A 57,671-nucleotide genomic window follows, 5' to 3' on the forward strand; every position below is an offset into this window, starting at 1 on the left:
TCGGTAGTCACTAAGCTCTTAACAAGTTTGTCTTGTTCTCCTAAATTTCTTGTTTTGCTCCAAGCTCCCAAGATGTGGTCTGCCAAAAGGCAAGCCATTTGATTGCCATTAAATCGGTACGGTTGACCTTCTTCTAAGCAAACAACGCCGATGCGATCGGCATCTGGGTCCGTAGCAATAAAAAGGTCGTTGTTATTAGCAAGCATTTGCTCGATACCTAGATTCAAAGCCTCTGGATCTTCAGGATTTGGCAACTCGACAGTTGGGAAATCCCCGTCACTGATGGCCTGTTGTTCAACAAGGTTTACGGACAAGAATCCCCAATCCTTAAGAACATGAGGCACGAGAGAAACGCCTGTCCCATGCAATGGCGAATATGAAATCGAGAGAGCTCTTCCTGAAATCCGGTTCGCTTCAGGGTAAAGTTGCAGTTTCTTTAAAGTTTCTCTGTAAAGAACTTCGTATTCTTTTCCAACCAAGTGAATATTAGGATGATCAATAGAGGGTACGGATAGGATTTCATTTACTTCTCTACATGCGGCAACAATTTCTTGATCTAACGGAGCGAGTACCTGGCCTCCTGATGACATATAAACTTTATAGCCATTGTAATTGGGGGGATTATGAGAAGCTGTAATCATCACTCCACCCATAGCCCCCTCATGTCTTACAGTGAACGATACTAAAGCCAAAGGTTGGGGATACTGAAAAAGGAAAACTTGGCAGCCATTGCCCGCAAAGACCTTTGCGGTTTCTTGTGCAAATTCTATAGAGTTATGGCGCGTATCAAACCCAACAACTACACGTATAGGATCTCCAACATGGGGAAGATGAGCGCGGAAGACCCGAACTAACCCTTGAGTCGTTCGACGTATCGTAAACAAGTTGATCCTATTTGTTCCGATACCCATAGGACTACGCAATCCTCCAGTCCCAAATGTTAAAGTAGCTCCGAATAAGTCTTTAAGGTGCTCAGGATCTTTGTCTAACAATCCTAAGATAGTTTCTGTATCTTGTTCAGTATAACCATTCGACAACCATGTAGAAATATTTTCTGCTGTTACTGCGTCATATAGAGACTTGATACGTTGTTCTAATTCTTTCATTCAAGAAAATCCTATGTAAGGATATTTTCAGAAACTCTTAACACCCTTCTTGCATAAAGTCCAGGGATTCTTAAGACCCAGTTTGGTACAATCTATTATTCTAAAGAGTTTCTCTTAATAGGAACTCATCCCTCAAAATAAATCCTCCATAATCAACTTGATCACTCAAGATTGTTATACTTCACCCTATGGTTTTTGTAATTAAGTATTGAAAGAAAGTTTAGAATTAAAACAATAAAAAATTAGAAGTTATTTATAAATGAGACTCTGATTTTCATTTTTGATAAAAACGCTTAATGAAAATCTTAAAATAATAAGCATACTACAAAACTGTCTCTTATTTCTGATTCCCAAGAAAAGAGGCAGGTACTTAAATAACTGGAAGCCCTATAGAAGAAAAAGCTAAAAGCAAACCTGTTGTTCCCTTCTTTAATTCGTAAAGATCTGAAGGATAGGGCCCTGTAAAAAATATACCGCTTCCTGCATCATTTCCTGAAAGTAGAAGGAAAAGCATGCAATCTTCTTCTCCTTCAAGAATCTCTTCTCCTGGAAAGACCCATAGATCTCGAACAAGAGAAAGTTTGGGACGATGTACTAATTCTGCTGCGAAGGAATCCAAATGCCGTTTACGCACGACAGCATGAATCTCTGGAATAGAGCGAAATATATTCTCCCTCCACCTCATAGCATCTATATTTTTTGATGCTTTGCCAATAAAGTGGTGTAATTTTGCTTCCAATAAAAAACAATCTTTTAATGTCAGAAGATTTTCAAATAAAATAGAACCGTGGTTATGAAAATGACGCAAGTGTTGGAGGTGTAGAGCAAACCTCATACGTATCCAAATAAGATAATAAATCCAAAAGCACTATAGACTTTAAGCTTTTTTCCGCCTATAAAAAATCCCTAACCCCAAATTTCAAGTTTAAGGACAGCTATTCTCTACCTATGAATCCTCCTATAGACACTGCAGCTATCGAAGCTAAACTAAATTTTACATTTACACAACCCAAGCTGTTACAAACAGCTCTAACTCACCCCTCATATAAAAATGAAGCGGCAACTCAAATTGAAGATAGTGAGCGTTTAGAATTTTTAGGAGATGCTGTCCTTGGTCTAATTGTTACCGAGCATCTTGTTCTGCTCTTTCCTTCAATGAATGAAGGGACGCTATCAACAGCAAGAGCTTCTTTAGTCAATGCAAAAGCATGCTGTCGCTACACAACCGTTCTAGGAATTGGAGACTACCTTCTTATAGGAAAGGGCGAAAAAATCCAGAGCGAGCGAGGACGTCTTTCTGCTTATGCCAATCTATTTGAATCTGTTTTAGGCGCCATATATTTGGATGGAGGCCTTTCACCAGCTAGGAAACTGACTGTTCCTCTCCTCCCTGTTAAAGAAGAAATTCTTCCTTTAATGTCTGGCAATCCCAAGAACCTTCTTCAACAATTCACACAAAAACATTTTCGCGTTCTTCCAGTATATCAATCAACAGCAGTTACGAACGTACAAGGAACTCTAAGTTACAAGATTCAGGTTATAGTTAATAAAGAGGTTTGGGGAGAGGGATATGCATCATCAAAAAAAGAAGCAGAAAAGATCGCAGCACAACGGGCATTAGATACTCATGGCAACAAAAACCAAAACACAATGGACATGTAATCAATGTGGAGCTACAGCTCCTAAATGGTTAGGGCAATGTCCAGGCTGTCACAATTGGAACTCTTTGATCGAAGAATACGTTTCCCCAACCCGATCTGGAGTCCCATCCCGATCTTCTACAACTGCGATTGCTTTAAGCTCGATAGAATTAGAGGATGAATCTAGGTTATTTATTGATTATGCGGGATGGGATAGAATCCTTGGAGGAGGAGTTGTTCGTGGGAGCCTCACTCTTCTTGGTGGAGATCCAGGGATTGGAAAGTCGACGCTCCTCCTGCAAACTGCAGAGAAACTGGCATCGCAAAAGTATAAAGTCCTTTATGTTTGTGGTGAAGAATCTGTAACACAGACTTCTCTAAGAGCAAAGCGCCTCAAAATTGCTTCTTCTTTGATTTATTTATTTCCTGAAACAAACTTGGACAATATCAAGCAACAAATAGCCACTTTAGAACCTGATATTTTGATTATCGATTCTATTCAGATTATATTTAACCCCATCCTAAACTCTGCACCAGGATCTGTAGCTCAAGTCCGAGAAGTTACTGCAGAGCTGATGCATCTTGCTAAAAACTCTCAGATTACAACATTTATTATCGGTCATGTCACAAAATCTGGAGAAATTGCAGGTCCTAGAGTATTAGAGCATCTTGTAGATACTGTACTTTATTTTGAAGGTAACTCTCATGCAAATTACCGCATGATCCGCGCTGTGAAAAATCGCTTTGGCCCCACAAATGAACTGCTGATTCTCTCCATGCATGCAGATGGTCTCAAAGAAATTATAAATCCTTCGGGACTTTTCCTTCAGGAAAAGACTAGATCAACTACAGGATCTATGATCATTCCTATTGTGGAGGGATCAGGGACTCTTCTCATTGAATTGCAAGCTTTAGTCTCTTCTTCTCCATTTGCTAATCCCGTTAGGAAGACTGCAGGATTCGATCCCAATCGCTTTTCCCTACTCCTGGCTGTATTAGAAAAGAGAGCTGGGGTCAAACTATTCACAATGGATGTTTTTCTATCAATCACAGGGGGATTGAAAATTATAGAACCTGCCGCAGATTTGGGCGTACTACTGGCCGTTGCCTCATCCCTATACAACCGCCTTCTACCTAAAAATTACGTCGTAATTGGAGAGGTCGGTCTCGGAGGAGAAATCCGTCACGTAGCTCATTTGGAAAGACGCATTAAAGAGGGAAAATTGATGGGATTTGAAGGTGCTATTCTTCCTGAAAGCCAAATTTCATCTCTTTCCAATGAAATTGGAGAAAATTTTGATTTACAAGGAGTGAAAACAATAAAAGATGCTATCCGCCTGTTACGCTGACCCTTTTCTAACTGATTTTTGTTGGGGGAAGCGTCCTCTTCGTATTGCCTCGAGAAATTCAAACTTAGCGAAAGCTCAAGTATACGAGTGCATGTCTTTGCTACGCGCGTGGTATCCAAAACTTTGGTTCCAGTTATACACTGCAGAGACTACGGGAGATCGCGATAAGAAGATCCCCTTAAATCTTGTAGAAAACACTCATTTTTTCACTGATGGTGTCGATGCTTTGGTGCGTAAGGAAGTCTGTCATTTCGCGATACACTCAGCAAAGGATCTTCCTGAGACTCCCTCTCTTCCAGTAGTCGCGATGACACGATGTTTACATCCTGCTGACCTTTTAATTTATGCTGATCACTATATTCATAATTCCCTGCCCTCAAGACCGCGGTTAGGTAGTTCTTCTCTGCGTCGAAGTGCAGTACTAAAACAGCTTTTTCCTGAAGGACAGATCTTGGATATCCGAGGAACTATTGAAGAGAGGCTCGCTCAACTCGACAGCGGCCATTACGATGCTATTGTTCTTGCCAAAGCTGCTAGTCTAAGACTTCATCTACATCATTCCTATAGCATAGAACTCCCCCCCCCCTATCATGCTCTACAAGGCATCTTAGCAGTTACAGCAAAGGATCCTATAGAGACGTGGAAAAAGTTTTTTACCCCGATACACTGCTACTCCTCATAAAATAGCGAATGTTTTATGCTTATTATTCGACTATAGTAAAAACCGAAACGCCTGATAATCGAGGAACTGCTCATTATTGCAGCGTTTGTTTGGTCTTCCTTATATTTAGAAAGCGTTCTACTTCACTCTCTATGCAACCCAAGAAGTAGAGAACTTTCCTCTGTTCTACCCCTTACAATTAGGATGTTTTTTCTTTCTTAAACTATCCTTCTCCACTTAAAGAACAATTACAAGTTAGGAAGGGATGGGTTGATATTTAAAATAGACATGCTGTACTATTTTTTCAAAAAATTTAACGAGCCTGCAATGATCTGGTCTCTAGCATGGAACATTTTTTCGGGACATTCGGTTCAAATTCTGGGGCATGAACATACCTCTGATGAGGGCACAGTAAGTCAGGTAGCTACTCGATCTACATACCTAGTAAGCAGGACTGTTGAAGACAACTCTTGGTCCTATCTAGCTCTTATGATTCCTATTCTTGGATTTTTCTTCGCAAAAAAATATGAGGAGGACCAAAAGAAATGGAGCCAAACAAATACGCTCAATGAATTGGGCTATCTCCCTTCCTCTAATTGCACAAATGAAATTTGTTGGAAAGCTGCTACAGCTTTAACCTCTCCCAAGAGATTAGGGATCTTAGGTGGTTGTGGACTCCTTCTACCCATCTTTCTGCTAACGCTAGCCCTCATAATTATTAGACAGATTTTTCATTTGATCACCTTGCCGTTTCGCCTCTGCTGTTCCCGATAGTAAGTACGTTTCTTGTTAGATCTGCTTAATTTAGAAAATACAAACTATTCTTTTCTACTATCACTTATAAAAAATTTATATGTCGCAGCATTATTTACTGAAAATCTGTAGCTTAAAGCTTAAGTTAGCATATTTAGATTCCCTATAAAGGTTTAGGAAAGGGATCTGTAGAGGGTTTGTAAGATATTTCAGGGTACTTCATCCGGGAATGCAAAGCTCCATAGAGAGTTTGCACCATGCTCTTGCTAATCAATGCAAGCTCATCTAAGGTAACTGGAGAGCAAGAAAACTGACCATCTTGTAATTTCCCATGGATAATCTGATCAATGAGTCCTTGAAGATTCGTAAGACTTGCGTTTTTTAAAGATCGGGAGGCGGCTTCAAAAGAATCCGCTATCATAATGATGGTGGTTTCTTTAGTCGAAGGTTTATTTCCAGAATATCGAAATAATTCCTCATCAAAAGTCCCTGTAGAGGGATTTTCTAACATATGACTGTAGTATGCAGAGCGTATTACAGACGTACCATGATGCTCTTCAATAACCCTAATAAAAGACTCAGGAAGTCCTGCCTGCCTAGCAAGATTAACACCCTCAGGAATATGACGCATAATCATCTTAGCGCATTCTAATGGGGATAGACAATGAGAAGATTGCTTTAAGATTTTCTGATTTTCAATAAAAAATCTGGGGTTAATCAGTTTCCCTATATCATGATAATGAGCTGCAACTAAGCAGTATAGACTATCTGCACCTATAGCTTGAGCAGCAGCCTCTGCTAAGCTTCCAACCAATATAGAATGCTGGTAGGTACCTGGAGCTTCTTTGAAAAGACGACTCAGTAGGGAGTTATCAGGCGATAAATAGGTCAGCAGAGAAAAGTTTGTAGAAGCTCCAAAAGAGGCCTCAAACACGGGAATCAAAGCAACAACACTGATTGAGGTAATTAAACTACAAACAAAGCTTTCGATCCCATCAGCATACAGAGCTTCTTTGGATATTGTATTTGTAAATATGCGAAACATCAGCAAACTTCCCATGGCCATCCCTCCGAGCTTCATACACGCCCAAAACACCGAAGAAAGGCGACTTACTCGATGCAAGCTAACTAAGATTCTCCAAGAACAAAGCAAGTTTATAGATAAAAACCAGCTGTTGTTCCAAAGATCCGATCCCAAGGTATAGAGTAGAGCAAGAAAAGTACAAGAAAATCCAGCTATGGGAAGACCTAGGAAATATCCTAAGAGCACGGCAGTAAAGGGTAAAATTGGTGGGTATGATAAAGAGGAAACCCAATATGCGCAGAATATCTCCGTTGCACGACACCACAGCAAAGAAAGAGTTATAATAGCGATATAGAGCATAAAGCGCTCCGGAGATTTCAACATCTCAGGACATAGGGCTTTCAAAGCACGATAACCCCAAAGAAGTACGAGGAAAACTACAAAAATAGCACCCCATAATGATCGATAAGAAAATAATCTGTGTGCTGGAAGTAGTTCCGCTCGGAGCTGTTTTAAAAGTTTAGCATCCGAGGCTTGTATTCTTTGATACTTTTCCAATACAGGTTTGCCTTTGTTAATTTTCTCAATGCAACGTGTACCAAGAAGCTCTCCTTTCACACAGGCCGACATTTCCTTATGAATAGCCATTTCAAAACTGGCACCCTTCAGAACATCCATGACTTGATCAAAACAGTGCTGAGGACAGTTTTCTTGGGTCAGAAAAAATTCCAAGTGGCCGAAACATTGAGCAATAACATTTCCCATATTTGAGTTGATATTTACTTCTAGAATCTTCTTACCTCTCTCAAGCAAAGGAGGAGATATACTCAAGTCTTCAAGACATTTCTGAGTTGAACTATCTATAAAGTACGTAGAAAACAAAAATTCAGATGCCTTTTCAAACCAATAGCCTATTCCGCTATCCGCTTTCAAAGCTTGGCTAAAAAGAAGACTATGAGGAGACAATATAAGACGATAGACCTTACCAAAAGTTTCTGGGATTTGCGCAGTACGTTTATAAAATTTATCGACACTCCAACTTAAAGAAAAGTCTATAGGAGCTACCAGGGAAATACGAGATACCTCGCCTTCCTTATACTCAGGAACATAGAGAACCTTTAACCATGCAAAAGTAAATATTGCGACTATGAAAGAACACGATACAAAAGTATATAGAAAATACCGAATCCAATGATGGCTTAGCTTATGTAATGCACGGTTATAGGATTCACGTCTAGGTTCTTTCATCTGTCTAACCACACACTTACAAAGTTTCTTCTCAGAGTTATTTATGAGAGGAAACTTGTAGTTTCACCTTAAATTCTGGACATGACCGATAGAAAAACCAAAGTTCATAATCCTTCCTTAAAGATTTATTAAGAACAAACCCCTGGGTTATAATTGCCCTGCTAATCTTGTGAGAACGATACATTGTTAAGATGCCTTCTAAGACAAATCTCGAAAACCCCATTGCATTAACTTTAGGATGTATATTCTTATTTTTTCTAAAGGTATTTTTGTGATTTTTCTATAAAATGTCCACAAATGAAAGCTTATAGCTACAGAAACATCGGTATAAAAAGCTCCCAATTTTTCATGTCTCTCCTATACTCGCGATCACGAAATATTTCTGAATCTTGAACCAAAATTTGTTACTTGGCTAAAAACTCTGAAACCATATCCTTTTACTGAACAAAATTAAAAACTCGAGGTTTCTTCTTCGCCTCTTTCAAAAGATCTCCATTTTTACTTATGATCTTTTAGCTCCTTGAGAAAGAACCGTTGAATTTAGGGAGAGAGCTGATCTAGCTCTCTAGGCAACTGATTTAAAATCTTCTCTGCTTCCTGCTTGCGTTGTATATCTTCTATTCAAAGCTTAATAGAAAGAAAAGCTGAGGAAATCTCTGGAGACAGTCAGGAGAAGGAACATGGGGTAACCACGGTATTTTCATTACGAATCCCTGACCTCATCGCAATCAAAAACATAAATTAAAATACCAAAATTACTGGGACAAACATTTTTAATCAAAGATGTTTATCTCCTTCTAAAGAAAGATACAAAAATCCTCTTAGATGTAAAATTATTCTATCTTTTTGAGATAAATTTTCTTCTAAAATCCAGAAAAGGTCTTCAAGAAAAAATCTCTTAAATGAGAAAATGAGCTTTCTACACATATTTCCTTGGATATGCAATGACTCCATCCCTCTACCAAACGTCTTCCAGAAAATACCGTCCACAAGTCTTTGGAGAGATTCTAGGACAAAGCTCTGTTGTTACTGTATTAAAAAATGCCTTGCTCCTCAATCGAGCGGCTCATGCTTATTTATTTGCTGGAATTCGCGGCACAGGGAAAACCACATTGGCTCGCATTTTAGCCAAAGCTCTGAACTGTTCGCATCTTAGCCATGATGGCGAGCCCTGTAATCAGTGTTCTTCTTGCAAAGAGATTGCTTCAGGATCCTCTTTGGATGTCTTAGAAATCGATGGAGCCTCGCATCGTGGTATCGAAGATATTCGTCAAATTAATGAGACAGTATTATTTACTCCTGTAAAAGCAAAGTTTAAAATTTATATCATAGATGAAGTCCATATGCTCACTAAAGAAGCCTTCAATGCTCTATTGAAGACTTTAGAAGAGCCTCCAAGACATGTAAAATTTTTCTTAGCAACTACAGAAATCCATAAAATTCCCAGCACCATTTTAAGTCGTTGTCAAAAAATGCAACTACAAAGGATCCCTGACAAAGCAATCCTAGATAAGCTCTCTCTTATGGCTCAAGATGATCACATTGAAGCATCGCAAGAAGCATTGGCACCAATCGCACGTGCGGCACAAGGAAGCCTGCGTGATGCAGAATCTCTTTATGATTATGTAATATCTTTATTTCCTAGAAACCTATCTCCTGAAACTGTGTCCCAAGCTTTAGGCTTGACTTCCCAAGATGCGCTTAAAACTTTAGAAAACGCTATCCGTCAAAAAGACTATCCGACAGCCTTGCAAACTGTAATAGATTTCTTAAATTCGGGGGTAGCTCCTGTAACATTTCTCCACGATCTTACGTTATTTTATCGAGATCTTCTTCTTAAAAATCATAACAATTCTAGTGGAGCAAAATTTAACTCTCATTATAAGACGGAGCAGCTTCTAGAAATCATAGATTTCCTTGGGGAGTCTGCAAAGCACTTACAAAATACTATCTTCGAACAGACATTTTTAGAAACGGTCGTTATCCATATTATTCGTATTTATCAAAGGCCCGTTTTATCGGAACTCCTCTCTTCTATCAAAAGTACACAGTTTGAGGGGCTTCGCAATATTAAGGAAACAGCCCCTATCATGCCCTCGCGATTAACAACTTCTCCACCCGAGACTACTTACAAAGAACAGAGTTTTTTGGAGAAACAAAACCAACCTTCTGCTCCAGAAGGTAAAATTATATCTGTAGAAGCTAAAGGTTCTTCTTCAACAAAATCTGCAGCTATAGATACATTATTACAGTTTGCTGTTGTAGAATTTTCAGGAATTTTAAGACAATAAGTGGGAATCTCCTAGACCATTTTATGAGAGACAACATCAATATTTCACCTAAGGATAGATAAGCATGGGCAGCGGATACGCTAAGAAAAAGAAAGAAGCTAAAATTATGGAACAGCAGTTCCTAGAAATGGAGACTTCACTATTAGAAAAGCGTTATGAGGGGAAAGCTGGTAATGGTCTTGTCACTGTTGTCATCAACGGAAAGTGTGACCTAATTTCAGTAAAGGTACAACCTACGTGCTTAGACCCTGAAGATCCAGAAATCATTGAAGACTTGTTCCATTCTGCGTTCAAACTTGCAAAAAAGCAAATGGATGAGGAGATGTCTCTTATGCGTTCCACAATGCCTTTCTAGAACTAAGTATGTGTCACTAAAGCAGAGGATGCACTTTTGCCTATAGAAAAACAAAAGGCGGCGCGACTAGAAAAAGTAGTTCTATTGAACTTGATAAAGCCTCGGAAACTTTTATAAAAAAGTCTAACTGTTTCTTTACGATACAATTCGGTTTTTTCTATTCAAAAGTTCTTCAACTTCCGAGCATGTTTTGGCTTGTAAAAGCGCTTCTGTAATCTCAAGACAGCAGTTTATATCTAAGAAGGCGATATGGTTGCGAAGTCTATTGATTACGGGCATAGCTACTGACAGCTCTTTAACTCCTAAGCCTATAAATAAAGGCGCAAGACTGAGCTGTGCTGCGGCTTCCCCGCAAATACTAACAGGAACCTTACTTTGCTTAGCAGCTTGAAGTACGTGGTGAATCATGCGAATAACTGCTGGAGGTAGGGTCACGTTTAGATGGTTAGGAAGAGCTGATTCCCTGGAAATTCCTAAAGTATATTGGATAAGATCATTCGTCCCTATAGAGAGAAAATCACATTCGGGAAGGATCTCTTCAATCATCCAAACTGCAGAAGGAAATTCTATCATAATTCCCCAAGAAACCTTTTGTCCGTTAGTTAGCTTTCTTTGGATTGTTTCCCATTTCTTTTTAACTTCTATAATCTCATAAACATCAGAAACTCCTGGAATTAACACCTTTATTGGGCCTTCCAGAGAGGCTATAGCAATCGCTTGTAGCTGATCCTCGAGAATTGCGCTATAATTTAGCAACAATCGTACAGAACGTTCTTTTTTATTTTTTATTTCAGGACAAGGTTTATCTTCACCAAAATCAAATAGACGCAATACTGCTGGAGAATCCCCTGGAAAACGTGCTAGCTTTTCATAGACATCGGCTTGCTCTTTTAAGGTAGGCAGACGTCCTAAAGTTACAGCTAAAAACTCAGAACGAAAGAGACCTATAGAAGTTTCAGGAAAATTCTCTGATAGAGTTTCTATATCCTTATGGCTTCCTGCATGCGAAGAGACTACGGGATGTATTGATTTTCTTACTAATCCATCAGAGGGATTGACAACAACGGAAAGTTCTTTTTTATAGCAGCTTTGTAAAGTCGCTGGTTTCGGATTAAAGATCAGCTCTCCACGATAACCATCTATTAATACTAACTTACCGTTATATTGCTTTGCGACATCCCAAAGCTCCTCAGAAATATTGGCAAGATAGGGAATGCTCTTAGCTCGCGAGACTATAGCTGTATGTGATGTAGCTGCTCCTACTAATGAGACAAATCCTCGGATGTAGGCGGGATTAGCACTGGCCACTTCTGAGGGCGTTAATTCCTCTGAGAATATAATCAGATTCTGATCGGATTCTCCTAAAGAACTCTTATGTTGGCAACACAGATGACCAATCACCCTGTTAGAAATATCATGAATATCTTGAACACGCTCTACAACAGAAGGCATCCCACGCACTGCTGTTAACGACTCTTCTATTTTACCCATGACCGAAGAAAAGACATATTCTGCGTTTTTACGATCCTTACGGATAGTATTGACCACTTCCTCTGTAAGGAGGGGATCTTTGATAATCTCTAAGTGTGCCTGTAAGATAGAGGAGACCTCTTGAAGGCCCTGCTTTCCTGTAACTTCCTGCTCTAAAGCTACGATATCAGATTTAGAGCGATTCAAAGCTTTGTAATAACGATGAATTTCATGTTCGACCTCTTCTTGAGGAAGAGTTAGCTCACGAACATGTAAAGGGGAAGTTCCTAGGAAAAATACTTTACCTAAGGCCATACCAGAAACTATAGAGCTTCCTGCAACCCGCCATTCTTCGTTACCTATAGAGGGCTGTGTATCCATTATAGTTCTCCAAAACCAGAACTAAAAGCGTTTTGTATCTTCTCTAAGATACGATGAGCTTCTTTGCTTCTAACAGTCACAAGAATCTCTCCTCCTTGAGGAGCTCCTAGCATAAGAATACTCATGATACTTTTTGCATTTATAGTTTTACCTGCGTAGGTGAAATGCACATCACAGTCTTCCCCATCAAATAGTCGAACAATAACACCTGCAGGTCGCACATGGATCCCTGTAGCATTCTTAACTATACAAGTTACCTGAAGCTCTTCCATCTGATCTTGTGTATCTGTGTTCTTATTTTCAAGATAAGTGCAGGCGGGCTCACTCACCATAAACCTCTTCACTATGTAGATAGTTCTCTAACCAAGAAAGAAAAGAAGTGTAGTAGCTCTTAGTCAAATGCAGCAACTCAATTGTTTCTAAGCTTCGATGCTCTAAGCTTTCCTCATTTAAAAATATATTGGGTGAAGGAAGGTCTCTGCGTATTTCAGGATCAAAAAAGAAACACTGGTAAGCAAAAGGCTCTTCATAACCATAAAAAGGAAAGATACCTAAAGAATAACAATTTTCTTCGGCCTGCATCTTATTTAATGCAACTAGCTGTTGACGTAATTTTTGCTGTACTTTTGCTAGAGACCTCACAGGGAAAACTCCCTCATCCTCCCATTTCCCAAACCCATTATGGATAGAAAAAAATTGTTCATAATGGTTGTCTCCTAAAGGAGGCAGCCTACGATGCCCTAGAAAATCTACAAGAGGAGGTTCCCCTTGAAAACCACAACGACCGTCACGGAATACATAAAACATCTTCACCTGGTAAGGTCCTTTTTCCAAACGATAGATGTAGACTTCAATGGTTTCTAATAAAGAAAAAAAACGACAAATACTTGTAGATTCATTATGCTCAATCCCTAATACGGAACACCAGAAGTCCAAGCAAAAATCTATACGATCTTCTTTTGACAATCCCATCAGCTCGTACCAGCCTCGAGGCAGGCGGGGTATCTTTGCCGATACAACTTCCCAAGACATTTCCTTTCGCAACTGCTCTACACACAACACATCGAGAGGAAAGAAGGGGCGAACATCAAATGTTAAACTATTTTCAGGTTTTTTCATCTTTTTTCTTTCGCTATCCTATAAGCTCTTGGCTCATTCGATTACGCGCCTCTTGTGCGTGCTTTCAACAAAGACATCCTATTTTTTTATTTGGGCTTTATTGGCTCGCTGGCATAGTATCCCGTAGCCACCCAGAATGTAGCGCTCTTATCCTTATCTTCCTAGGAATATTCCTTCCTCGCAATCCTAAGCAATGGCTCCCCTTAGCACTTGCTTGGATGATTCCTTTGGTTATAACTCCTACGCCATTCATCCACGACGGTCTAGTATCAGGTACTTTTGTGATTCACCACGAAGGGAGGCGGGGAGCCTACTATGGAGAAGCACTTTCTATTCAAACTCCCTGTGGGAAACGAGCCCACCATCTCTCTTGTCAAATTCTATCGGAATCCTGTTTAGAGCTTAAAAAGGTTTACCAACTTGAAGGGACGCTACATCATACATCCCAAATTGTTTTTAAGTCTAATGCTTGCTACAAAGAAATTCCTAGATCTAGCTTGTACATGATGAAAGAGAAATGCCAAGAAACTTGCTGGCATTACCTCAACAATATTTTTCCTTCTTCTGAGGTGGGGGCCTTTGCTTCCAGTCTTTTACTAGGGACTCCCCTTCCTAAAGATCTCCAGGACTTCTTCAGACAAAAAGGATTATCCCATCTCTTTGCAATCTCAGGGTGGCATTTTTCCCTGTCCGCCTCTATTCTCTCTATGTTATTCGCTCTTCTTCCTTTAAAAATCAAAAAAATTCTGAGTTTTATTCTCCTTACCTCTCTAGCCTACCTTTTTCCCTTCTCTCCCTCGGTATGGCGCGCTTGGATCTCCTCAACTCTACTTTGTTTTTCATGGTGTTTTTCAGGATCCTGTTCGGGGCTCAATCGTCTAGGCATTGGCTTTGTTGTTTGTTCTATCTTTTTTTCGCCCTTTTCTCCTGCTTTTGTTTTAAGCTTCTTAGCCACTCTGGGGATTCTGATCTTTTTCCCTATAATTTCCTCTTTTCTCTACAATCCTTGGACCCTTTTCCTCTCTCCGTTTTGGTTACGGCCTATCCGCTACCTCTCGATGACTTTGGCAGTTTCAATATCTGCCCAGCTCTTTATTATTCTTCCAATCATGCAGTTCTTTGGCAAATTACCTCTTGAAGGCCTTCTCTATAACCTAATTGTTCCTTTTACCGTACTTCCCATCATCTTTTTACTTCTTGTTACAATTATCCTCCCATGCCTTGCCCCTATGACTGAAGTTCTTGTAAAAGGCCTTTTCTCACATCCTTGGCTCCAAAATCCCAATATCCTAATCACTCTTTCCTTTCCCCCAGTTCCTCCTTGGATTCTTACACTCTCTTCCCTTATTTTACTCCTAATTGGAATCTTGCGCACAAAAGTCACTCATAATTCGTTAGTTTCCATTACTGCTCATCGCTTCATTGAAACTCTATGAGACAAAAACATTCTAATCACAAAGCAAATTTATCCTTATTTTTTACAATTTGTTTTTATGTTAAAATTGACGAAATTTTTATGTTCAAAAATATATACGAGAATATTTATGGAAACAATATCGACCCCATCTTCACGCCGTCCTCCTACGTTATCCCATAATGCATCGCCCATTCCCTTTTCAGATCCTTTTTCTGCACCCACGACTAGTCCGCCTCTACCAGAGAGGATACCTTCTCAGGATAAGAAAAAAGAAACTAAATCCTCAGTTATCACAACAATAGCTTTTGCCATTTTAGGATTGATATTCTTCGCAAGTGGAATTCTCACCGCTTGCCTAGGTGGTTCGCTAACAATCTTTATTCCTCTATTTATACTTAGCGCTATCTTTATAGTTTTGACATTGTTGTATTTTGTAAAACACCTAAAAGAGCCTGTGATCCGAGAGCCTCCCCTCGTACCTCACTCTCCTAAAATTACTCCTCCAATCACTCCTGAACCCTCTCCTAAGTTCTCTCCTAAACCATCTCCTAAGCCGCTAACCCCAGAAGTAGAAGCACTAACACCTCCAACTCCACCTAAAACAGAGGATAGAAAAAAACTGACCTGGAATCCTAATATACAGTACCCCGCAAAATACGATTACTCGGCTCTTCATAATTTGCTAAAGCAGTTATTCTATCTAGATCCAACAACGAACCCTGGAGATCGTAGGTATCCAGATAAGCTAACATGTGTCCGCATGAGAGCTAAAGAAAAACCTGCTGTCAGTTTTCATTGCTTCAAAGGACACTTTTCTAGTGATGAGATTCTAAATAAAGAGTCGGGAGCTATTGTTATCGTAACACATTCTAGTATGGATTCCTCTATGACAGTAGGAAGAGCGACTGCTGTTTCCGCATGTTTAAGAAAAACGTGTTGGGAAGCGATCAAAAACAGCATTCCTTCTTCAGAAAAAAAATTGGCTATAGGTTCATGCATTTCTGGCTCTTGGACTATAGAAAAGGGAGACTCCCGTTATGCCTCTCACCTGATCTTTATTAACCCCCCTACATTAGAAACTCTTATTCGCGAAAAAATACGCCGAGCAATTGCATTGACAGATTTTAGTATGAAAGAAGCTTTCTCTAATTTAGTGATGGCTTATTTGCAGTGTTTTGACATCTGCATAGAGAATAATCTTACAAGTATACAGTTAGAAGTATTGGGATTAAATAACCTAAGCAGAGATCAAGAGGAATATTCTACGTGGGAGTATTGTTGCCACTTGGCTCTTATGGAAGCCTTGCGAATTTTATTGGCATCCGAAAACTCTCTGGTTAATATTTCCGTAAATAGTCCAACCGAATTACCAATGAAAACGGGATGCCAGGCGCTCTTCCGCAGTAAAAAATCCTAAAAATAGAAGGATAAAAGTAATGAAATCAAACTAGAATTCTATGAGACTCTTAGCAGCTTGTAAAATAGAATCTTTCTGTGGAAGAACTTCATTTTCAAGAATCTTAGAATAAGGAACAGGAGCGTGAAGCCCACCAAGACGGCGGATAGGAGCATCTAAATAAGAATATGCCTGTTCAGACATAGTAGCGACAAGTTCACTGCCAAAGCCGCAAAACTCTGAAGCCTCGTGAATCACCAATAACCTGCCTGTTTTCTCTATTGATTTTAGAACCGTAGCAAAGTCACAGGGTACTATAGTACGGAGATCTATAACTTCTATAGAAAGTCCTTGTGTAGCTAACTCCTGAGCAACCTCTAAGCTTAATACCAAGGGCATCCCCCAAGAGACTATGGTCAGATCTTTCCCAGGATGAAGAACAGCGGCCTTGCCAAAAGGGAGAACATAATCGTTAGAAAAAACTGGGCAGGCACTAAAAATACGTCTTTGATACAAGGCTTTATGTTCCAAAAATACTACTGGATTTGGATCTCGAATCGCAGCCTTGAGCAATGCTTTAGCATCAGCAGCATTGGAAGGATAGGCAATTTTAATGCCAGGACAATGTGCTAGAAATCCTTCAATACTTTGTGAATGGTAAGGTCCTCCCTGAATATATCCCCCTGAAGGAGCCCGTATCACTAGAGGAACTTCCCATTCACCAGCAGAACGATAGTAAATGCTGGAGGCCTCTGAAAACAATTGATTGATCCCTGGCCAAATGTAATCCGCAAATTGAATCTCAACAACGGGCTTATGAATCCCGTCTAAGGCCATCCCTATGGCGGTTCCTATGATAGTTGCCTCAGCTAATGGAGAGTTAAAACAACGTTGCGGACCAAATTTCTCTGTAAAATTCCGAGTAACACCAAAGACTCCTCCTTTATCTCCAGCAACGTCCTCACCAAAGACAATCACTCCAGAATCTCGAGTCATCTCTTCTAAGAGAGCTTCGGCAATGGCATCACGCATGACTTTGGGTTCGGACTTACGCAAATTCTGAGCGATTTCAGAATTCTCATAATCAATTAGGGTCTCCGTATGAGGCGAAAAGACTTCATGACTTGTTGATCCCTTGGAAGGAAAGGGAAGGGCTTCGGCAATCTCACAAGCTTTTCGAACTTCTTCTTGAGCTTCAGCCTTGATCTCTTCAACTTCCAGGAAGGACAAACCAAAAATATCGACAGCCTCTCTCTCTAGAAGGATTAAGGGATCCTTATCCATGCATAGTTTAAGATCTAACACCGAGCGGTATTTTTCTTGACTATCGGAATTGCTATGCGAGCCCAAGCGAACCATATCTATTAAAATCAAAGAGGGGACCGAATGTTGACGGGCTTGATTTATTGCAGAAGAAAAGGTTTCGCTAAGAGAAGCATAGTTGCCGCCGTCGACCTCATAGACAGCTAACCCTTGGTAACAACTACCCAAGCGAGCAAGGTCTGCTCCACATTGATCTTCAAAAGGAACAGAAATCGCCCAATGATTATTTTGGATTACTGTAATTAAAGGCAGTTGGTGTAAGGAAACAAAGTTCAACATTTCATGAAATTCGCCTTGTGATGTAGCTCCATCGCCTCCAGAAACATAAACAACTTCGTCAACTGACAAGTTCTTGACAGCCCAAGCACGACCTGCTGCTTGTAAAAACTGCGTCCCTACAACACTGGACTGACAGCAAATACGCAACTTTTTATGAGAATAATGATAGGGCATCATTCTGGCAGAAGAATGATTTAAGGTCATACGAGCAAGAAAAGAGGCAAAGATTTCAGAGAGATCACAACCCAAGCCTATAGGGAATCCCTGATCTCTATAATAAGGGAAGGACCAATCTTTACCAGGAATAAGACTTTTACCAGCAAGAACACCAGCAAGCTCGTGACCTGCGCAAGACAGCTGAAATGTACCACCCGAGCCACTCTGCCTAGAGAGGAGAAGCATCTTCTGTTCAGCAAAGCGCAACTCCCAGACTAGTTTTAAAACATCTCTTATAGAAGAAATAACTTGATTTTGTGTTACTCCCATAGATCTCTCAGTAAAGTCGGTCTCTTCTCCTCCTTATACCGTGAAGTCAGAAAAAAAACCTTTTATTTTATCTAAAAAACTACGCTTCTTGGGAAAGTTTTCTGCTTTTTCTGTAGAGGCAAAATTACGCAAAAGTTCTTTTTGTTCTTCTGACAAATTCTGAGGGGTTTCTACAGAAACTCGAACTAAAAGATCTCCTCGACCTTTTCCATGAACATTAGGAAATCCTTGATTTCTTACTTTTAAAATAGTTCCACTTTGAATTCCTTCAGGGACAGTAAGACGACAAGCTCCCTCTGTTTTTAATAACGTGGGAATTTCTTTCTTCATGCCTAAAGCAGCATCTATAAAACCGATAGGAAGCTCTAGGATCAAGTCATCGCCACGACGCTCAAATACTGGATGGGGCTCTACATCAATAAAGACATAGAGATCTCCAGACGGAGCTCCATTTTGGCCTGCATCTCCGTATCCTTCCATCTTTAAGCGCATCCCAGAATCGACGCCTGCTGGAATATGCACATGCACATTACGTTTATCTTTAATTCTTCCTTGACCGCGGCATGTGGAGCAAGGATCCGTGATAATACGACCTTCTCCACCACACTCTGGACATGTAGATGCCATAGAGAAAAAGCCTCGACTTTGTACGACTTGTCCAGAACCTTTGCAGCGTTCGCAACATTTAATCCCCTGAGAATTGACGGCTCCTTGACCAGCACATGTTTCACAAGATTTGTATCCAGAAACAACAAGCTCTTTCTCAACACCGTGAGCAGCTTCTTCAAAAGTTAAATTGATATGAACTTTCTTGCTTGCTCCTTGACGAGCACCTCCAGGATCCGAGCGCATTCCGAAAGCTTCGCCAAGCCCTCCAAAAAGACCTTCGAAGAAGCTCCCTCCCCCTCCGAACTCTCCGCCGAATGCTCCCATGAAAGTGCGTAAGGCATCTTCCATGTTCCCCATTCCTCCAGCACCGCCAAAACCTCCAGCTCCAGCAAAAGGACCATCCTTACCGAAACGATCGTAAGAATCGCGCTTCTGAGGATCACTCAGAACTTCATAAGCTTCAGAAACTTCTTTGAAGCGTTTTTCTGCTTCCGCATCTCCAGGATTTTTATCTGGATGATATTTAATAGCTAATTTGCGATAGGCTTTTTTAATTTCTTCTGCAGAAGCAGTTTTAGAAATGCCTAAAATCGAATAATAATCCATACCCTAAACACTACCAACTAACACGAGATTGCCAATTAACGACTACGATATTTAGCCGCAGCTTTAGATTTAGCTCGTTTCTTGACAGAAGGCTTGTCGTAAAAGCGATGGGACTTAGCAGCTTTTAAAATCCCCTCTTTATCTATTTTCTTTTTTAAAATGCGTAGAGCGCGATCTACAGGCTCTCCAACTCGAACTTTAACACTGGGCATGCATTACCTTATTACGCAATAAATAACAAATCTCTGGTCTCCTATAAACACAATAATAATCTTTTTACTATGTGCTTTAGAAGAGTCCCGATTGTACCACTACTTCTATTAGGCTTCAAGAGATAGTTGAATTCATCCAGCACCAACAGCATCAAGAAATAGTTAGAAAATGAAAATCAAAAAAGACAGGAATAACTACGATAATCGGGAGAAATCTGATTATTATATTCTAATTCTACAACCATAAGTTGAGAAATCACGTGCCTGCGAATCTGTTCTATAGAGGGAGCGACCTCTTGTAGAACAATCTTATTCGAAAAACTGCTAGCGAAGAGTTGCGGATTAGGAGAAATGACGTGATAATACTTATGAGCGACGCAATATTCAGAAGCCTCTGGATAAGAAAGTAAGGTTCCAGGACCAACGCCTCTTCTTTTTTGACTAAAGCCGTCTTCAGAAATCTCTGAGCTTAAAGTCAGGACTCCCCCGCGTTTCCCCAAAGGAAGCATTAAAGCTTTTTTTTCATCTTTGGATAATAAATATCCTTCCAAAGAGCTATATCCTAATAAAGGTACATTCTTTGCCATGGCCAACCCTTGAGCAAAAGAAATCCCTATGCGTGTTGCAGAAAAGTTCCCTGGACCCAGAGCAACAGCAACTCCCTGAAAACACAAATCATTACTTTTAAAAAGAAACTCTAAAACAATTCCAAGATCTGGACCCACTGGCAAAGACCAATGCTCAAGTACTTTCTGGTTATCCACATAAGCTAAGAACGGATAATATCCAGAAGTGTCTACTATAACATACTTATAGAAGTACATACGTCGAATTTCAATATAAAAAAATAAACTATACCAACAAACCTTTTTTAATCAAATAAAAATATCCAGAAAATGAAATAATTTATTGTTTTATTTATTCAGATCCCCTAAACTTTTTTGCCGATTTAGATATAAAGGTTGAACATGAACTGTGAATTTTTTACGCCAATACACTTCTGTCCTCAATTTTACTCGATTCTCCCCTACTTAGGGAAAGGATCGGGGATTCTTGAAAGGATGTCAAATAAAATTGAGAACTACTTCCATTTAGGCGGAATGAGAAAGATTGTATTTGAAGAATACAACGCTGGCAAATCCTTCCTATACATGGAACAATTTAAAAATATTCCCCTCGTAGAGAAATTAATAAAAATCCTCTCCTATATTTTAATTATCCCAGTAATCTTTATGTTAATTTGTAGAATTATTATTCGCTTCATTCTTGCACGTAAATACGAGGGATCTGGAATTAGAATTAGAAAAGAAGAATTAAAAGACTTCTTTCTTAAAAATAAAGAGAACTTTGTCTTTCCCAAACCCCACCCTGAAGGCTTAAAAAAAATTAAAGAGCTACACGCTATAGCACGTTCTGGAGTTAGCTACGAACAATTATTAGATCGAGGCTTCTCCTTTAACCCTCTAATCTTCGTTTCAATAAAAAAAATGCATCCAGAATTGAAGGCCGATGCTTCTCCAGAGGAGATCCTAAAACAAACTGTTAAGGATACGCAGGATTTAGGATTTTCTTACAATGAATTCAGTTCGAGTTTGACTTTTACTTTTTTTGCATCCTGTCAGAAGTCTTCTGGCGAAACTATTTCAGGAGATACAAGAGCGAGCAATGCATACAAGAATAGTTTAACAAAGGCAATCGAACAACTAGAAAAACAAAAAGACACGTCCCCAGATCTTCTCTATACGACACAACGATTACAATACCTGAACTCATTTGATATTGAAGTTAAAGGAATCAGTCATAGCTTCGGCCTCGTAATTAGAAGAGATTATTTGCAATCCTTCTCTGATGGAAACGTGGATGGAAATTTATCTTTATCTGAGTTCTGAGAGAAAAATTCCCGAATCATCAATAGTAGTTAATATTTGAAAGCCAGTTTGTTACAATATATAAGAATAAAAATTCTGGCCTATGTTTGTTCGATTTTTTCGTCCTCTAGTTTTCTCGGATCAGTCCTTATCTTTTCTTCCTTACTTAGGAAAGGGTTCTGGGACTATTGAAAAGTGTTCGCATATCGTTGATAACTACTTCCATTTAGGAGGGGAAAAATCCGTTATCGTCAAAGGAGTTTCTAGTAACTCCTTTCTATACGTTACTAGGATCTTTCCAATTTCGAATTTTGAAAAAATATTAAAAATCCTCTCCTATATCTTAATTCTTCCTGTAATTCTAACCCTTGTTATTAAGATTGTTTTACGTATCATACTATTCTTTAAGTATCATGGTCTAATCATAGGAGTTAAAGAGGAAGAATTAAAAAAATTGCTTTTGCCTAATACAGAAAACCTGAGCCTTCCTGCAGCATCTCCTGAGGCACTAAAGAACATTCATGCTTTACACACTTTAGTCCGCTCTGGAAAAACTTATAATGAACTTATACAACAGGGGTTTTCTTTCACTAAAACCACTCGGAATCTTCATCAAATTCCCTCACCAAATCGAGATATCGGATTCTCTTATGATAAACTTTTCCCTGGATTTTATTTTCATTCGTTCGTGTCTACCCCAAATGCTTTAGGAAGTGAGCGTGCTCTTAACTACCACCAGGAGAAGCAGAGGGAAATGATTTTTAAATTAAAAAATACACAACCCTATTCTTTTGTCTTCCGATCTCAGTATTTCCCTTTGATTCAAACAGAAAACACAAGCTTACCATTTGGACTTGCGACGCTTGTTCTTTGGAAAATCTCCCCTATACAAAATTAGAAAGTTTCAAAAATAAGATCCTATTTTCTTAATCTCTTGAATAACTTTTAACAGCGGATACAAATTATTTTTTGAAAAAAATAAAAAAAGACGATTTGCCTTAAACGCCAGTCTTTCCTAATCTTTAATCCCTTCTAGATATTTTTTAGAAGTTGTATATATGCGCTAATTGCATTTATTTTGTAATATAGCGAAATATGCAATCTTTAAAATCGCCCCCTCTTTTTAACCCAGAGAAAAGAGCGGTATTTATTGGGGCGACAGACAAATATAGCCGAGCATAAGGACAATTGTGGACTCTACAAGCAACAGCGACTCCCCCATCTTAGATCCAAATCCAGAAGATGTTGAAAAGCTTTTAGATGAATCTGAAGAGGAATCCGAAGATCAATCTACTGAGCGTTTGCTTCCTTCTGAGTTATTTATCCTTCCGTTAAATAAAAGACCATTTTTCCCAGGCATGGCTGCGCCCATTCTGATTGAATCTGGTCCTTATTACGAAGTATTAAAAGTCCTAGCGAAGTCATCCCAAAAATATATTGGTCTGGTCTTAACCAAAAAAGAGAATGCCGACATTTTAAAAGTTAATTTTAACCAGATGTATAAAACTGGGGTAGCAGCAAGAATACTCCGTATCATGCCAATCGAGGGCGGTAGTGCCCAAGTCCTTTTAAGCATTGAAGAACGTATACGCATTATAGAACCTGTTAAAGACAAGTATCTCAAAGCTCATGTTTCTTATCATGCAGACAATAAAGAGCTTACAGAAGAGCTAAAAGCTTACTCTATTAGTATTGTCTCTGTTATCAAGGACCTTTTAAAACTGAATCCTCTGTTTAAAGAAGAGCTTCAGATTTTTCTTGGCCATTCAGATTTTACTGAACCAGGTAAGCTTGCTGATTTTTCTGTTGCTCTAACGACAGCAACACGGGAAGAGCTCCAAGCAGTCTTAGAAACAACGAATATGCATGATCGCATTGATAAAGCACTGATCTTACTAAAAAAGGAACTAGACTTAAGCCGTCTACAGAGCAGCATCAATCAAAAAATCGAAGCTACGATTACAAAAAGCCAGAAGGAATTCTTCTTAAAAGAACAGTTAAAAACGATTAAAAAAGAACTGGGTTTAGAGAAAGAAGACCGCGCTATTGATATAGAAAAGTTTTCAGAAAGGCTAAGAAAGCGTCATGTCCCTGACTATGCTATGGAAGTCATTCAAGATGAAATTGAAAAACTTCAAACTTTAGAAACTTCTTCTGCGGAATATACCGTATGCCGCAATTATCTGGATTGGCTAACCATCATTCCTTGGGGCATACAAAGTAAAGAATATCATGACTTAAAAAAAGCAGAAGTCATCCTTAATAAGGACCACTACGGTCTTGATGAGATTAAACAACGCATTCTAGAGTTAATTAGTGTAGGCAAGCTTTCCAAAGGATTAAAAGGAAGTATCATCTGTCTTGTAGGCCCCCCAGGAGTTGGGAAAACAAGTATAGGGCGCAGCATTGCTAAAGTCCTCCATAGAAAGTTTTTCCGTTTCTCTGTAGGAGGGATGCGTGATGAGGCGGAGATTAAAGGTCATCGCCGCACCTATATTGGAGCTATGCCTGGAAAAATGGTACAAGCTCTCAAGCAAAGCCAAGCTATGAATCCTGTCATTATGATTGATGAGGTAGATAAAATTGGTGCTAGTTATCATGGAGACCCAGCCTCTGCTCTGCTAGAGGTTTTAGATCCTGAGCAAAACAAAGATTTTCTCGATCACTATTTGGATGTACGTGTTGATCTATCTAATGTACTATTCATTCTGACGGCTAATGTTCTAGATACAATCCCTGATCCTCTTTTAGATCGCATGGAGATTCTCCGACTTTCTGGTTACATTTTAGAAGAGAAGTTTCAAATTGCGAAAAAGTATCTGGTTCCCAAAGCACGCAAAGAAATGGGTTTAACAGCGAGTGAAGTAAATTTCCAACCCGAAGCTTTAAAATACATGATCAATAACTATGCACGAGAAGCTGGGGTACGTACTCTCAATGGCAATATCAAAAAAGTACTAAGAAAAGTAGCTTTAAAGATTGTTCAAAATCAAGAAAAAGCTAAATCTAAGAAGATTTCTTTTAAAATCTCTTCGAAAAACCTACAGACCTACTTAGGCAAACCGCTATTTTCTAGTGACCGCTTCTATGAATCAACTCCTGTAGGAGTAGCAACAGGACTTGCCTGGACTTCTTTAGGGGGAGCCACTCTATATATAGAAAGCGTGCAAGTTTCTTCGATGAAAACAGACATGCATCTTACAGGTCAGGCTGGAGAGGTCATGAAGGAATCTTCTCAGATTGCTTGGACCTATCTTCACAGTGCTCTCAGTCGGTATGCTCCAGGTTATACGTTCTTTCAAAAATCTCAAGTGCATATCCATATTCCTGAGGGAGCCACCCCTAAAGATGGTCCTTCTGCAGGCATTACTATGGTTACCTCTCTCCTTTCCCTGCTATTAGAAATTCCAGTAGTAAATAATTTGGGAATGACTGGAGAAATCACTCTAACAGGCCGTGTTTTAGGTGTAGGAGGTATTCGAGAAAAGCTGATTGCAGCTCGAAGATCGCGATTAAACATCTTGATTTTCCCTGAAGACAATCGTAGAGATTACGAAGAGCTTCCTGGATATCTAAAAACAGGCCTAAAGATACATTTTGTTTCTCACTATGATGATGTTTTCAAAGTTGCTTTTCCCAAGGTAAAATAATAAACCGAGTGCAATCTACGTTTCAAAAGTACTTTTTTATACGCACTAAGGTACATTTGATTCGTATAAAAAAGTCTGTATATTTACAAAGAGACCTCGAATACATAAGCTGTTCTTTCGTACAGCTTTAATCTAAATTTTGCTATGCCTAATCTTATTCCAAGCCTTCGTCACTCACGCTCTTCTCATATCCATGACCCTCAACAAATTCAACCAATAGCTCGATCTAAATCTGTTAAAGAGATTTGCGAGATTGCCTATCTAATCATCCTGTGTATTCTCAGCCTCCTAGTTGTTACGGGAGCTATAACGATAATGTTTTCTGACGTAGGAATGCCTATTTGTTTAATCTCACTAGCACTCCTAATCCTTATGTCGATTTTCAATCCATGTCTTGTTCGTTGGATATTCACAAGAGAACCGAAAGAACTTCCAAAAGAAGATGAAGCTCGATCACAACCTAAAAAATCCGCTACTAAAAAAGCTATCCCAGAATCATCCCAAGATCATCAGGACACTAAAACCTTGAAAAACATCTTAAGAAAGCAATTAGAAAAAGGAGTAGGCTATGTAGCGAACAAATTCAAAGGCAATGAGGAGCCTGAATCAAAAATCTCTCAACAACAGCTGAAGCATAGGCAAATCAGGCGCGCTTCTGAAATCGAATCTAGTGATTCTTCCCCCAAAAGCCCTCCCAAAGCTAGGTTAGCACCCCTCAGTCCCAAGATCTCTAGCACTGCCAAGACAAAAATCCCGAAAAAGAAGAAAACCAAACGCTTCTCGCATGGAATCCAAGGCAATAAAGAAGCCCAGTCTAGAAAAAAAAGACCTACAGTTACGCAAAAAAAAGAATCAAAGCTTATTGAAAATCAAAATTCAGAAAGTGAGAGCTCTCCTTCTTCATCTCCACCACCTATGCAACGAAAATGCATATTACCTTGGTTCTACAAATCATCTTCCCATCCTTCTGAAGTTGTAGACAATAGTAATGAAGAAAAAAAAGAAAAATAAGATTTTAAATGATAAAAAAAATGTCATTCAAAAGTTATAGTGGAGTATATAATTTCAATTAGTTTATTCTATGAATTTTTCTTAAAGTAAATCCTTATGAGTTCCAGAGAGTTAATTATTTTAGGGTGTTCGAGCCAACAGCCTACGCGAACACGTAATCAAGGAGCCTATTTGTTTCGCTGGAATGGTGAGGGCCTACTTTTTGATCCTGGTGAGGGTACGCAGCGGCAATTCATCTTTGCAAATATTACTCCTACAACAGTAAATAGAATTTTTGTCAGTCATTTCCATGGAGACCATTGTTTGGGTCTAGGTTCCATGCTGATGCGGCTTAACTTAGACAAGGTCTTCCACCCTATCCATTGTTATTATCCTGCTTCAGGAAAAAAATATTTTGACCGCTTACGCTACGGCACTATTTATCATGAAACGATCCAGGTAATTGAGCATCCTGTCTCTGAGGAAGGGATTGTTGAAGATTTCGGTAGTTTTCGTATTGAAGCACGACGACTCCAACATCAGGTAGACACCCTAGGATGGAGAATCACTGAACCAGACACGATAAAATTTCTTCCTGAAGAACTGCTATCTCGAGGCATTCGTGGTGCGATTATCCAGGATCTCATTCGAGACGAACAAATCTCCATAAACGGTTCTACAGTATATCTTAGTGATGTTAGCTACATTCGCAAGGGTGATAGCATTGCTATTATTGCTGACACTCTGCCTTGCCAAGCTGCTATAGATCTCGCAAAAAACAGTTGCATGATGTTATGTGAAAGCACGTACCTTGAACAGCACCGCCATCTTGCTGAAAGTCATTTTCATATGACTGCAAAACAAGCAGCCACTCTTGCGAAACATGCTAAAGCACAAAAATTGGTTCTCACTCACTTCTCTGCACGCTACTTAAATCTGGATGATTTTTATAAAGAAGCTTCGGCTATTTTCCCTAATGTTTCCGTAGCACAGGAATATCACAGCTACCCCTTCCCTAAAAATTCTCTTCTAAATAATAGATAGCTTGAAAAGAATAGTAAACGCTAGCCTAACTTTAAAGGAAAGTGTTCTATAGTCTTTATTGTAAGGTAAAGAGAAGTTATGATCGCCTCTATCTATTCATTCTTAGACTATTTGAAAATGGTCAAAGGTGCCTCCCCACACACATTAAGAAATTATTGTTTAGATCTTAACGGGTTAAAGAATTTTTTAGAGAAACATGGAAACCTCCTTCCTTCACCTCCTCTAAAGCTAACGATAGAAGACCGTACAGTTGCTGATCTTCCCTTTTCTTTATTTACGAAAGAGCACATACGCATGTATGCCGCAAAACTTATAGAAAATGGCAAGGCTAAGCGAACGATTAAGCGCTGTCTCTCTTCAATTAAAAGTTTTGCGAATTACTGTGTTATTCAAAAAATTCTTTTGGAAAATCCCGCTGCAACTATCCAAGGGCCTCGCCTTCCCAAAGAACTGCCATCCCCTATGACCTATGCGCAAGTCGAGATACTCATGGCCACTCCTGACCTTGCTAAATATCACGGACTCCGTGATCGCTGCCTCATGGAGCTTTTCTATAGTTCAGGTTTGAGAATTAGTGAAATTGTCGCTATCAATAAACGGGACTTAGATTTAAGTACCCACCTCCTTCGCATACGCGGTAAAGGAAAGAAAGAAAGAATTATTCCTGTCACATCTCATGCCATACAATGGATACAAACCTATCTTAACCATCCAGACAGAAAGCCTTTAGAACGTGATCCGCAAGCGCTCTTTCTCAATTGCTTTGGGACTCGGCTTTCCACACGATCTATAGACAGAAAATTTCAGGAGTATCTCCGACGTTCTGGACTTTCAGGACACATCACCCCCCACACCATCCGTCATACTATAGCAACCCATTGGCTAGAGAGTGGTATGGATCTAAAGACAATTCAAGCACTTCTTGGTCATAGTTCGCTAGAGACAACAACTGTCTATACCCAAGTTTCTATAAAGTTAAAAAAACAAACGCACCGAGAAGCCCATCCTCACGCTTAAGAGAAGAAGGCAAAGCTCTTGTACTCTAAGAAGCACTTTGTTATGCTTTTTGCTATGAGCATAGTATTAGATAAAATTGGCAAATCTTTGGGCACTCGAATTTTATTCGATGATGTGTCGGTAGTTTTCAATCCTGGAAATTGCTACGGTCTTACTGGTCCTAACGGGGCAGGAAAGTCTACGCTTCTAAAAATCATTATGGGAATGATAGAGCCTACAAAGGGTTCGATTTCTTTACCCAAAAAAGTTGGAATTCTACGCCAAAATATCGATAGCTTTCATGATGTGACTGTTCTAGATTGCGTGATCATGGGGAACGCCCGTCTTTGGGAAGCTTTACAACGTCGTGACGATCTCTATCTACAAGAGTTTACTGATGCTATTGGAATGGAGCTTGGTGAAATTGAAGAGATCATCGGGGAAGAAAATGGCTATCGAGCGGATTCAGAAGCCGAAGAACTATTAATAGGCATTGGTATTCCTAGCGAGCTGTTTGGTAAGAAAATGGCTCTGATTCCTATAGACCTACAGTTTCGGGTTCTTCTCTGCCAGGCACTCTTTGGTCATCCTGAAGCTCTTCTTCTTGATGAGCCAACAAACCACCTCGATCTCTATTCGATTAATTGGCTAGGAAACTTTTTAAAGAGTTATGAAGGTACTGTCATTGTAGTAAGTCACGACCGTCATTTCTTAAATACGATTACCACACACATTGCTGACATTGATTACGACACGATTATTATCTATCCTGGCAACTACGATGACATGGTAGGGATGAAAACCGCATCTCGCGAACAAGAAAAAGCTGATATCAAATCTAAAGAGAAGAAAATTTCTCAGCTCAAGGAGTTTGTAGCTAAATTTGGTGCTGGATCACGAGCAAGTCAGGTGCAATCTCGATTAAGAGAGATTAAGAAACTTCAGCCACAAGAACTAAAAAAATCCAATATCCAACGTCCCTACATTCGTTTTCCTGTATCTGATAAGTCACCAGGAAAAGTTGTATTATCCCTAGAAGGGGTTACAAAAAGTTATGGAGACCACCAGGTAATCCATTCCTTTTCTTTGGAGATTTATCAAGGAGACAAGCTTGGCATTATTGGAAACAATGGTCTAGGCAAAACTACATTAATGAAATTGCTTGCAGGCGTTGAGGCCCCTTCTTCTGGAGTGATAAAGCTAGGACACCAAGCGATATGTTCATACTTTCCCCAGAATCATAGTGATGTTTTAGCCGATTGTGGTCAAGAGACCCTATTTGAGTGGTTACGCAATCGGAAGACAGGCATTAATGATCAAGAAATCCGTAGTGTTTTGGGAAAAATGCTCTTTGGAGGCGATGATGCTTTCAAACAGATCCAAGCGCTATCTGGGGGAGAGACTGCTCGTCTTCTCATGGCGGGGATTATGTTAGAAAATCATAATGTTCTTCTTCTTGATGAAGCTAACAACCACCTAGACCTAGAGTCTGTTTCTGCCCTTTCTTGGGCTATCAACGATTATAAAGGCACAGCAATTTTCGTCGCTCATGACAGGGGCCTTATTCAAGACTGTGCTACCAAATTATTGATCTTTGATAAAGATAAAATTACATTCTTTGATGGGACTATGGCAGACTATACTGCGAGCCACAAGCAATTACTCTAAACATTATCTAGTATAAAGAAAGCTCTTGAGGAGTCTCTATTCTATGTTGCTTCCTTTAGTCTTAGGATCTTCTTCTCCAAGAAGAAAAGCTATTTTAGAAGATCTTCGTATTCCTTTTACTGTGATTGCCCCAGATTTTGATGAAAGGCAAATCAATTATTCTGGGGATCCTATAGCCTATACACAAGAGCTTGCCATAAGAAAAGCTTACGCTGTTTCTGAACTAAGGTCTCATTCTGATTGTATTATCATCACTGGTGATACCATTGTTGTTTATGAGGACCGTATTTTCAATAAGCCTCAAGACAAGATGGAAGCTGTGGGTATGTTAAAGACATTGAGAAATCAAACGCATGAGGTGATCACCAGCATTGTCTTATTGCATAATCAAAAACTCCTGAAAGGATCGGAAAGTTCCCAAATCTCATTTACTATGATTCCTGATCACCGCCTAGAGTCTTATATTGACACCGTGGGAACATTAAATAATTGTGGTGCTTATGATATCTGCAATGGTGGGGGCTTGATTTTACAAAAGATCCATGGATGTTTGTATAATGTTCAGGGTCTCCCTATCCAAACACTGAAATACTTGTTAGAGGAGTTCAACATCGATCTATGGGACTATTCTACCTAACTCTCCTTGGATTTTTATTCTGCAGTCTTCCTGTTTCTCTTGTAGCTAAATTTCCTGAGTCTGTAAGCCATAAAATCCTTTATATAAGCACACAATCTATACAACAAGCATTAGAGATCTACCTTGATGCTTTAGATACCTATGCAGATCATGATTTCTTTGTTTTAAGAAAAATCGGTGAAGACTGTCTTAAGCAAGGCATCCGCTCCTCAGATCCTCAAACCAGAAAAAGTACTATTATTGGTGCAGGACTTGCAGGATCTTCAGAAGCCTTGGACGTACTTTCCCAAGCTATGGAGACTCCAGATCCCCTACAGCAGCTACTTGTTCTATCAGCAGTCTCAGGACATCTTGGGAAAACCTCTGATGAGTTGCTTTTTAAAGCTTTAGCATCTCCCTATCCTATCATCCGCTTAGAAGCGGCATACAGACTTGCTAATTTGAAGAACACTAGAGTAATTGATCATCTACATTCTTTCATTCACAAGCTTCCTGAAGAAATCCAATGCCTATCTGCAGCAATATTTCTATGTTTGGAAACTGAGGAATCTGATGCTTATATTCGAGATCTTCTAGCTGCTAAAAAAAGTTCCATTCGCAGTGCAACAGCGTTACTGATCGGAGAATACCAACAAAAACGCTTTCTCCCCACCCTTAGAAATTTACTAACAAGTGCTTCTCCTCAAGATCAAGAAGCCGTTCTTTATGCTTTAGGAAAGCTTAAAGATGGTCAAAGCTACTACAATATAAAAAAACAATTACAAAAGACTGATATTGATGTAACTTTAGCAGCAGCTCAAGCTTTGATTGCTTTGGGGAAGGAGGAGGATGCGCTTCCTGTTATAAAAAAGCAAGCACTTGAGGAACGTCCCCGTGCCCTATATGCCCTACGCCATTTACCTTCTGAAATAGGAATTCCAATTGCCCTTCCGATATTCCTAAAAACTAAAAATAGTGAAACCAAGTTGAATGCGGCTTTGGCTCTTTTAGAGTTGGGGTGTGACGCACCTGAACTCATCGAGTATATTACAGATTGGCTAGTCGAACCACATTATAATGAGACACTGACCTTGAGTTTCTCTAAAGGGCATACTTTGCAAAATTGGAAGCGAGTGAGCATAATTGTCCCTCAAGATCGCCAGGAAAAAGAAAGGTTACTCTCAACAGCCCGTGTTGTTGAAGAACAGATCCTAACGTTTCTCTTCCGCCTACCTAAAGAAGCTTACCTACCCTGTATTTATAAGCTTTTGGCAAGTCAGAAAACTCAGCTTGCCGCTACAGCAATTTCTTTTTTAAGTCACATCTCGAATCAAAAAGCCTTAGATCTACTCTTTCAAGCTGCAAAGCTTCCTGGAGAACCTATCATCCGAGCCTATGCCGATCTTGCAATTTACAATCTCACTAAAGATCCTGAAAAAAAACGCTCTCTCCATGATCACGCCAGAAATCTAATTCAAAAAACATTGTTATTTGTTGACACTGAAAATCAAAGACCCAATCCCAAGATGCCGTATCTACGCTATCAGGTGACTCCAGAAAGTCGTACTAAGCTCATGTTGGATATTCTAGAAACACTAGCTATCTCAAAGTCTTTCGAAGATATTCGTTTATTGATACAACTCATGGCAGAGGGACATGTGAAAAATTTCCCAATCCTTGCAGGGTTACTCATAAAAATCGTGGAGTAACCTAAGCTGCTTTTATGAAACATTGCTTCTTATTTCTAGCTTCCGTTGTTCTTACATGTTCCTCAGCTAATGCTTTGACACATCAAGAGGCAGTGAAAAAGAAAAACTCCTATCTCAGTCACTTTAAAAGTGTTTCTGGAATTGTCACAATCGAAGATGGGGTGTTGAATATCCATAATAATCTACGGATACAAGCTAATAAAGTATATGTGGAAAATACGGGAGGTCAAGGCCTAAAGCTTGTAGCACATGGCAATGTTATGGTCAATTATAGGGCTAAAACCCTAGTCTGCGACTATTTAGAGTATTATGAAGATACAGACTCTTGTCTTCTCACCAATGGAAGATTCGCTATGTATCCCTGGTTTTTAGGGGGATCTATGATTACCCTAACTCCAGAAACTATAATCATTCGCAAGGGGTATATCTCTACGTCTGAGGGTCCTAAAAAAGATCTTTGTCTCTCTGGAGATTATCTGGAATATTCCTCTGACACTCTCCTTTCTATAGGAAAGACAACATTGAGATTGTGTCGTATTCCGATACTTCTCTTACCTTCATTTTCTATCATGCCTATGGAGATCCCAAAGCCTCCCATAAACTTCCGAGGAGGAACTGGAGGCTTTCTTGGATCTTATTTAGGGATGAGCTACTCGCCTATTTCTAGGAAAGATTTCTCCTCAACATTCTTCTTAGATAGCTTTTTCAAGCACGGTGTAGGCCTGGGATTCAACATGCATTGTTCTCAGAAACAGGTTTCTGAGAATGTTTTCAATATGAAAAGCTACTATGCCCATCGCCTTGCTATCGACATGGCTGAAGCTCATGATCGCTATCGCCTACACGGGGATTTCCACTTTACTCATAAACATGTAAATTTCTCTGGAGAATACCACCTCAGCGATAGTTGGGAAACTGTTGCAGACATTTTCCCCAACAACTTTATGTTAAAAAATACGGGCCCCACACGTATCGATTGCACCTGGAACGACAGGTATTTTGAAGGTTATTTAGCCTCTTCTGTTAAGGTAAACTCCTTCCAAAGTGCAAATCAAGAGCTTCCCTATCTAACACTAAGGCAATACCCGATCTCTATCTACAATACAGGAGTGTACCTTGAAAATATCTTAGAATGTGGATATTTAAACTTTGCTTTTAGCAACAACATCCCTGGAAATAGTTTCTCCTCGCTACGCCTTGCTGCGCGCCCTAAGCTCCATAAAACTGTCTCTCTACCTATAGGGACCCTCTCGTCCACCCTTGCCAGCTCTTTCATTTACTATAGCGATGTTCCTGAGCTCTCCTCGCACCACAATCAGCTTTCAGGACAGCTACAACTTGATTACCGATTTCTATTACATAGGGCCTACATACAAAGACGCCATATCATTGAACCGTTTGTTACCTTCATTACAGAAACACGCCCTCTGGCAAACAATAAAGATCATTACATCTTTTCTATTCAAGATGCCTTTCATTCGTTAAATCTTCTAAAAGTTGGTATAGATACCTCTATACTAAGTAAGACCAACCCTTCGTTCCCTAGGATACATGCTAAGCTGTGGAACACCCAGATCCTAAACAATATAGAAAGCAGGTCCACTTTTCCTAAAACCGCATGTGAACTATCTCTACCTTTTGGGGAAAAAAATACAGTCTCATTAGATGCTGAATGGATATGGAAAAAACACTGTTGGGATCACATGAACTTACGTTGGGAATGGATCGGCAATGATAATATGGCTATGACTCTAGAAACTCTACATAGAAGCAAATACAGCCTTATCAAGTGTGACCGAGAGAATTTTATTTTAGATGTCAGCCGTCCTATTGACGAGCTTCTAGACTCTCCTTTATCCGATCGTAGAAACCTCATTTTAGGGAAATTATTTGTACGACCTCATCCTTATTGGAATTACCGCCTATCCTTACGCTATGGCTGGCATCGCCAAGAGACTCCTAATTACCTAGAATACCAGATGATTTTAGGAACGAAAATTTTCGAACACTGGCAGCTCTATGGAGTTTATGAACGCCGAGAAGCAGATAGTCGGTTTTTCTTTTTCTTAAAGCTGGACAAGCCCAAAAAATCTCCCTTCTAACACAAAGACAGATCTACCGCTATCCAGCTTGCTATAATGGCTATTTCCGACAATTTCTAAAGGAATGCAAAATGGCTTCCCATATACTAAAGTGCTAACATTAATAAATTGGCAATTTCCAACTCTGGAGGCTTTCTGAAAGCTAAAAAAGAGGCGCATGCAACTATAGAAAGCACAGGACAAGACAAAATAATCTCATCTAGAGAACCTTTAAAACAATCAATTCACGAAATATAAAAACAAAATACAAAAAGCTGGATAAAGAAAGGGCTCTATACAATTTCTTATATAGAACCCCAGCTTACCGTGATGCTCTCTCGTTACAAAACTAGAATCCGAATCTCCCTCCAAGATCAACAGTATAGCTACGAGAAGAGCCCCTCCATTCGAATTCAAACTGACTGAATACTTCAAAATTTGAAGCAAAGGTGTAATGATTTCCAGCACGTAAGAGAAGAGCTTGTCTTGACAAGCTTGTACCACAAGTCGACCAAGAATCTCCAGAAATCATAAGGACGGTAGTACAATCTGGATCACTACGGATAAGATCTGGAACGTAAGCTAACGAGAGATCATATCTTGACTTATCAGAGAATTTCTCAAATTTTATACCTAAAGGAACAGCTAGATTGAAGAGCTCTTCACTTTGGAAAGAACGACCTTCTGTTCCATTTTCCTTAAAGTCTTTCTGATGTGCATAAATGATTTCCAAATTTACAAAAGGAGTATAGCTATCTAACCAGGACGCACCCCCTAAAGTAGAGACGGGGATAGCTCCTCCAATTTCTATACCGAAGGCATCATTTCCCCAGCTTCCTTTAACAGCGGGATAGGCAGTATATTTCGTGGTCATGTTATTGTCAGTGTGGCCATAAGCAAGCCGAGCATTTAAGACAAAAGGTAAATAGTTAGAATTTCCAGAGAAAATCTTAGCTAGAATCTTAGATTCTCCAAGATGTTGGTAACTCATTGCCCCTGCATAAACATGTGTATGATTCTTAGCCACCAAATGGTCCTTGTCATAACCAAAGAGCTGGCAAAAAGCAAAGTTACAAAGATTCTCAGAAGGAGTGACGAATCCTGCTCCTAACGCATAGCCTGCACTAGAATGACGATAACCACGTTTGTTTCCTTGTTTATCTTCATGCAAGAAATTCGCAATGCCCGATACCCATAAGCTTGTTGGCGAAGATAACCCACTCGTGCTTCTTTCCATAAGGCTCTGAATCGAACGAACATCGACAAAAGATCCCCAAAGGCTATTAGGAACTAAGGGTCCCTGCCGCTCTGGATTGGGCTTGTATCCTGTTTTAGTCCAAGTTAAGGTAGCATTTTTAGTTTTTGCGGTTGTATCTTCGACCCAGACAATATTCCAATTCCCTTGATAGCCATAGTGAGTGTTAGTATTTAGAATAGGAACATCAGGGATATCAGTAGTGGTAATCGTTCCTTGTGCAGAAAGCTCTACTAAAGGAAAGATCTGCTTTTGACTGAGATTATGATGCTCATAATAGTTCCCATCAGCGTCAACAAGCATGATAGGCCCTGATAAGACAAGATTCTTACTTGCCGCTGCCGCCTTAATGGTAGCTTTATTTGTACCATCTAACGAATCTACGTTAATGGCTAGGCCATTCAAATTGACCCCCTCAGTGCTCGCCTCAAAGGTGGTTCCTCCATCCATAACTACTTTCGATCCCTCGATCTGTGTTATGGTATTTGCAACTAACGTCACTCCGTTTTTCAATACTAAGGCACCTGCAGCAATCTCGAGAGGTTGTGTAAATGTAGACTTAAGATTCTCTGGTTTCTTAAGTTCCTCTGCTGAAAGTTTCTCTCCAGAGAAGACAATCAAGCCTTCATAGGTATTTCCAGAACCTGCATCACCTTTATTCAGGGACAACTTATCAGCAGCAGTCCCCGCACTCGTTACAGGATCATAGAAGAGAACTTTCTTTCCCTGAGAAGCACGAAGAGCTAAAAATTTGGCATTAGCTCCAAGATCTATAGCATTTCTGGTGATAGTCGCAGGAGTTCCCGTAGTACTTACACTATTTTTCTCAAAAACGATATCTCCAAGATCTGCGGAAATACTAATCTCTCCAGAACCTGTAATTGCAATTGCGCCACCTTTAGGAGTCGCATTCGAAGCAGTGTTGTTAAAAAATAATACTCCTCCTCTTCCTGAGGATAATACCAACTTATTGGTATAAAGAGCGCCGCCACTAGCCTTTGCAGTATTATTAAGAAAGTGAAGATTCTCATTTCCAATAAGAGTCAAAGTAGGGGCAGTTCCTGATGCTTTGCTACAATCAATAACTCCCCCATTTGTGGTTGCTTGACACCCATCAAAAAAGACATTTTGGTTATTAGAAATCAGCAGATTCCCTTCTGCAGAAATCGCACCTCCTGATGTTGTGGCCGTGTTATTCCCAAAGCTCAGAACTCCTAAATTATTAGAAATCACAGAGTCCCCAGAAGCATAAATGGCTCCCCCTTGCTTCGAAGAACTATTGCCAAGGAACGCTACAAACTTAGAACTCCCTGTCAAAGAGAACGTTTTTGTATTGATAGCTCCTCCATTTTCAGCAGAGAAATTACTATCAAACATAAGATCCCTAATACTTTCTAACACGAAACCATCGTTAATTTTAACAGCTCCGTTACCTGTAGTCCTAGGGACTCCAGTGAACCGAAGATTCGAAAATCCTAAGAATGTCGTAATTCCTGAAGCTGCTGTATTGCTAATAACAGCCCCTGCAGCAGTCGAAGCTATATTGTCAAAGTTAAGAGAAAATCCGTGCCCTGAGAAGGTAAGATTTCCTGCGGTGTTAGAAAAACAACTTGTTGTTAAAGAGGTTTTTTTCCCTGCTTGGCTTATCGAAACATCTCCACTGAGGTTGTACGTCGTGCCATTAGTATCGGAAGTTGCCGCTTTAGGAGTAAACTCGGCGGTGTTTGTATCGCCGTTATAACTGTCATGACTCCCTAAGGTGAGGTCCGCAGCAATTGCAGAAACGCTCATCGAGAGAGGCAAAATTAGAAATGAAGATATTAATAAGAAGGAAAAAGACGATTCCATATGAAACCCTCGTTTTAGTCAAAATCCCAAACGCTACATAAATAGAACAAAGGAGGCAAGATTAAAAAAATATTTCTTTTTATGGATGTCATAACTCTCCTTTCCTCAACATAGAAAAGATATCAAAAAAAATAAGTTAGAAAATGCTTTTGCAAAACAGCCTTAAAATAGAAATTTAGAGAACAAGAACCTTAAGAAAATCTTAAAAGTTCTTTTCTTGTTCATTTAGGGTGGCCTCTAAAATACCTATCATGTTGACTAGAATCGGTATTTTGCTCCTAAGTCTACATTATAATTTCGAGATGACCCACGCAACTCAAAAGAAAATTGGCTAAAGGCTTCGAAATCTGAATTAAAAGAATAATGGTTTCCTGCACGAAGGACTAAAGCTTGCCTTGCCAAATTCGTACCAAAAGTCTTCCAAGAATCCCCGCTGATTAGCAGTGTTGTCGTACAATCAGGATTACTACGAGCAAGATCTACAGTATAACCGATAGTTAGATTGTAAGTAGCCTCTTTGGAGTCAGATTCCTTGTCAAACCTCACCCCTATGGGCAAGGCAAGATTGGTAAGACGGCTGCTTCCAAATGCGCGAGCTTCTCTTCCCTTCTCCTTAAAACCTTCCTGATGAGCATAGACAAACTGCAGTTTCATAAAAGGCATGTACTGCTCGAATAGCGCGGTCTTGTCTAAAAATATCGGAGCTCTTCCGCTTAGTTCTAAAGCGAAACTATCATTCCCCCAGTCTCCATTGACAGTGGGATACGCTGTATACTTAGTTTTTAGATCGTTATTGGTATGCGTATAGCTGAGATGACCTGAAAAGAGAAGTGGTATCTCTTTAGAAGAATAAGAAAATGAACCAGGTTGCGATTTACGCGGAAGAGAAATATACGTTTCATTATGTTGGTAATAGAGAGTTCCCCCATAGACTGTTCCTTGATTCTTAGCTACAAGATAATCCCTGTCTCTTCCAAAAAGCTGACAAAAAGCAGCACTGAAAATTTTCTCTGAGCGGGTTTGTAGATTTCCTCCTATAACATAGCCAGCACTCAAATGACGAAACCCGCGTCGTGTTTTTGTACTATCTTTATGAAAAAAGTTAGATAAGCCAGCGGCCCAAAGGACTCGTGATCCCTGGAGTCCTTCGGTTGCGGTCTCCGTAAGATGATGCAGCGAGCTAATATCTATAAATGCATTCCATAAGCTATTAGGAACTAAAGAACCGATACGCTCAGGATTAGGAATATAACCAGTTTTTGTCCAATTGAAGGTTGCGGTCTCCGATGCTCCTGTACCCCAAGCAATCGACCCCCAACTCCCCTGATAGCCATAATGAAATTTCTCACCCATGACAGGGTCTGGAGCAACTGCTGTGTGTGTTATAGTTCCAGAAGCTTTAAGATCTAAAATTGGATAGGCCTGAGGATTACGTAAGTCATGATTTTCATAAAAGTTTCCGCTTGCATCCAATAAAGTGATCGTTCCAGATAAAGTTAAATTTTTTCCTGTATCTTTAGTTTCTATTTTCGCTTGCTTTGAACCATCTATAGAACTTATGTTGATTACCAAGTTATCTACGGTACTAGTATCAGAAGCCTCTAGTGTGGTTCCTACGTCCATCTCCAAGCGAGAATCAGCCTGTTGAGTGAATGCTTGCGTCTGCAGAGTCACTCCATGTTTCAAAGATAAGGTACCCCCTACAAGAGTTACAGGCTGTAGAATCTTCGAGGTAAGATTCTTAGGATCGGCGCTCTCTGTCTCTGATAACTCCTCTCCTGTAAATATAATCTTCCCTGTGTATTTTAATGTAGAAGCGGTTGGAGCCTCATTGATCTTTAAGACGTCTGTAAGTACTGTTGTTGACGCCGTAGTTATGGGATCATAGAAATAGATGGCTCTATCCAAAGCAGAACGCAAGGCTGTAATTTTTGCACTCGTTCCTAAGTCTATACTACTTCTCGTCGTCACAGGAGCAGTAGAAGTAACTGTATTGCCTAAAAATACAATGTCACCACCCTCTGCAGATAAACTCAATTCCCCACTATCTTGAATAGCTATTGCTCCCCCTTTAGGACTCGTACCTCCATTGACACCATTGCTATTAAATAGGGTAGGCCCTCCAGAAACAAGCTCTAGCTTTTTCACATAAATTGCTCCTCCTGCTGTTGTCGACACATTGTTGCTGAAGAGTATCATGCGATTGCCAGTTAAGGTAACCTGAGTATCGGTGCCAGTTTTATAAGCACAGATAGCTCCTCCTGACATACTCCCTGCCGTTGTGGAACTCGCTCCAGTCACTTTATTGTCAATAAAGGATACCCTAGCGTTATCAGAAATAGTAACACTTGATTCTGTAAAAATTGCTGCTCCTGAATCTGTAGAGGTATTCTTAGAAAAAGAAACTTCGCCTTGGTTTCCGTTAATGGTAATCGCATCGGAAGCATGAATGGCTCCTCCTTGCTTCGAGGACTGATTTTCAGAAAACAAAGCCGATAACGTTGTCCCTGTTAATGAAAGGGTTTTTGTCTTGATTGCCCCGCCATTTTCTGTTGAAAAGTTGTTGCTAAAGAGCAAACTAACATTTTTATCAAAACCCAAGCTATTCGCAATACTAACAGCCCCCTGGCCATTAGTTACTGAATTTCCAGGAACCGAAATAAAAGAGAGCAAAGAAAATCCTGTAAATGTGGTAGCTTTATCTGCCACATTGCTGCTAATAGCAGCACCAGGTAGAGCACCTGTATTCACCGTATTAAAGGATAGAGATTTTCCCTTCCCTGTAAAGATCAAGTCTCCCTTTGTATTGGTAAAGCAGCTTTTTGTAATCGCCGTTCCTGTTCCAGGAATGTTTTCTATAGTGACATTTCCCTTAAACAGATAGGTAGTTCCTGCATCTTCCTGGCTCTCAAAAATCTTGAAATTGCCATTTTGATTTCCATTGAAACTAGCACTTGAATCCAAGACTGTCTCAGCAGCACACATAGAAAAAGGAAGGATAATAAAGGTAGAAACTACAAATCCAGGGAAAGAAGATTTCATTATAAAAAGCATATTTTGATTTTGATCTTAAGATTTGAACACATACATGAACAGAATAAACAAGGCAAGGGATTCACTCCTAATAGGGGGGGCACTTTTACCTCGAGATAAGGGGGAATTTGCAGTTTTAACAATCTCGCCAAGATGTCGTTTTACGAGGTCTTTTCCATCTTGTCCTCTTTTTCTTGAAAATAAGGACAACATATTTATAAAAATTACGGGCAAGTTAAAAATAGCTGTTTGAAAAAACCAAATTACTGAAAAGCAAAATTTCTAAAATTTAATTTTACTTCCCGCATCTATAGTGTAGTTACGAGAAGATCCCCGCCATTCAAAGCTAAGGTTCCCGAAAAGCTCTGCTGAAGATCCCAAAGATCGAAAGCCCGAAGCCTGAGCAATACAAGCTTGCCTCGCTAAGTTAGAGCCTTTAGTATCCCAACTGCCCAGATTCGAAAGCACGGTAGTCGTACATTCGGGATTGCTACGGCAAACATCTGGAGAATACATCACCAAAGCATTATAGTATTGCTCATTAAACCTTTTTTCAAACTTGATCCCAATAGGAATAGCAAGATTATAAAGATTCGTTTCAGTAAAACCACGAGCAGTAGCTCCAGACTCTGCAAAGCTATCGTGATGAGCGTAAACTGCTTGGACTTTTATAAACGGAGCATATTCTTGGAAAAAGCCCCTACCGCTGGTATTTTCAATAGCGGCGCGACTTCCGAGCTCTCCAGCCCAGACAGATCCTCCCCAAGAAGTATGGACTGTAGATAGAGCTGTGTACTCCGTCTTCATGCGATTATCGGTATAGCCATAACTCAGCTGTCCATAAAAAAAGAAAGGTAGGGTCTTAGAAACATAAGGTAGCAGGGTCTTGTGTATACCTCCTTCCCCCAGAAGCACACTCACTACAGAATAGAGCGAAGCCTCGTGCTGCAAACGCAAAGATCCTGCATAGGTCTTTGCAAAATTGGTATTTATAAAGTAGTCTTTATCATGAACAAAGAGCTGGGTAAAGCCCATAGATAAGGTATCACCACCAGGCATCTTGGTACTAGCACCTACTACAGCACCCGCACTCACATGGCGAAATTTCCTTTGATTTTCATTGCGACTCCTATGCAAAACATTGGAAATGCCCGCTACCCAAAATCTCTTTTCGTAAGGAGCACCCTCAGTACCTACTTCTATAAACTTCTGGAACGAGCGAATATCTATAAAAGAACCCCAAAGGAGATTAGGAACTAAAGGCGCCTCCTGTTCAGGATTGGGATTGTACCTCTGCTTAGCCCAAGAAATCGAGACTTTCTTATCATCATCCGCCCAATGAATTGCCCATACTCCCTGATAGCCATAAGGATAGTGTACAGCATCTATACTACGCGAATCGGAAGCAATCAGAATATTTCTTCCTGCATCTAATTCGAGAATATCATCATATGAATGAGACTCGCTCAAAAATCTGCTTTGGTAAAAACTCTCGTTTGCAATGGCAAGAACGATAGGACGATCTATATAAATATCTTTTTGAGGCGTTGTAGCGCTGAGTTTTATCTTTTTCCCATTAGTCAGAGAATCTGCATTAATCTCTACAGTGACTAGATTGATATCTCCAGAGCTCGCCACCAATGAGGTTCCTAAATCCATAATTAACTTGGAACGTGAATCCTGCAGGAAACTATTAGCATTGAAAATCACACCATCTTTTAAAATTATAGTCCCACTTTCAAAAACAACATTTTGAAGTAATGTAGACGTGCGATTCTTAGGATCTTGAGTTTCTGTAGCTGAAAGCTTCTCTGCAGAAAAGACTACAGTTCCACTATACTCTTTTTTATCTCCAACATCAGGACCATTAATATAAAGAATATCAGAAAGAGATGTTGTTCCCGTCACAGTAATCGGATCGTAAAAGTATATCGAATGTCCTTGAGCAGCACGTAAAGTAGTTATCTTAGCGCTAGTCCCTAAATCAATAGCATTATGAAAGACACTTCCTGCAGCTCCTACAGTATTCCCTTCAAATACAATGTCACCACCTTCTGCAGAAATGGAGAGAGTCCCAGAATCGTCTATCGCGATAGCACCACCTTTACCAGCAGCCGTAAGCACCGTATTTCCCTGAAATAGCGTAGGACCGCCTGAAGAGATACGCAACTCCTTCGCATAAATAGCCCCACCACCCAATAGAGCACTATTTCTTTCAAAAATTAACTGTTTATCTTCCGACAAAGTAACAGTGGGAGCTGAGCCGCCACCTGACTGTGGCAAACAATAGATAGCGCCTCCCTTACCTACACCCGTAGCCAGTGCTTGGTTTTCTTTAAATGCAATATAAGCATTCTGAGAAATATTAATATCGCCAGTGGAGTGTAATGCTCCTCCTAAACTGCCAATATTTTGTAAGAATTGCATCTGCGCCTGGTTTCGTGTAATCAGTAGAGGACCTGTAGAATTGATTGCCCCACCTCCAGAGACCGCTTCATTCTGATAGAAAAAGACAGAATCGTCGCTACCTAATATAGTAACATGACCCGCATTAATAGCTCCCCCTGTAGTCTTACTTCGATTTCGCTCAAAACGTACTGTATGATTGTTTAAGAGCATAATTGCATGTTTCGCATAAAGGCACCCCTGCTCCTCGATATCTCCAGGGCTCTGAATAAAGGAGAGCGAGGAAAATCCAGTAAAACGCGCCTCTGTTAGAGCATTTTGACAAGAGAGTACAGCCCCTTCCTGAGTAGTTCCTGAGGTAATATTATTAAAATATAGCCCATGCTGATTTCCTAAAAATGTCACACTCCCAGCCGCTACATTGAAGAAGGCCTTGTTTAACGCAGAATTATCTACGTTAGACATGAAGACATCCCCTGCAAGGCTGTATACATCATCAGGTTGAAGATCATAGGTCTTACTAATTCCATTAACACTGTCTTCAGGCCTTAAAGAAATCGTAGCGGCACTCAAGGAAGTATGGAATACTGACAGCAATGTGATAGAAAACATTACAGAAAATCCGCATTGCGAAAATCGCATTTTAGCACCTAAATCAAAATAAGCATCTGACTAACCAATACGTCAACAAGAATAAGAAAGCAAGTTTGCCTACAGGCTATATATTATAAGTATGTTAGAATGAAGTATTCTAGTTTTAGCAAGAGTAGAAAAAGGTTATATTTTCTAAGCTAAAATCTTATGACTTGTTTTTTAAATTACTTCTGAAAAGCTATCACAGCAATCGCTGTACCTTTCAAAAAAGATATATCCATACTATTCGTGACTCATAATGGCACGGATTTTGAAATCCAAAAGAAGATAACCTTAAGACAAATACGGAAAGAAGAGGGTTCGATTCCAAGGAGTTTTAGATAGCTAAGACAGGTTATTTTCAAAGTGATATTTCCATAAAAAGATACCTATTCTTTACACTCTACAATTCCATGTTTTGCAAATAAAGGACTAAGAAATCTGCGAACAAGCCCCTCTCACTCACTTCAAAAAACTAGATAAATAGACAAAGGTCTCTAACTTTTAGAAGAAGGCCGAAATGACCATAATTTCTTCAACGGATTTTTCTTATCTTTAGATTTGCGGAACGTTACAGATTCTAAATCAGACAAACGAGATTGAGCAACTTGAAGCTTTCGACTGGCCACACTCTCTGCGTTTCTTTCTGATTCTTCTTGTTCGCTTGAATCTTTAATACAGATTTCCTCTTCCAAAAAGGCTTCTGCTCCACATTGCATAGTCTCCAAGGCTATTTTAAAATCTCTATACCTTGTGGTCATTTCAATTACTCTTGTTCTAGCTCTATCTTTCTCACCATTGTAATATTTGAGGTACATCTGACAATAGGGCTTTCGAGTCTCTGAAATCTTTTCCCACCTATTTGTTAGAGATTGCAAATCACACACAGACTCAGTTGCTATTTCTTGAAGAACCCCTAAACCTCTTCTTTCAAACGTCTTCTTGCTCTCTTCAAGAAGACGTTTCTCCTCTGCAATACCAGTCTCAAGATTTGAAAACCTCGTTTCCTCTTCTTGCAACTTTTCCCCGACTTCTTGCAATCTTATAGTTAAATCTTGGAATGCAGTAGCGGCATCTTGAAATTTTGAATCCTCTGCAAAATAAGGCTTCGCTTGCATTACTAACGCAGAACACATACTACCTTTGATAATAGCTTTCTCTAATGCTCTCCTAGGTGCAAGAATCGGAAGTTCTTCCTGAGTTAAAAGACTCTCAACACTCTCAATTTGAGATAGAATGCCTTCTAGCTCTAACTCTAAAACCTCCAACCTAAGCCTAGCATCTTGAACTTCTCTCTTGCTCACTTCTTGTTTAAAATAGGGTCGGATTTTGTTATAATTTTTTTTTATAACTTCCAACTTTGAAGAACTTTCTTTTAAAAACCCTTCTAAAGATTTTATTTTATTCTCAACTAGTTCTCTCCCCTTGCCATAACTTCGAGGCGTAGTCTCTGTAATCTTTTTCGCCTGCTTTGCTAATACCTCTAAACAACTCTTTTGCTCCTTTTGAAACTGTTCGCCATCGTTCCTTATTCGGGATAAAATATCTTCCAAAGGGGTCTCTGTACTAGTGTTCTCCTGATATTTTGCTTCTTCTTCTTTGAGAGGTTCTATATCAGGATAAAACTTTTGAATTGTGTTCACTCTCTCTCGTGCCTTCTCAATCTCAACTTTTTCAAACTGTTTCCAAGAAGATAGGAAAGATTGTTGAGCTGCCTCTAAGGCCTTCTGACTTTCAAACATAGATTCAACCAGAGCACATGCTGCTTTTCGCTCCTTTAAAATTAATTTCTTCTTCCATTGTTCATCACCAGATATCTCCGCTAACTTATCCCTACAGAGGATACCAGACAAGTCCCAGTTCTGCGAACTTATAGGCCTATCAACTACGTTAGTATCAGATAGTGCTAAAAATACCTTCCTATAAGCACTTAAACACTCACCCAGCTCAGTTAATTCTTTTTCTCTTGTTGTAATCGTCTTTTCACTACCTTTCAAAGGGAAAAAGGCATTGTCATACAAAATCTTCATCTTTGCAGATACTAAGCCCTCTTTTCTATACCTTTTTTTTAAGCTCCCATAGATTACTTGCTCTAGTAATATTTGATTCTTTTCAAATAACCTTTTTGCTTCATTATGCTCCTTCCTTTCAGAAACAGCTAAAGATTGCAAAAAACAGAAGCTTAACATTATAAATTCATTTGTGAGACTCTTCAAATCATCAATAAGCTTCTTAATAAGATTCTCGGAGTTGAAATACAAATAAGAAGCAATCTCCTTTAGACTATCTGTACTTAACTCTTTTTCTAAAATCTCTCTGCTAATTAAACTATTAGCAAAATCTCTAAGATCTTTGTGAACAGAGATAACAAAGAATTCTTCTTCTTCAAGGATACGTCTGATATCCAAAAACTCTGGAATCATTGTCTCCAGAGAAGATTTTAAAACCCTTACCCGATGTTTAATCTTCTCACTTACCCCTTGACCATCGTAAGGTACACTTTTCAGAGTCTCCAAATTACTTTCTACAGATTTAATATAACCTTCAAATAAACTAAGTTCCTGAGGGAGTCTCTTTAAAGCTACTTCAGCCTCGCTCTTAAGTCGGATACTCTCTTCATCCACGACCACCTCTTCAGGAATACTAACTACTGGCACTATGGGTACTTCTCGTTTCCTAAGAAGGAGGAATAACCCTAAAGAAAGCATAATGCCTCCTAAAGTACAGGAACCTATCCCTGCGCCTAAAGAAATGATAGCACCTAACCCTGGAATCACTACAGTGAGCAATACGACACCACCTGCAATGAAAATAATACTAAAAACTAACAGAACTATTGCAAGAATACGAAGTTTACTAACTGATGGTGGATTTTGTTCCTGGAAGGGAATCGTAGAAAGAGGGCGTGTATTGCTGTCGCTTATTGTAGTCATAGTTACAAGAAAAAAAATGAGAAAGAGGTTACAGCGAAAAATCTTTTAATGGAAGTTTCTTAAGATACCTATGTGAACGACAAAACAAGACTAGGGCTAGCAATAAAAATAAAAAGACCTAAGGAAAGGGATCTCATGCCAGTTCAAAATAATATTAAGAATGATTTTTCTCAGGCCGTTTCTCTTTTAGACGCTTTACTATCTTTGATTTAAACTCTTCCAAACGACGGATGGCTACTACAATCTTAGTCCTCTCAATGGTTTTCCTGATGCTTTCTCTTATCTTGCAGGCTCCCATACTCTTGCTCTACAAAAGCCTTGGGGCCTAAAAAAAATTTCTCTGCTTATACTCGATCTCCTCTATGGAAAGCTCCTTGTCAGGAGGAGGTATAGGAAGCTCTTCTGGCACTACTGTGGGGAGAGCTCGCTTTACTAAAAGCAATAGAAATCCCAAAATAATCCCCCCCTAACGCAGACAAACCAAGCCTTTCAACTAAAAGAAATTCCAACGCTCGGTCCTGCAATGAATACTGTAAGCATGACAGCGCCACAGACAACCAAAGCAAACTAAGAACTAAAAGAGTCATGGATAGAACATTTAATTGAAGAAGAAGAAATCTCTAGAAACACTCGAGGAAATTGAGGTAGATGAGGTGACCGTGGGACTTTGAATCAAAAATATAAATTAAAATAACAAAATTACTAAAATAAGGATGCTAATGAAAGACTCTTATATTTAAGAGCTTTTGCTCTCATAAACCACACATTTACCAGAAACCTTCTAGAAACGAAATTTGCTTCCGCAGTTTATATTGTAGTTCCTAGAATGGGGGCGCCATTCTATACTCCCTTGACATAGGAGCTCGGTATAATCGTTAAAGTTATAACGACTCGTTCCACGACCTACAATAGCATGTCTTGATAAGTGTGCTGCTGGCACAAGCCAAGAATCCCCGCTAATGACCAGTCTGGCTTCACATGAGGGATCATTACGGAAAATATCAGGAGTATAGGAGAGGCTAAAATCATAGAGTACGTCTTCAGAAAAGGCGAGCTTTTCAAAGCGCACCCCTAAAGGTAAAGAAATAGATGTGAAACTACCACTACTAAATCTACGACCATCTGCAGTAGTCTCTTTGAAATCTCCCTGATAAGCATAAACCAACTGTAGTTTCATAAATGGAATTGCACCCTGGAAAAGTCTACCATTCTCAAATAGCAACAGCGGCATGCTTCCTCCGCACTCCACAGCCCAACAATTGTTCTGCCAGCTGTTTCTTACCATAGGAAAATTCGTATAGTCTGTTTTCATATCATTTGAGACACGACCATAGGTACATAAAACTTGAAAAATTACAGGAGGATTTCGGGGGAACCTTCTTAAGGGAATACCCACTTTTACATTATGACTACGCGAAGCATAATGAAAAATAGTATTTAGGGATGTTGTATATTGATAAAGATAAGATCCTAAATACATTCTATACTCGTTTTTAGAAACTGCATAGTCTTTGTCTCTGCTAAAAAGCTGAGAAAATGCTATCGAGGTATACTGTTTAGGAGTGATCTCATTATTTATAGATATAACATATCCAGCACTGTTATGACGGTACCTTGTGTTTTTCTCTGAACTAGATACATGGAAGAAATTGCCGATGCCATCGATCCAAAGACCACGATCTGTCTGCAAGCTCGATGCATGACTCTCTTGAATCTGCATTAGTGATCTTATATCTATAGAATTTCCCCACAAGATATTAGGAACTAAATTCCCTTCTTTTTCAGGTCTAGGCTTATAACTTATTTTATTCCAAAAAAATTCTCCAACTTTGTTTCCAGTTCCTGTCCACGCTACTTTCCAATTTCCTTGAAAACCATAATGAGGACTTGTTGATATAGGATCCCCAGCACTTACAATAGTTGCGCTCCCACCAGATCCAGGTTCTAGAGAAAGTAGCGAGAACGCCTGTGAATTTCTCATACCCATATCTTCATAGACATTGCCAGTAGGAGAGACAAGTTCAATAGGGCTAGTAAGAGATATCTGTTTATTTGCCGTATTTGCTTTTATAACAGCTGCTTTTGAAGACGAGCTTAAGCTATCTAGGTCTATTGCGAGGCCTGTGATTACGATGTCTTCCTTAGAAGCTTGCAGTTTTGTTCCCAAATCTAAAACTAAACGAGACCCCAGAGACTGAGTGAATTTCGAAACTGTTACCTCTGCACCCTCTTTAAGCACTAAGAATCCTGCAGATAAGTTTACGTTGTGAGGAATTTTGGATTGAAAATCCTGAGGATTTTTTGCTACGCTCTTTCCTCCAGAAAAGAGCACTGTCCCCGTATACTCCTTATTCTGAGGATCGCCGTTGATATTCAAATTAGTTGACCCGTCTGCTGCAGAAGTAATAGGATCATAAAATTCTATAGAATATCCCTTTTTTGCCTGTAATTTAAGGAATGTAGCATTGCTCAAAAGATGGATTCCATTCAGAGAATTGTTGCTAGTATGGTTGCCTTCGAATGTAATATTTCCTTTTTCTGCGGATAAACTTAGCTCCCCTCCATCATCAATTGCAACAGCTCCACCTAGATTTACTGAATTTGCAGCCACCATATTGTTGATAAACAGCGTAGGACCACCCGAAGAGATACGCAACTTCTTCGCATAAATAGCTCCACCACCCAATATAGAACTATTTCTTTCAAAAACTAACTGTTTATTTTGAGAAAAAGTGACAACGGGAACTGGGTCGCTACCCGACTTTGGCAGACAATAGATAGCGCCTCCCTTACCTACAGCCGTCGTCAATGCCTGGTTTTCTCTAAATGCAATATAAGTATTCTGAGAAATATCAATATTGCCAGTGGAGCATAGTGCTCCTCCTAAACCATTATTGGCAATATTTTGTAAGAATCGCACCTCCGCCTGGTTTGCTGCAATCTCTATAGGACCCGCAGAATTGATTGCCCCGCCACCAGAGATCGCTTCATTCTGATAGAAAAAGACAGAATCGTAGTTACCTACTATAGTAACACTACCTGCGCTAATAGCTCCACCTTTAGTCTTACTTCGATTTTGCTCAAAACGTACTTTATAATTGTTTAAGAGCATAATTGCATTTTTCACATAAAGGCACCCCTGCTCCTTGATATCTCCAGGGCTCTGAATAAAGGAGAGCGAGGAAAATCCAGAAAAACGCGCCTGACCATCTTTACAAGAGAGTACAGCCCCTTCCTGAGTAGTTGCTGAGGTAATATTATTAACATATAGCCCGTGCTGATTTCCTAAAAACGTCACACTCCCAGAGGCTACATTGAAGCAGGCCTTGTTTAACAAAGAATTATCTACGTTAGATATCAAGACATCCCCTGCAAGGCTGTATACATCACCAGGTTGAACATCATAGGTCTTACTATTTCCATTAACACTATCTTCAGACTTTAAAGAAATCGTAGCAGCACTCAAGGAAGTATGGAATACTGACAGCAATGTGATAGAAAACGTTAGAGGAAATCCGCATTGCGAAAATCGCATTTTAGCACCTAAATCAAAATAAGCATCTGATTAACCAATACGTCAACAAGAATAAGAAAGCAAGCCGAGTACAATAATTTATTGTCACCTGAAAATAATAATTATCTGGTCTGGATACACATTTTTGCGAAATTTTATTCAGGTCAATCCCTAAATTGAAGAGATGAAGGGAAGTAGAAAACGTCTCTTTTGCTTGTCTTCTTTGTTTTTGAACCGTAGGAATTTTTATTTAGAGAAAAAAAGCACCTTAAAGAGTTCACTAAGATGCTTTTTTTCATTGATTTAGACACTGAGGCTTCTATAGGAAATCCTAACTCTTATCTAATTCTAAAAGTAGAAGTTCATTCACACGCTTGGGCGGGGCTTTTCCTGCTGTACGCTTCATAATCTGCCCAATTAAAAATCCTAGCGCCTTGGTCTTGCCATTCTTATAGTCTACGATAGACTCAGGATTTTCAACAATCACCTCAGCGATAATTGCCTGTAACGCCGCCTCATCTGCCATAGGAAGAAGATCTGGCTTTTCTTTTAAAATCTCATCAGGATTTTTCCCTGGAGATTCTATCATAATATCAGCAATTTCTTTAGCAATTTTCCCTGTAATAATACCTTGGTCTATAGCGTTCACCAACTGAGCTACTCCCTCAGGAAAAATTCCTGAAGACGGCAACTTCAATCCCAATGTTTTGCAGCGACCTCCAAATTCGACAGTCACCCAGTTAGATAAAGACCTAAAGTTTTTACAATCTTTACAAGCAGCTTCAAAAAATGCCGCTGTATATTTATCACTGATAAGAATACTTGCGATATCTTCAGAAAGACCGTACTCCTCAATGTAGCGATGGTACTTGTCATAGGGAAGTTCAGGCAAAGTCTTGCGAATCTCTTCAATATAAGATTCTGTCAACTGTAGCGTCGGTAAATCAGGCTCTGGAAAATACTTATAATCTTCAGCACTTTCTTTCAGACGCATCAAAACGGTTCTTTTGTTTTCGGGATCCCAGCGGTATGTAGCTGCGGGAATCACGAGCTTGGGATTCTTATTTGGATGAGCAAGATACTCATCGACCTGACGTCGTTTTTCCACTTCTAAAGCTTGTGCCATAAAAGCAAAGGAGTTCATATTCTTGATTTCCACCTTATTGCGAAGTTCTTGGGATCCCTTAGGGCGGACAGAAACATTCACATCAAAACGGATCGAGCCTTCTTCCATATTGCAATCAGAAATCCCGATATAGTCTAACAAGGAAACTAAAGAATTCGCGTAAGCAACAGCATCTTCAGCACAAAACATACAGGGCTTTGAAACAATTTCAATCAAAGGAACTCCCGCTCGATTATAGTCTACACCAGCAAATTCTCCGAAATGTTTGAGCATTCCAGCATCATCTTCTATATGAGCTTGCGCCAATTCAAAGTAACGCTCTTCCTGTTGAATAACAGCCTTAACACGGCCTCCTCGGATAATGGGGTATTCAAATTGCGTGATTTGGAAGTTTCTAGGACTGTCGGGATAGAAGTAAGACTTTCTATCAAAACGGCTAAATAAAGAAATTTCACCTTCGACAGCGCAACCAAAAAGCACAGCTTTGCGAACGGCAGCCTTGTTTAATACAGGCAAAGATCCTGGTAAGCCTGTACATACAGTAGATACATTGGTGTTTGGTTCATCTCCAAAGCGATTTAAAGCAGAGCTAAATAACTTCGATGCTGTATTCAATTCTACGTGAACTTCAAGTCCTATGACTGATTCCCAATCTGCATAAACAACACTCATTATCTACCTCCTAGAGCCGCACTTTTGGCATATCTTTCAGAAAACAATTGCTTAGTCTGAGCATGTTCTTGAAAACTATAACCCACTTGGCAAACATGTTGGTCTTGGCCTTGTTGTCCGATCAGCTGCAAGCCTAAAGGCAAGCCCTCTTTCGAAAAGCCAGAAGGTACGGCAATCGCGGGAAGATATGCTAAATTCATAGCTACGGTATAGATATCCTGTAGATATAAAGCGGTAGGATCTACGATCCCTCCTATTTTAAACGCAGGGGTAGAACAGACAGGCATTGCTAAAATTTCACACTTTTCAAATGCCATTTTAAAAGCCTTGATAATCTTAGCACGAACTGCCATAGCTTTCTTATAATAAATACTCTGTCTCTCTGCAGACAAGACATAGTTCCCTAAAAGGATCCTGCGCATGACCTCTTTGCCAAATCCTTGTACCCTTGACAAGTCATAGACTTGGCTAATGGTATCGGCTTTGGGAGAACGGAATCCATAACGGATCCCATCAAACCTTGCTAAATTCGTTGCAGCTTCCGCGGACGATAAAATGTAGTATATAGGTACACCATGACTGAGAATATCCAATTCTACATCTACAAGATGCGCTCCCTTTCCTTCAAAAATAGCTAGAGAAGAGAAGAAGTTATCCCTAACATCGTCACGTAGTCCCACTAAAAAGCTTCTAGGAATGCCAATTAGTTTAGGAACCTCGGTAGACAACTTACTCATAAAAGAGTCATGAAAAAACTCCCTTGATGTCGCATCTCTGGGATCTTTACCAGAAAAAACATCCATCATAAGAGCGATATCTTCCACAGCATTGGCTAAAGGACCGATTTGATCTAAGGAAGAGCCATGGGCTACAAGACCATAACGAGAAACAGCTCCGTAGGAAGGCTTAAAGCCAACAACACCACAAAATGCTGCGGGCTGACGGACGGATCCCCCTGTATCTGATCCTAAGGCTACAGGACAAAATCTAGCAGAAACTGCCGCAGCAGATCCTCCTGAACTCCCCCCAGGAACACGAGATAAGTCCCAAGGATTGTGGGTAGGATGAAAAGCAGAGTAGAGCGTTGTTCCTCCCATAGCAAACTCATCCATATTGAGTTTTCCTAGGATAATGCCATCTTCTTTTTCTATTCTTTCTACAACGGTAGCATTAAATGGGGCTTGATAATTTTCCAACATACGAGATGCGCACGTAGTATTCAAACCTGCAACATGAATATTGTCTTTAATTCCTAAAGGAACGCCTGCGAGTTTTCCTAAAGGCTCCCCACGCGCACGCTTCTCATCTATGATCCCTGCCTTTTCTAAAGCACGTTCCTTACATAAGGAGATAAATGCGCCTACTTGCTCTTCGGATTCTTCAATTCTATGAAGGAAATGTTGGGTCACTCCCGTTGCGGTAAGTTCCCCTAAAGTTATAGCTTTTGCTAAATCTACAGCACTATATTGATACATAATTTGTGGGACTCCCTTACTTGATTACCGCAGGAACTTTCACTAATCCTCCTAAAGATTCTGGAACATTACGTAAAAATTCCTCTTGATTGAAATCAGAGATCACCGCGTCTTCTCTCAAATCCTCAACATTCACTACATGCATTAAAAGAGGTTCGAATAAACCTATGTCATCAACATCTATGGAAATTGCTTCTTTCATAGAGACAATCACAGCGCTTAAAGAAGTCTGATATTCCTGGATAAGCTCTTCGGAGAGTTGTAATGCTGAGGCCTTTGCCAAAAGTAAAATTTCTTCCCTATCCAAACGAAATTGCTCCATGATACGTTATCCTAAATTGCAGCTTATGGAAATGTTCTCTTTTCTCAAGTCAAGTAAAGAAAAAATATCTCAACTTAAAAAATTGATGTTTTATTCTGAACTGTCTCTCTGCGATCATAAAAATCACAAGTTTTTTACAGTTCAAAAACTTCCTAACCAACTTAAACCTTTGTATTCAAAAAGTCAACGAGACAGAGAGATTTTAGCAAAGAAGTCTTTTGAAAAAAACAGTTTATTAAATTATAAAAAAGATTAAAAGATGGAATTAAGTATACATCACTTAGGAGAAAAGCAATGCTGGGCAAAATTATTCGAGGACTATCCTCTCTTGTTGTTATTCTTTCCGCATTGAACGTGGGAATTATAGGAATTACTCACAATAAATTAAATATTATTGCCAAGTTGTGTGGAGGCATTTCTACTCCCGCCACCCAAATTACCTATATTGTCATTGGAATCGCTGGTGTCATTTGCTTGCTAAGCTTTTGTCCCTTCTGCAGCAAGAAATCTCGATGTTCACAAGGAGAGAGCTGCTCTTCAGGAAGCTGCCACTCTCATCATTCTGACAAAAACTAGATATTTTCACCCTCAAGCATCTTCTTGAGGGTAGTTTTCTAAACAGATGCATAAGAATCACTCTGGTTTTCTCCTAATAATTCGTGATGGCGACTCAACTATATTCTGTAATCTTGATTTCTGATTTCATAGATTTATGAAAAACATTGTGCAATACATGTAGACAATCTGAGTCTAGATTCTCTAAACTGTTGAAGCATTATGGAAGAGTGGCAGAGTGGTCGAATGCGTCTGATTCGAAATCAGAAGTTCTCTTACAGGAACCAGGGGTTCGAATCCCTTCTCTTCCGATCTTATTTTAGTTTTTCTCTAACTAAAGTGAATAAGAGAAGAACATAGGATACTTTTAGAACGTCATGCGTTCCGTTCGGCTATCAATACAAGAGTATTCCCCAACCCAGTGATGCCTGCTAGCCTTTCCTCTTGACATAGCTTAACAGGGATTCATAATATTCATCGGAAAAATTATTACGAAGCTTCGACCATTGGATAGCAGCAAGTTGGGGATTGTAATTTTCTACACGCTGCTTTGCTGGAGTGTAGAGCATCCCTATGAAATAAATATTTGCTTTTTTACAAAAAGCATCAACGGAACGCAAGCGCTCTCGATTATGATCCACATAGATGATTTGGCTAGGGCAAGAAGTTATCCCACTTAGAAAAATTTCAAGAGCTTCGTCAATGCCCAAACCATGTTTCAGAGCTCCAACGAACAAAATATTCTTTTCTATAGCCATCACCTGTTCGGGTTTTTCCTTCGTCCTAGGTTGAGAGAGCCAACCATCTTCACAAATTGCTGGGCAGGAGGTAAAGTCTATGTTTAAAAAATGTAGAACTCGAAGAGTATTTTTTATCAAATGCACAGGTCTCTGAGAAATTCCTAATACCCAAGATCGTTTCAAAGACAAGCCTGTGAGTACATTCCTTAAGTTAGTGCTCATCAATTCATAATCGACAACAAAAGAAATACCCATCCACTCAAGAAATGCTTGTTCTTTGGCTTCCTCTTCAGAGAGTGTTGTCTTAAGGTCTGTTTCTCTATGGTACAGCCATGCAGACTGACCTATCATCTGTTTTGGAAAGACCACGGTATCTTCAATATTGAAACAGACCAAAGTTTTCTCTTTGGCAAACTTATGGACTGCCTGAACATCAGTAATTTCAATTACCACTGCTTCAATCGAAACTACTTTATATAGGCATAAAGCCAGTACAATAAAAAAATGCCATCCCATACAAAACCCCTAAAAAATGCAGAAATATGATTGTCTCGTGATTTTTTTAAGAAAATATTTTTAATATTTATTAAAAACCTCATTAAAACTGAAGTATAAGCTCATGATAGATAAAAAGGGCCCTAGGCACCCTCAGGGGGAAAGAGAATACATAGGGCTTGTTTGTACCAAACACGGTGTTAATTTGTTTTCGCAAGAGCATCTAAAGTAAGCTGTGCGACTTCATCCGAAATTATTTGTAAAGCCTCGGCTCCTTGGAGCTCTGCCGCCGTAGAGTAGGGATGAGCGTAAGAAAAAAGACTCTTTTGAGCAGGATAGTATACCAATCCTAAAAAGTTGATGCCCCAACCTATACAAGCAGCGCCAATAGCTTGGATTGCCTCAGGATCTTCTCCTAGAAAGATCATTTTTTTAGGAGAAAAGTTCAGTTGGGCAAATAGTTGACTTAAAGCATCAACGATTATAGTTTCTCCACAGAAAAGAATACCTCGATAAAAAAGAGATGCCTCTGAGGGGGCACTTTGTATCTTCAAAAGGTGACTTTCGGATGATATAGAGCGTCTTTCGAAATTTATATTCTGCTGAAGCAAACTATGCAAAGTAGCAGGAATTGCTGTTACACCAGAGGAGGAAACTCCCAATGTGAAGGCAGAGGAATTCATAAAAATAGCTTCTATTTGGTCTGGAATATTGCTCTCTAGGCAATCTTTTTTCCTGAAAATATCAATAACAAGAGCTTCTTCTTCTACACGTTCGTTACCCTGAGGTTCGTTGCCAAACGATTTAAATAACTGCCTACGTCTAGTTTCATACCATCCTGGGCTACCTAAGTAAGGATGCTGGAGAAGTCCACGATCCACATCGACACAAAATAGTGTACTTGCGTCTTCTTTTTCTAGATAAGAAGAGACTGTAGCAAAGGAATAAACAATCTCTATAGGAATCTTCTTTTTTTTTGGAGCTGCGTCTACAGAATTGAAGAAACTCAATATGACGCCTGCTGCTGTTACTACGCCAACACGTATTCTCTTTTTCTGGATTTTCAACATTTGTTTCCAACAGCATAATTTGCATAAACGTTATAGACTTTTTTTAAATAAAAGCAACAACAAAAGAACTTGAAACTATGCTTTGAGGGAGTTTTGGTCATTATCGACGGATAAAATAATCGAACCTTTAAAAGAAACTACAGCCTTGACGAACAGGGTTTTTGATACGTCCCCAATGGACGAGGGTGAGCTCTTTTAGGGAATAAATTTTTGTAAAATCATTCTCAAATACAAGAGAATTTTATCGGATTTGCCGTCCTAGGATTGTGGGTTTTTTATAAAATATTTTTTTGAATTTTATAGATTTTAAAAAAATTATTTTATAGCATTGCCTATTGCCCTAAGTTTAAACGAGGTAAAAGTAATGAAACAGTAGCTCTAGCCCAAAGTCTTGCTTTTACAGGTGCTCTAAACATCTTTTGAAATTTGAGATTTAAGCACCTCGTACTGTGCAACGAAAATCGGAATCCCCTCTTTCCCCTTCCAAATAGCATAGTTCAAACAGAGCACCCATATTCCTTCCCAACTCACAGAGTTCCTTTGAACTCTGTGAAAATTAAATAAATCTAAACATTTAGAGGTAATATTATGGTTTGCCCAAGCTGGTTATCGCATTTCCAAAATTGCAATTGTCAATGGACTGAAGTAACAACAGAAGAAGCTTTCGAGATGACACAAAATACAGGTGGTACAGATGAGGAACCAAGTACTAGTGGAACAAGTCCTTCTGGAAAAACTCCTCCTATAACTTCCCAACCAGGTAAAATAAAAAAAGTAGAAAAACATTTTCAGTTTTCTACAGGAAATGAAGATAGTACTCTACAAACGATTCGGGATGCAGGAGAATTGCTCGACTCAGTCATATCGCATAGACGAACACAAAGATGTAGTGCGTTTTGTTATGATACCTGCTCAAGCGGATGCGAAAGGCATTGTGGATCTTTTGGAAGATTTATTTGTGGAATTTATAATGCTTGTTGTTTGGACGAAGATAACTCCTTCGTAGACTTTATCCAAGAATGCGAAGCAAACTACGGTCCTATTGCCGTTGCCTTGGCTGCTAAAAACGATCAGTATAACTTAATGGAGCTCGCTGAAAATAACACCAAATTTACTGAGGAAGAAAAAAATGAATTTAGACAAAAGTGTGAGGAATCTAAAAGTCAACTCTACGGGACTATGCTAAATCTTACTCAAAGCTTTTTCTTCGAAGGAGTAGGGAGCATTCAACAACGCGCTCCAAACGA

General features: G+C 39.5%; 42 protein-coding genes and 1 tRNA gene (2 of these 43 running past the window's edge). 22 read left to right on the forward strand and 21 right to left on the reverse strand.

The features are described from left to right. Both CMV32_RS00770 and CMV32_RS00775 read right to left on the reverse strand, forming a co-directional pair. A protein-coding gene (locus tag CMV32_RS00770) for a phospho-sugar mutase (RefSeq protein WP_100934046.1) crosses the window boundary here: on the reverse strand, nt 1-1,106 show its 5' portion. 691 nt of this gene lie to the left of the window's left edge; the window shows 1,106 of its 1,797 coding nt (coding positions 1-1,106); the start codon lies at nt 1,104-1,106; the stop codon falls past the left edge of the window. Nucleotides 1,107-1,476: 370 nt separating this feature from the next. Then, nucleotides 1,477-1,941 (reverse strand): DUF5070 domain-containing protein, encoded by a 465-nt coding sequence (locus tag CMV32_RS00775; protein ID WP_100934047.1) that lies wholly within the window; start codon nt 1,939-1,941, stop codon nt 1,477-1,479. A gap of 113 nt (nt 1,942-2,054) precedes the next feature. Between CMV32_RS00775 and rnc the strand changes: the two genes are divergently transcribed. The 4 genes from rnc to CMV32_RS00795 all read left to right on the forward strand — a co-directional run bounded on the left by rnc (nt 2,055) and on the right by CMV32_RS00795 (nt 5,530). Next, nucleotides 2,055-2,768, forward strand: coding sequence for a ribonuclease III (rnc, locus tag CMV32_RS00780; protein WP_100934048.1), 714 nt, complete (start codon nt 2,055-2,057; stop codon nt 2,766-2,768). After that, nucleotides 2,734-4,095: a DNA repair protein RadA gene (gene radA, locus CMV32_RS00785; RefSeq protein ID WP_100934049.1), complete on the forward strand. Its 1,362-nt coding sequence runs from the start codon at nt 2,734-2,736 to the stop codon at nt 4,093-4,095. The genes rnc and radA overlap by 35 nt, the downstream gene beginning before the upstream one ends. After that, a complete protein-coding gene (locus tag CMV32_RS00790) occupies nt 4,073-4,777 on the forward strand; it encodes a hydroxymethylbilane synthase (protein WP_100934050.1) in 705 nt (234 codons plus the stop codon). Before radA ends, CMV32_RS00790 begins: the two co-directional genes overlap by 23 nt. A 267-nt stretch (nt 4,778-5,044) precedes the next feature. Then, complete coding sequence (locus CMV32_RS00795) at nt 5,045-5,530, forward strand: hypothetical protein (RefSeq protein WP_100934051.1); 486 nt, start codon at nt 5,045-5,047, stop codon at nt 5,528-5,530. A 142-nt stretch (nt 5,531-5,672) separates the two neighbouring features. Here CMV32_RS00795 and CMV32_RS00800 read toward each other — a convergent pair whose 3' ends face one another. Next, nucleotides 5,673-7,781: an HD family phosphohydrolase gene (locus CMV32_RS00800; RefSeq protein ID WP_100934052.1), complete on the reverse strand. Its 2,109-nt coding sequence runs from the start codon at nt 7,779-7,781 to the stop codon at nt 5,673-5,675. A 601-nt stretch (nt 7,782-8,382) separates the two neighbouring features. Here CMV32_RS00800 and CMV32_RS05445 point away from each other — a divergent pair. The 3 genes from CMV32_RS05445 to CMV32_RS00815 all read left to right on the forward strand — a co-directional run bounded on the left by CMV32_RS05445 (nt 8,383) and on the right by CMV32_RS00815 (nt 10,427). Further along, complete coding sequence (locus tag CMV32_RS05445) at nt 8,383-8,526, forward strand: hypothetical protein (protein WP_192940626.1); 144 nt, start codon at nt 8,383-8,385, stop codon at nt 8,524-8,526. Between the two features lie 199 nt (nt 8,527-8,725). Further along, nucleotides 8,726-10,072, forward strand: coding sequence for a DNA polymerase III subunit gamma/tau (dnaX, locus tag CMV32_RS00810; RefSeq protein WP_100934054.1), 1,347 nt, complete (start codon nt 8,726-8,728; stop codon nt 10,070-10,072). Nucleotides 10,073-10,136: 64 nt separating this feature from the next. Continuing rightward, the gene (locus CMV32_RS00815; protein ID WP_100934055.1) at nt 10,137-10,427 is read left to right on the forward strand and encodes a YbaB/EbfC family nucleoid-associated protein; all 291 of its coding nucleotides are present in this window, start codon (nt 10,137-10,139) and stop codon (nt 10,425-10,427) included. A gap of 135 nt (nt 10,428-10,562) precedes the next feature. On the opposite strand, the gene ptsP is transcribed toward CMV32_RS00815, so the two are convergent. Genes ptsP through CMV32_RS00830 form a run of 3 tightly spaced genes read right to left on the reverse strand, consistent with a single transcriptional unit; the run spans nt 10,563 to nt 13,397 of the window. Beyond that, entirely contained in the window at nt 10,563-12,278 is a 1,716-nt protein-coding gene (ptsP, locus tag CMV32_RS00820; protein WP_100934056.1) for a phosphoenolpyruvate--protein phosphotransferase, read from the reverse strand. Beyond that, a complete protein-coding gene (locus CMV32_RS00825; protein ID WP_100934335.1) occupies nt 12,278-12,607 on the reverse strand; it encodes an HPr family phosphocarrier protein in 330 nt (109 codons plus the stop codon). The genes ptsP and CMV32_RS00825 overlap by 1 nt, the downstream gene beginning before the upstream one ends. After that, nucleotides 12,600-13,397: a hypothetical protein gene (locus CMV32_RS00830; protein ID WP_100934057.1), complete on the reverse strand. Its 798-nt coding sequence runs from the start codon at nt 13,395-13,397 to the stop codon at nt 12,600-12,602. Before CMV32_RS00830 ends, CMV32_RS00825 begins: the two co-directional genes overlap by 8 nt. On the opposite strand from CMV32_RS00830, the gene CMV32_RS00835 reads away from it, so the two are divergent. Together CMV32_RS00835 and CMV32_RS00840 are read left to right on the forward strand one after the other, a co-directional pair. Then, nucleotides 13,370-14,833 carry a ComEC/Rec2 family competence protein gene (locus tag CMV32_RS00835; RefSeq protein ID WP_100934058.1) on the forward strand — a complete coding sequence of 488 codons (1,464 nt, stop codon included), beginning with the start codon at nt 13,370-13,372 and terminating at the stop codon, nt 14,831-14,833. The two genes, CMV32_RS00830 and CMV32_RS00835, sit on opposite strands and share 28 nt — an antisense overlap. A gap of 108 nt (nt 14,834-14,941) precedes the next feature. Further along, nucleotides 14,942-16,231 (forward strand): hypothetical protein, encoded by a 1,290-nt coding sequence (locus CMV32_RS00840; protein ID WP_100934059.1) that lies wholly within the window; start codon nt 14,942-14,944, stop codon nt 16,229-16,231. 30 nt (nt 16,232-16,261) lie between these two features. On the opposite strand, the gene CMV32_RS00845 is transcribed toward CMV32_RS00840, so the two are convergent. The 4 genes from CMV32_RS00845 to CMV32_RS00860 all read right to left on the reverse strand — a co-directional run bounded on the left by CMV32_RS00845 (nt 16,262) and on the right by CMV32_RS00860 (nt 20,549). Then, complete coding sequence (locus tag CMV32_RS00845) at nt 16,262-18,298, reverse strand: alpha-ketoacid dehydrogenase subunit alpha/beta (protein WP_100934060.1); 2,037 nt, start codon at nt 18,296-18,298, stop codon at nt 16,262-16,264. Nucleotides 18,299-18,331: 33 nt separating this feature from the next. Beyond that, nucleotides 18,332-19,513, reverse strand: coding sequence for a molecular chaperone DnaJ (gene dnaJ, locus CMV32_RS00850; RefSeq protein ID WP_100934061.1), 1,182 nt, complete (start codon nt 19,511-19,513; stop codon nt 18,332-18,334). 35 nt (nt 19,514-19,548) lie between these two features. After that, the gene (gene rpsU, locus CMV32_RS00855; protein ID WP_010882681.1) at nt 19,549-19,725 is read right to left on the reverse strand and encodes a 30S ribosomal protein S21; all 177 of its coding nucleotides are present in this window, start codon (nt 19,723-19,725) and stop codon (nt 19,549-19,551) included. Between the two features lie 176 nt (nt 19,726-19,901). Then, nucleotides 19,902-20,549, reverse strand: a complete 648-nt coding sequence (locus tag CMV32_RS00860) for a tRNA threonylcarbamoyladenosine biosynthesis protein TsaB (RefSeq protein WP_100934062.1) — start codon at nt 20,547-20,549, stop codon at nt 19,902-19,904. A gap of 144 nt (nt 20,550-20,693) precedes the next feature. Between CMV32_RS00860 and CMV32_RS00865 the strand changes: the two genes are divergently transcribed. The 10 genes from CMV32_RS00865 to CMV32_RS00910 all read left to right on the forward strand — a co-directional run bounded on the left by CMV32_RS00865 (nt 20,694) and on the right by CMV32_RS00910 (nt 34,368). Then, nucleotides 20,694-21,614 (forward strand): DUF648 domain-containing protein, encoded by a 921-nt coding sequence (locus CMV32_RS00865; protein WP_100934063.1) that lies wholly within the window; start codon nt 20,694-20,696, stop codon nt 21,612-21,614. Nucleotides 21,615-21,696: 82 nt separating this feature from the next. After that, nucleotides 21,697-22,491, forward strand: a complete 795-nt coding sequence (locus CMV32_RS00870; RefSeq protein ID WP_100934064.1) for a DUF648 domain-containing protein — start codon at nt 21,697-21,699, stop codon at nt 22,489-22,491. A gap of 292 nt (nt 22,492-22,783) precedes the next feature. After that, the gene (gene lon, locus CMV32_RS00875) at nt 22,784-25,243 is read left to right on the forward strand and encodes an endopeptidase La (RefSeq protein WP_100934065.1); all 2,460 of its coding nucleotides are present in this window, start codon (nt 22,784-22,786) and stop codon (nt 25,241-25,243) included. A 144-nt stretch (nt 25,244-25,387) separates the two neighbouring features. Next, entirely contained in the window at nt 25,388-26,254 is an 867-nt protein-coding gene (locus CMV32_RS00880; protein WP_100934066.1) for a hypothetical protein, read from the forward strand. Between the two features lie 96 nt (nt 26,255-26,350). Continuing rightward, entirely contained in the window at nt 26,351-27,277 is a 927-nt protein-coding gene (locus CMV32_RS00885; protein ID WP_100934067.1) for a ribonuclease Z, read from the forward strand. Between the two features lie 78 nt (nt 27,278-27,355). Then, entirely contained in the window at nt 27,356-28,294 is a 939-nt protein-coding gene (locus CMV32_RS00890) for a tyrosine recombinase XerC (protein ID WP_100934068.1), read from the forward strand. 54 nt (nt 28,295-28,348) lie between these two features. Continuing rightward, nucleotides 28,349-29,941 (forward strand): ABC-F family ATP-binding cassette domain-containing protein, encoded by a 1,593-nt coding sequence (locus CMV32_RS00895; RefSeq protein WP_100934336.1) that lies wholly within the window; start codon nt 28,349-28,351, stop codon nt 29,939-29,941. Between the two features lie 43 nt (nt 29,942-29,984). Further along, nucleotides 29,985-30,578: a Maf-like protein gene (locus CMV32_RS00900; protein ID WP_100934069.1), complete on the forward strand. Its 594-nt coding sequence runs from the start codon at nt 29,985-29,987 to the stop codon at nt 30,576-30,578. Then, nucleotides 30,560-32,266 (forward strand): HEAT repeat domain-containing protein, encoded by a 1,707-nt coding sequence (locus CMV32_RS00905; RefSeq protein WP_100934070.1) that lies wholly within the window; start codon nt 30,560-30,562, stop codon nt 32,264-32,266. The genes CMV32_RS00900 and CMV32_RS00905 overlap by 19 nt, the downstream gene beginning before the upstream one ends. 14 nt (nt 32,267-32,280) lie before the next feature. Next, nucleotides 32,281-34,368, forward strand: coding sequence for a CT351 family outer membrane beta-barrel protein (locus CMV32_RS00910; RefSeq protein ID WP_100934071.1), 2,088 nt, complete (start codon nt 32,281-32,283; stop codon nt 34,366-34,368). Nucleotides 34,369-34,696: 328 nt separating this feature from the next. Here CMV32_RS00910 and CMV32_RS00915 read toward each other — a convergent pair whose 3' ends face one another. The 9 genes from CMV32_RS00915 to gatC all read right to left on the reverse strand — a co-directional run bounded on the left by CMV32_RS00915 (nt 34,697) and on the right by gatC (nt 53,564). Continuing rightward, nucleotides 34,697-37,450, reverse strand: a complete 2,754-nt coding sequence (locus CMV32_RS00915) for an autotransporter domain-containing protein (protein WP_100934072.1) — start codon at nt 37,448-37,450, stop codon at nt 34,697-34,699. A 258-nt stretch (nt 37,451-37,708) separates the two neighbouring features. Next, nucleotides 37,709-40,492, reverse strand: a complete 2,784-nt coding sequence (locus CMV32_RS00920) for an autotransporter domain-containing protein (RefSeq protein ID WP_239923122.1) — start codon at nt 40,490-40,492, stop codon at nt 37,709-37,711. Nucleotides 40,493-40,765: 273 nt separating this feature from the next. After that, a complete protein-coding gene (locus CMV32_RS00925; RefSeq protein WP_239923123.1) occupies nt 40,766-43,531 on the reverse strand; it encodes an autotransporter domain-containing protein in 2,766 nt (921 codons plus the stop codon). A 488-nt stretch (nt 43,532-44,019) separates the two neighbouring features. Next, nucleotides 44,020-46,455 (reverse strand): DUF1978 domain-containing protein, encoded by a 2,436-nt coding sequence (locus CMV32_RS00930; protein ID WP_100934073.1) that lies wholly within the window; start codon nt 46,453-46,455, stop codon nt 44,020-44,022. 325 nt (nt 46,456-46,780) lie between these two features. Beyond that, nucleotides 46,781-46,909, reverse strand: coding sequence for a hypothetical protein (locus tag CMV32_RS05655; protein WP_275051706.1), 129 nt, complete (start codon nt 46,907-46,909; stop codon nt 46,781-46,783). 327 nt (nt 46,910-47,236) lie between these two features. Next, nucleotides 47,237-49,990, reverse strand: a complete 2,754-nt coding sequence (locus tag CMV32_RS00935; protein WP_100934074.1) for a polymorphic outer membrane protein middle domain-containing protein — start codon at nt 49,988-49,990, stop codon at nt 47,237-47,239. Between the two features lie 310 nt (nt 49,991-50,300). Then, complete coding sequence (gene gatB / locus CMV32_RS00940; protein WP_100934075.1) at nt 50,301-51,767, reverse strand: Asp-tRNA(Asn)/Glu-tRNA(Gln) amidotransferase subunit GatB; 1,467 nt, start codon at nt 51,765-51,767, stop codon at nt 50,301-50,303. Further along, nucleotides 51,767-53,242 (reverse strand): Asp-tRNA(Asn)/Glu-tRNA(Gln) amidotransferase subunit GatA, encoded by a 1,476-nt coding sequence (gene gatA / locus CMV32_RS00945; protein WP_100934076.1) that lies wholly within the window; start codon nt 53,240-53,242, stop codon nt 51,767-51,769. The genes gatB and gatA overlap by 1 nt, the downstream gene beginning before the upstream one ends. 16 nt (nt 53,243-53,258) lie before the next feature. Next, complete coding sequence (gatC, locus tag CMV32_RS00950; protein ID WP_100934077.1) at nt 53,259-53,564, reverse strand: Asp-tRNA(Asn)/Glu-tRNA(Gln) amidotransferase subunit GatC; 306 nt, start codon at nt 53,562-53,564, stop codon at nt 53,259-53,261. 294 nt (nt 53,565-53,858) lie between these two features. On the opposite strand from gatC, the gene CMV32_RS00960 reads away from it, so the two are divergent. After that, on the forward strand, nt 53,859-54,140 hold the full coding sequence (locus CMV32_RS00960; RefSeq protein ID WP_100934079.1) for a DUF378 domain-containing protein: 282 nt from the start codon (nt 53,859-53,861) through the stop codon (nt 54,138-54,140). Nucleotides 54,141-54,343: 203 nt separating this feature from the next. Next, a tRNA-Ser gene (locus CMV32_RS00965) sits at nt 54,344-54,430 on the forward strand. Nucleotides 54,431-54,550: 120 nt separating this feature from the next. Here the strand turns inward: CMV32_RS00965 and CMV32_RS00970 are convergent. After that, complete coding sequence (locus CMV32_RS00970; RefSeq protein ID WP_100934080.1) at nt 54,551-55,375, reverse strand: DUF2608 domain-containing protein; 825 nt, start codon at nt 55,373-55,375, stop codon at nt 54,551-54,553. 179 nt (nt 55,376-55,554) lie between these two features. Beyond that, nucleotides 55,555-56,424, reverse strand: a complete 870-nt coding sequence (locus tag CMV32_RS00975; protein WP_100934081.1) for a DUF2608 domain-containing protein — start codon at nt 56,422-56,424, stop codon at nt 55,555-55,557. A gap of 588 nt (nt 56,425-57,012) precedes the next feature. On the opposite strand from CMV32_RS00975, the gene CMV32_RS05540 reads away from it, so the two are divergent. After that, nucleotides 57,013-57,671, forward strand: partial view of a hypothetical protein gene (locus CMV32_RS05540; RefSeq protein ID WP_239923124.1) — the 5' portion only. 223 nt of this gene lie beyond the right edge of the window; only the first 659 of its 882 coding nucleotides appear in the window; the start codon lies at nt 57,013-57,015; its stop codon lies beyond the right edge, outside the window.

It is taken from the genome of Candidatus Chlamydia corallus (assembly GCF_002817655.1).
Taxonomy (GTDB): Bacteria; Chlamydiota; Chlamydiia; order Chlamydiales; family Chlamydiaceae; genus Chlamydia; species Chlamydia corallus.

What these genes read in the sequence shown, in the direction of transcription:
- CMV32_RS00775 (WP_100934047.1), bottom strand. Translation starts at nt 1,941, where the DNA reads ATGAGGTTTGCTCTACACCTCCAACACTTGCGTCATTTTCATAACCAC.
- rnc (WP_100934048.1), top strand. Translation starts at nt 2,055, where the DNA reads ATGAATCCTCCTATAGACACTGCAGCTATCGAAGCTAAACTAAATTTT.
- radA (WP_100934049.1), top strand. Translation starts at nt 2,734, where the DNA reads ATGGCAACAAAAACCAAAACACAATGGACATGTAATCAATGTGGAGCT.
- CMV32_RS00790 (WP_100934050.1), top strand. Translation starts at nt 4,073, where the DNA reads ATGCTATCCGCCTGTTACGCTGACCCTTTTCTAACTGATTTTTGTTGG.
- CMV32_RS00795 (WP_100934051.1), top strand. Translation starts at nt 5,045, where the DNA reads ATGCTGTACTATTTTTTCAAAAAATTTAACGAGCCTGCAATGATCTGG.
- CMV32_RS00800 (WP_100934052.1), bottom strand. Translation starts at nt 7,781, where the DNA reads ATGAAAGAACCTAGACGTGAATCCTATAACCGTGCATTACATAAGCTA.
- dnaX (WP_100934054.1), top strand. Translation starts at nt 8,726, where the DNA reads ATGACTCCATCCCTCTACCAAACGTCTTCCAGAAAATACCGTCCACAA.
- CMV32_RS00815 (WP_100934055.1), top strand. Translation starts at nt 10,137, where the DNA reads ATGGGCAGCGGATACGCTAAGAAAAAGAAAGAAGCTAAAATTATGGAA.
- ptsP (WP_100934056.1), bottom strand. Translation starts at nt 12,278, where the DNA reads ATGGATACACAGCCCTCTATAGGTAACGAAGAATGGCGGGTTGCAGGA.
- CMV32_RS00835 (WP_100934058.1), top strand. Translation starts at nt 13,370, where the DNA reads ATGTTAAACTATTTTCAGGTTTTTTCATCTTTTTTCTTTCGCTATCCT.
- CMV32_RS00830 (WP_100934057.1), bottom strand. Translation starts at nt 13,397, where the DNA reads ATGAAAAAACCTGAAAATAGTTTAACATTTGATGTTCGCCCCTTCTTT.
- CMV32_RS00840 (WP_100934059.1), top strand. Translation starts at nt 14,942, where the DNA reads ATGGAAACAATATCGACCCCATCTTCACGCCGTCCTCCTACGTTATCC.
- CMV32_RS00845 (WP_100934060.1), bottom strand. Translation starts at nt 18,298, where the DNA reads ATGGGAGTAACACAAAATCAAGTTATTTCTTCTATAAGAGATGTTTTA.
- dnaJ (WP_100934061.1), bottom strand. Translation starts at nt 19,513, where the DNA reads ATGGATTATTATTCGATTTTAGGCATTTCTAAAACTGCTTCTGCAGAA.
- rpsU (WP_010882681.1), bottom strand. Translation starts at nt 19,725, where the DNA reads ATGCCCAGTGTTAAAGTTCGAGTTGGAGAGCCTGTAGATCGCGCTCTA.
- CMV32_RS00860 (WP_100934062.1), bottom strand. Translation starts at nt 20,549, where the DNA reads ATGTACTTCTATAAGTATGTTATAGTAGACACTTCTGGATATTATCCG.
- CMV32_RS00865 (WP_100934063.1), top strand. Translation starts at nt 20,694, where the DNA reads ATGAACTGTGAATTTTTTACGCCAATACACTTCTGTCCTCAATTTTAC.
- CMV32_RS00870 (WP_100934064.1), top strand. Translation starts at nt 21,697, where the DNA reads ATGTTTGTTCGATTTTTTCGTCCTCTAGTTTTCTCGGATCAGTCCTTA.
- CMV32_RS00880 (WP_100934066.1), top strand. Translation starts at nt 25,388, where the DNA reads ATGCCTAATCTTATTCCAAGCCTTCGTCACTCACGCTCTTCTCATATC.
- CMV32_RS00885 (WP_100934067.1), top strand. Translation starts at nt 26,351, where the DNA reads ATGAGTTCCAGAGAGTTAATTATTTTAGGGTGTTCGAGCCAACAGCCT.
- CMV32_RS00890 (WP_100934068.1), top strand. Translation starts at nt 27,356, where the DNA reads ATGATCGCCTCTATCTATTCATTCTTAGACTATTTGAAAATGGTCAAA.
- CMV32_RS00895 (WP_100934336.1), top strand. Translation starts at nt 28,349, where the DNA reads ATGAGCATAGTATTAGATAAAATTGGCAAATCTTTGGGCACTCGAATT.
- CMV32_RS00900 (WP_100934069.1), top strand. Translation starts at nt 29,985, where the DNA reads ATGTTGCTTCCTTTAGTCTTAGGATCTTCTTCTCCAAGAAGAAAAGCT.
- CMV32_RS00905 (WP_100934070.1), top strand. Translation starts at nt 30,560, where the DNA reads ATGGGACTATTCTACCTAACTCTCCTTGGATTTTTATTCTGCAGTCTT.
- CMV32_RS00910 (WP_100934071.1), top strand. Translation starts at nt 32,281, where the DNA reads ATGAAACATTGCTTCTTATTTCTAGCTTCCGTTGTTCTTACATGTTCC.
- CMV32_RS00915 (WP_100934072.1), bottom strand. Translation starts at nt 37,450, where the DNA reads ATGGAATCGTCTTTTTCCTTCTTATTAATATCTTCATTTCTAATTTTG.
- CMV32_RS00920 (WP_239923122.1), bottom strand. Translation starts at nt 40,492, where the DNA reads ATGAAATCTTCTTTCCCTGGATTTGTAGTTTCTACCTTTATTATCCTT.
- CMV32_RS00925 (WP_239923123.1), bottom strand. Translation starts at nt 43,531, where the DNA reads ATGCGATTTTCGCAATGCGGATTTTCTGTAATGTTTTCTATCACATTG.
- CMV32_RS00930 (WP_100934073.1), bottom strand. Translation starts at nt 46,455, where the DNA reads ATGACTACAATAAGCGACAGCAATACACGCCCTCTTTCTACGATTCCC.
- CMV32_RS00935 (WP_100934074.1), bottom strand. Translation starts at nt 49,990, where the DNA reads ATGCGATTTTCGCAATGCGGATTTCCTCTAACGTTTTCTATCACATTG.
- gatB (WP_100934075.1), bottom strand. Translation starts at nt 51,767, where the DNA reads ATGAGTGTTGTTTATGCAGATTGGGAATCAGTCATAGGACTTGAAGTT.
- gatA (WP_100934076.1), bottom strand. Translation starts at nt 53,242, where the DNA reads ATGTATCAATATAGTGCTGTAGATTTAGCAAAAGCTATAACTTTAGGG.
- gatC (WP_100934077.1), bottom strand. Translation starts at nt 53,564, where the DNA reads ATGGAGCAATTTCGTTTGGATAGGGAAGAAATTTTACTTTTGGCAAAG.
- CMV32_RS00960 (WP_100934079.1), top strand. Translation starts at nt 53,859, where the DNA reads ATGCTGGGCAAAATTATTCGAGGACTATCCTCTCTTGTTGTTATTCTT.
- CMV32_RS00970 (WP_100934080.1), bottom strand. Translation starts at nt 55,375, where the DNA reads ATGGGATGGCATTTTTTTATTGTACTGGCTTTATGCCTATATAAAGTA.
- CMV32_RS00975 (WP_100934081.1), bottom strand. Translation starts at nt 56,424, where the DNA reads ATGTTGAAAATCCAGAAAAAGAGAATACGTGTTGGCGTAGTAACAGCA.